Source organism: Acinetobacter sp. ABJ-A23_2 (assembly GCF_044538765.1).
In the GTDB taxonomy this organism is placed as follows: Bacteria; Pseudomonadota; Gammaproteobacteria; order Pseudomonadales; family Moraxellaceae; genus Acinetobacter; species Acinetobacter nosocomialis_A.
Genome location: NZ_JBIUCP010000037.1, coordinates 1 through 43,324 on the forward strand (window position 1 = coordinate 1; position 43,324 = coordinate 43,324).

Below are 43,324 nucleotides of genomic sequence, written 5' to 3' on the forward strand. Positions count from 1 at the left end.
CAACTATTCCCTATTCATTTTAGTAGAGCTCAATTGTTATTATGCAAAAAATGCATAATTGCTTTAATAAATGCATTAGAAGTGAAGCATTTCGAATTCTAAGATGAATCATCTTAACTAATTCGAAGTTTAATGATGAACGCTGATATTACTACCCGTATTGAGAAGGATCTTATTGGTCATCGAGAAATCAACAATGACCATTATTACGGAGTTCAAACATTACGTGCTTTAGAAAATTTCAACTTAACAAATAGCAAAGTTGGAAATTTCCCTAATTTAATTAAAGCATTAGCTATGGTTAAACTAGCTTGTGCTGAAGCAAACTATAATCTTAAAAGCTTAGATCAAACTAAATTTGAAGCGATTGAATACAGCTGTAATCAGCTTATTCGTGGTAATTTCCATGACCAGTTCCCGATAGACATGATGCAAGGCGGTGCTGGTACTTCAACTAATATGAATGCAAATGAAGTATTGGCAAACGTTGCTTTAGAATATATGGGACATGCAAAAGGTCAATATCAATACTTGCATCCAAATAACGACATTAATATGTCGCAGTCAACAAATGACGTATACCCTACTGCAATTCGTTTAGGTTTATTACTTAGCTTAGATGAATTAAACCTTCCATTTAACAATTTGATTCTTAGCTTCTTGAACAAGTCTCAAGAGTTTGCGCACATTTTAAAAATGGGCCGTACTCAGTTACAAGACGCTGTGCCTATGACATTAGGTCAAGAGTTTGGTGCTTTTGCGGTAACTCTGCAAAAAGACCTTGAGCAAATTAATACGCTTATTCCAAATGTTCTAGCTTATATGAACCTTGGTGGTACGGCGATTGGTACGGGAATTACTACTGAATATAGTTACCGTGAACTTGCGATTCAAGCACTTGGAAAAATCTCTGGTAAGAAAATTAAGTCTGCTCCTGATCTAATCGAAGCCACTTCTGATATGGGTGACTTTGTTCTTTTATCTGGTTTATTAAAACGCACTGCTACTAAACTTTCAAAAATTGCCAATGACTTGCGTTTACTTTCAAGTGGTCCACGTACTGGCATTAATGAAATTAACTTAGAAGCTCGTCAACCGGGTAGTTCAATCATGCCGGGTAAAGTAAACCCAGTTATTCCTGAAGCGATGAACCTTGCTTGCTTCCAAATTATTGCAAATGATTTGGCTGTAACTTTAGCTGCTGAAGCTGGTCAATTACAGTTAAATGCAATGGAACCACTTATTGCATTCAAACTATTTGAATCTATGGATTTGCTTGGTAACGCGATGGCAATGTTTCAAAGTAAATGTATTGATACGATTACGGCGAACCCTGAGCACTGTAAAGCTTTAGTTGAAAACTCAATTGGTATTGTGACTGCGCTTAACCCATACCTAGGTTATGAAACTACAACTCGTATTGCTAAAACTGCAAATGAAACTGGACAAAGCGTATTGGCTTTAGTTCAAAATGAAGGTTTATTATCAGCACAAGTGCTTGATGAGATCTTGTCGATTAATAATATGGTTAAACCAAAAATGTCGGCTTAATTCCTGAAAATAAAAAAGGAGCTTTTATAAGCTCCTTTTTTATTAGTTCTATAATTTTTAAAAACTAAACGTTGTAGAGAACTGGGCTGTACGTGGATTACCCAAGAATAGATAGTCATCCCCCATAAATGCACCCACATCACGCCAATACTTCTTATTAAATAAGTTATCAATATTGAATCTGAATGTCGTGTCATGCCCAGCAAAATTTGTTTTATAGGCAGCACCAATATTAAAGACGCTATAGCCACCTACTTTTGCCGTGCCCTCTTTATTTGCATATTTACTGCTACTATATTGCATACCACTGAGTAATCTTAATCCTTCAACAGAAGGTACTTTATAAGATAACTGTGCTGTTGCGTGTACCTTTGGTACATTTTGAGTTTGATGACCTTTGTAGCTGTCAGTATCAATATCAACAAGACGAGATTTGGTATAGGTAATGCCAGAGCTTACGTCAACTGTATCGGTTAAAGCGCCCGTTAAACCTAACTCAATACCTTGGTTGTGTTGTTCGCCTTGTTCAACAAATTCCAACTTCCCTTCAGAATTTGTAGTCGTATATTGATTATCTTGCTTTAAATCAAAAATAGCTGCTGTTACTAAAAAGTTTCGAATTTGTTGCTTCACACCAATTTCATATTGTTCAGAATTTCTAGGTGATAGAACTTCTAAAGCATTATTAGCAAACCATGGAGCTTCGCCACCATCCGATAATCCTTTGGCATATGAAGCATAAAGATTAGTCGTAGCAGTTGGGCTATACATGAGAGCTAATTGCGGTAAGAACTTATTTAAATCTGTATCTCGGCTTTGCTGACCATCTGCCTTATAGGCTTGCTCATCAAGGTGAATAAGTTTTCCGCCCAATAAAGTTGACCACTGATCATTAAATTGAACTCGGTCAGATACAGTAAATGCAGTCTGATCACTCTCTAGAGCTTTATAATAGTTTCTCAAATCAACCTGAGCAGGTACATAATCCTTTGTTTCTTCATAAATGTTACCTGTTCCGATAGGATCAAGCTCCATCGAGTTGGAATTGTAGCGCTTCAATGTTTTATAAGTATGTTGTATTTCAAAAGCTACTTGATGCTGAATGTTGCCAGTATTGAACTGACCATTTAACCCAGCAGCAAACTGATTAGTTATACGTGTGTCATCTGGACTACGAAAATCGTAAATACCATAATTACCCTGTTTATCAAAAGTATTGCCCAAGCCGGTAACTTCACAAATGCTGCTATAACATCCCCATGGGAAAGCACTATTATCATCAATCACAACACGGCTTTGAGACGCACTTAAGCTACCATTCCATTGATCATTAAATGCATATTGATATTTCAAACTTGCATTTACACTGTTATTTACAACAGGTTTACTCCAAGACTGATAACCTAATAAACGGTCTTGATCTACATTTGTTGGTACTTCTTGCCCATCAAGCAGTTGATAACCTGGTACTGAACGTTGACTTTGATGCTGGGCTTCAATATCAAACAATAATTTAGAACGCTCATTAATTTTCCAGTCTAAAGCAACTGAACCAAACTCTCGTTTACCATTTGCGTGATCAACATTTGGGTGAATACTTTCATGCACTAAATTGACTCGATAGCCAAAATTATCATTTAAAAAGCCGCCTACATCTGTTGCCAGTGTATAGCCACCTTCTGAATTTGCATCGACTGTAATAGTTTTAACATCCGCAGGTCTTTTGGTTACATAGTTAACCACACCACCTGGTGTCGACATTCCACTTTGAATTGCAGAAATTCCTTTTAAGATTTCAACTTGCTCTTTATTTTCTAAACCTACATTTTGCTCACCACGTATGCTGTGGCCATTGATGAGATAACTTGAACCTAAATCGAGGGCAAAACCACGTGCTACAAAGTTTGGATAGTAGCCAATAGCAGCGTAGCCATCGCCCAATGATGAATCATTTTTAATCACATCGGTCAGTGTTTTTGCGTGTTGATCTGCTAGGCGCTCAGAGGTAATGGTGGTAATAGATGCAGGAGCTTTCTTTACATCACCAGTTTGAAAACCAGATAAAGTCACTTTTTTTGTTGTGTATAGCGCATCACTATTTTGTGTAGCGTTCACGGTAATGGTTGGGAGCTGTGAAACCTCCGCTTCATTTGCATAGACGACAGATGTTATGAGTGCAATAGATGAAGCTAATGCCGTTTTAGAGCATGTCATGAAGTGAAGATTTAACGAACGTCTTTCCATTGAATAGTTACCTGCCATAGCGAGCATAATTTATAGGGCTAAAAATGGTTGTCTACCCTATTTTCAGCCACGCAAGAATACAGCCACATATATTGAGAAACAACACATTCTGTATTTTTTCGATTAAGTGAATTTGAACTAACTTTTATAAGTTCATCATTATATAAATTTCTTTTATTTTGATTGAAATTGAGGTTATAACTTTTTAAGTATTATCAAATAGCCAAAATAAAACTAAGCTCAAAATGAAACGAGCAAGGAGAAATGCAACTACTCATATGACCTAAAAATTAGCTCAATGATTTTAAAAACAATTCATTATCAAATTGAGTGAAAGGAAACGTTCGATCATTGGTTAAATTCTCTTTAAATCGAACAAAAGGACGTAATCTTACTAGAATCGAATTTTAAAATTAGAAAAAATGAATGGTTAGGAATTTTAAGGAAGTGCTCAAGGTCGAGTGATTTTTAACAGTTCATTCTGTTTTTATGTAGCATACCTAAAAAATTCCTAGTTTTTGTCTACAAAATGATGGAAGAAATATGACATATACTCAGGAAGAAAAACGTAGCCGAATACGTGGGATTGTAGGCGCAGCCTCTGGTAATTTAGTTGAATGGTTCGACTTTTATATCTATGCAGTATTTGCTGCTTATTTTACTCAAGCCCTAACCGCACCTGATATGGATAGCACAACCAAGTCTATTTATGTTTGGGGTGTGTTTGCTGCAAGCTTCTTTATGCGTCCGATTGGTAGTTGGGTATTTGGGCGCATTGCAGACCGACATGGTCGTAAAAAGTCGATGATTATCTCAATCTGTCTGATGGCTCTAAGCTCCTTTTTGTTTGCAGCTTTGCCTACTTATGATCAAGTCGGTTTATTTGCTCCTTTTCTTTTACTTGTAGTGCGCTTACTTCAAGGCTTATCGGTTGGTGGTGAATATGGCGCCGTAGCAACATACATGAGTGAGTTAGGCTTAAAAGGCCAGCGAGGTTTTTACTCGTCTTTTCAGTATGTCACCCTCTCTGGTGGTCAGTTACTCGCAAGCTTACTGGGCGTTATTTTGTTGGCATTTTTAAGTGAACAACAATTACATGATGGCGGTTGGCGTATTCCGTTTATTATTGGTGGTATTGCAGCCATTCTATCTTTACTTGCCCGTAGTCGTTTAGAAGAAACGCTTTCACATCAAGATAGTGAACGCAAAGAGTCTGGTAGCTTAAGAGAGCTCTTTAAAAAGCACTGGAAAACTTTTTTATTGGTGGTTGGATACACTTCTGCTGGTTCATTAACGTTTTATGTAGAAACTGTTTATTCAAAAACCTATTTAACTAATTTAGGTATGGATGGAAAAACTGTTGGTTATATCATGACCTTCGCGCTATTTGTCTATATGTGTGCTCAACCTGTATTTGGTTCCATTTCGGATCGTATTGGGCGACGTTCTTCAATGCTGGCATTTAGCTTATTATCTGCGATTTTTATCTATCCAGTGATGGCAATTGGCATGCCTAATTATATTGATTCGCCAATCATCATTACCTTGCTACTCATTTTTATGATGATGATTTTGAGTTTCTATACATCTATTAGTGGCTTAGTAAAAGCTGAGATGTTCCCACCTCACGTACGTGCACTCGGGGTAGGATTTTCATATGCGGTAGGTAATGCTATTTTTGGTGGTTCTGCACCTTCGGTTGCTTTGCAATTTAAAGCTGCTGGAATTGAAAATACCTTCTTTATATATGTCATTGTCATGCTGATTATCTGTTTCTTGTGTAGCCTTGCGCTTCCGAAAAAACCAGATTATTTAGAACATGATCATTAAGTAAATAAGCTGCCTTCTGTCCCAAGCAGAAGGCATTTTTTAGCACTTAGCAAATTCTTTTAAAAAAGCCCACGGAAAAATCCCTTTATCATGCCCATCACTAAAACAAATTTGGGCACCGTAACCTTGATCGAACATAGCTGTCACTTCAACATTTTGGTGTTCTATTTTAATTTGCTTAATTCGCTTCGCTCGACAAAAGCCACATGGGCAAATTTCCCTTAAATTTTGATGGCTCAGACATAGGCTTAAACCATCAGTCCATATAAAGTGAACCTGTTTATTTGCAGTATCGACACGAATATTAGGTCTGGCTTGCATATTTCACCTCACCAATTTGATTTAATCCAATACGAATCGCTTTTCGTACTTCTGGGTCGGAGTCATTTTGATGTTGTTCCAATAACGTTTGAGCTTCTGATGTGCCAATTTCACCGAGTGCTAAAGCGACCTCTTTACGTAAATTACTAATTTCATGATTAAAGTTATCAGTCAAATGAGCTACTGCCAGACGCGACTTCAGTAAGCCTAAACTTCGAACTGCGGCAATACGTACTTGCCAATATAAGTCAGATAAAGCATGAATTAAGGGAGTTTCAAGCTGAACGATATGTAATTTTCCAATAGTAAGAGCAGCTTCGACTCTTAATTGCCAACTTTCCGAGGTTAAAGAGTGTTGAAGTGCTTGGATAACCTCAGCTGATATGCTCTGACTATAGGCCAAACCACCTGTTGCAATGCGGCGAACCTCATCATCTAAATCTGTTTTAGCTGTTTTTGCCAATATCGTAATCGCTTGGTCTTGTTGTAACCAACTTAATGCACTGACTGCCTCACGGCGCACAAGAGCCTCTTCATGATGTACCAAAGCAGATATCTCTGTGAAGAATTGCTGTGGTCGTAAAGATTTTAAAGCACGTAAAATTGCACTAAGAGCAAAAGTATCCGTATGCTTTAAATACGGTGCCAGGATCTGGGCCGATGCCGCATTTTTTACTTCACTTAAACTTTGACTGGCAGCTTGTCTAACATTCAGATCTGTATCAAATAAAGCTTGAGCCAATACTTGTAAACTGGTTGGATCTTCCCAGCTTTCTAACTTTTTTGCTGCCTCTTCACGAACTAAAGCTGAAGAATCGTGTTGCAATGCCGCATGTAACCAAGGGAGTAAATCTGGATTTTCTTCATCGCTAATATTCATTAAAGCAACAAAGCGAATCTTTTCATCTGCGTGATTAAGCTGTGCAAGAAATTCCTGATTATATTCATCGAGGTCATCTAAAGCTTGATAATAAAAACTCATTCGTATTCCTTAATTTGTGATTTCTTTCCAAGCCCTAATGGATTTAAGCGGCTTAACTCTTCTTGTTGAGTGGCTTCTTTTAAAGTCTGGATGCAATGTTTTTTAATAGTGGTAAATTCACTACTTGTTACAAGCTCAACGTCTCGTGGACGTTCAAACTTAAGCGGAATTTCTTCAATAATTCGCCCCGGTCGATGGCTCATAATCAACACTCGGTCAGCTAAAAAAAGTGCCTCATCAATATCGTGGGTAATAAATAAAACCGACGTTTGGATTTCTTGCCAAATTTCGAGTAATAGCATTTGCATTTTTAAACGAGTTTGAGCATCTAAAGCACCAAAAGGCTCATCCATTAATAAAATGCGAGGTTGATTAATCAGCACTCTCGCAATTTCAACTCGTTGCTGCATGCCACCAGAAAGTTCGGCTGGAAATTTATGTTCGAAACCTTTAAGCCCGACCAGATCAATCATTTTCTGAGCTTGTTCAATACGCTTTTGTTTAGCGATGCCTTTCATTTTTAAACCAAAGGCAATATTTTCAAGCACGCTTTTCCATGGAAATAAGGTATGTTGCTGGAACACCAAACCTCTGTCTGGATGTGGTTCAAGTATAGATTCATTATCGACCGTTAAAGACCCAGAACTAATGGATAAGTGCCCTGCCAAAGCACCTAATAATGTTGATTTACCGCAACCAGATGGGCCAAGTAGACATATAAACTCGCCCGGTTGTATTTCAAAATTAACCCGATCTAATGCCTGAAAACGATTTTTAGCTTGCCCTAAATGTAGCGATAGATTTTGTATACGCACATGGCCTTGTGTAATTGACATTTTATGATTTCCTCAGTTGATACCATGGGGTAAATCGGTTTCCAATCACACGCACCAAGGTACTGCTAAACATACCCAAGGCTCCGATCAACACCATGCCAACCACAATATTGCTATAGTTTTGCAAGGTGAAAGATTCCCATGTGAAATATCCAATTCCATGTTGCCCTGAAATCATTTCGGCAGTCACTAAACAGAACCAACAAGTGCCCATTCCAATAGATAAACCCGTAATAATGTTAGGTAATGCCCCCGGAATAATGACTTCATAAATGATAGCTAGATCAGAAGCACCTAGACTTTTTGCAGATGCAATGAGTCTTGGGTCAACTGCACCAACGCCATGTACCGTGTTTAATAAAATTGGAAATAAAGCCCCGATAAAAGTGATAAAAATCATAGAAGCTTCTGAGGATGGAAAAATCAGAATCGCTAAAGGAATCCATGCAACTGCTGGAATTGGACGTAATACTTCTAATGGCGGCATTAGAAATGCAGCAAGTTTTTGATAACGTCCTGCCAACAAACCAATACCTACACCAATTAAAGCCGCGAGCACAAAACCAACCACTACACGAAAGACACTAGATTCAACATGTTCAAATGCAGTGCTGAGTTGAAAGAAAGCCCAAAGCGCATGAATGACATCTAATGGTGTCGGGACATTGCTAAAGTTCACAATGCCTAAATTTATTTTAAACTGAGCAAGTCCTTGCCAAATGACTATCCAAAAAGCTATAGATGTAAAAGCAATCGCATAGTTTTTTAAATGCGCCGGATATAACCTCAATTGTTGGAAAAATTTAATCAAAAATGTACTTTGGTTTTTAGGTTTTGTTTGGACTAAACTACTCATTCGTCACCTCCTGCTTATTAGGTAAGACAACACATCAGCTCTGGGTTACAAGCTGAATAGCTTTAAAGTCATATACTTTTCCGCCCTGTTGTTTAGCCCATTTTTCAGCATCATCTTTTAATAAAAAGGCCTGAATTTGTCCTGCTTTATCTGTGGCATACCATGCCAGATTGGCAAGTAACTTAATGTCGGACTGATGATCTTGGCTATAAACCACACGCACCGTTTTTCCAGATGCTTGTATTTTCTTTAAATCAGAAAAAGCATGCTCCGGCGTTTCGTAGCTACGCACTTTTTCTTCACCCTTTACCCAAATTTGAGTCACCCGATCAAATGTTTTGATGGGTTGGCCCGTTAAAGCGTCATTCGCAACCGAAGGTGATTTTGCATAGTCAGCCAATTGCTGGCTGTAATTAAGTCCAGATGCCTGAAATGCATCCTTAATATATTGATCATCAATAAATTTATTTACATCAAGCGTACCGTCGTTTTTTCCTAAAACTTTTAAGGTGTCTATCGCAATTTGAGTCGCTTTTCGATATTCAGGTTTCCAAGTTAAGTCACGAGTTTGCAGACCTAATGGACCATGAAATAGATAAACAACTTCGGCAGGAATACCGGTTTTTTCAGCAATAAATTCACTATATTTTTCAGGTTGTTCTCGAATCAGGCGATTCGCTTCAATAGTTGCCTGTAAATAAGCTTTTATAACTTCTGGATGCTGCTGTGCATAATCCTTGCTGGCAAGTGAACCATGAAATGTAGGTGATTTTGCTTGAGAACCATCATAGATTTTTTTGGCAAAACCTTGATAAGCAAATAACTCGCCAAATGGTACGAAGTCAGCATGCGCAGCAATCTTATGACTTTTTAAGGCAGGCCCTGCTACTTCTGGCGCCTGAGCAATCACTTTAATATCTTTATCAAGTTGCCAGCCTTCAGCTTGTATTGCTCGCAATAATAGTCCGTGAGCAGTTGAGGCAAAAGGTACAGAAATTGTTTGCCCCTTTAGCTCTTTAAGTGAAGTTACTTTTGAGTCAATTGGAACAACAATCGCATTACCGCTGCCATTAATACTGCCTGACAATGGCGCTAAAAATATGCTTTCTTTTCCAGCTTTTTTAAAAGCCGCTAAATTATTAACAGCAGGAAAATCAGCCATTGCTCCCAAATCTAGACGCCCAGCCACCATCTCACTGGTCAGTGGTGCACCAGAGGTAAAGTTTTTCCATTGAATGTCATATTTAACATTCTTGTATTCACCATCTTTAGGTAAATATTTTGGTAATAGATTCAATTCACGAATCAGCAACCCACCTGTTGCACAGTTAATGGTGGTGTCTTGCGTGCCAATGGCTACACGAACAGTTTCTGTTTTACTGCCGCACCCCAAAGTGCCAAGTACCATGGCACCAATTAAGCTACTGAGTAATAGTTTTTTATTGATCAATTTATTTTGTCTCATGTTGAGCATTCCAAATTAATTATTTGAGTAGGTATGGGATATTTACTTTGACTGCATCTGTTGGGCAGTCCTTTTCACAAGGCATGCAGTACCAACATTCATCAAACTGCATGAAAGCTTTTTGGGTTGTTGGATCGATTGCCAATAAATCCATTGGACAAACATCTACACAGACTGTGCATCCTTTATCAGCAATACATTTATCTTCATCGATAATGACGGGTGCGACAGTACGGTGCTGAACTTCTTTAAAAATAAAAGCCATGATTTGAATTCCTGATTTATTTAGTCTGCTAGAGCAACGTCTTTTTGAATACGTAAACGGTCATACGACACAGCTTCATCTTGATTAATCGGAACCACATAAGGCTCGATTGTTTTTTTGAAACTGACCATGTTGCCGTGTTCATCTTTTTTCAAATGAGCGTGACAGAACCAATCCGAGTTATTTTTTTGAGGGAAATCTGCTCTATAGTGGTACAGTCCCCAGCGGCTTTCCTCCCTAAAGAGTGAGGCTCTTGCTGCCATTTCCGCACAGTCTCGAATAAAAGAAACTTCAGCAGCACGCATCAGTTCATGCGGATTTCTTGCAGAGATTCGCTTAATATCCTGTTTAATTTCTTCAAAACGTTTGAGCCCAATTTCCATTTTTTGGCGAGTTTTAGGAGGCTGCAAATAGTCATTTACAAAACGGCGCAGCTTATATTCCACTTGTTCGGCTGGTAAACCTTCAGAGCAATCCAGTGGCGCAAATATTCGAGCTTTTTCTGTTTCTATTTCGCTTTGGTTTAATTCGCTATCTTCAATTGCATTCACATATTGCGCGGCATTTACACCCGCAAACCATCCGTAGGTAAATGCACCAAGCATATAGTTATGAGGTACAGCCGCCATATCGCCAGCACTATATAAGCCTTTAACCGAAGTCTCGGCTTTTTCATTGACCCATACGCCAGAAGCACTGTGTCCACTACAAAAACCAATTTCTGAAATATGCATTTCCACCATATCTTGACGGTAATTGGTTCCTCGACCCTCATGAAAACGTCCACGGCTTGGGCGCTCATTGGTATGCAAGATTTCTTCGATGGTTTGAATGGTTTCTTCGGCCAAATGATCTACTTTTAAATAAACAGGACCATTACCACTTTCCAGTTCTTGGTAAAACTCCCACATCATTTGACCACTCCAGTAGTCACATTCAATGAAGCGTTCACCTTTACTATTGGCGGTATAACCTCCTAAAGGTCCAGTCACATAGGCACAAGCCGGACCGTTATAGTCTTTAATCAACGGATTAATCTGGAAACATTCTAAGTTGGCAAGTTCAGCACCTGCATGGTATGCCATTGCATAGCCGTCACCTGCATTGGTTGGGTTTTCATAAGTGCCCATCAAATAGCCAGAAGCTGGCAAACCTAAACGCCCTGCGGCACCACAACATAAAATGGCAGCTTTCGTTTTAATGACATAAAAGTCACCACTACGACAGTCAAAGCCAAGTACACCATTGATTGCACCTTGCTCATTTTTTAGAAGCTTTGTGGTGACAATCCGATTATTAATTTTGACTTGAGCACGTTTTAATTGACGATATAAAACTTTTTTAACGTCATGACCTTCGGGCATTGGTAAAACATATGCCCCCATGTGATGTACTTTTTTTACTGCAAATTCACCTGTCTCATCTTTTTCAAACTTAATACCCCATTGATCGAGCTGTTGAATGGTTGTGAAACTATGCTTCGCATATGCATATACAGTGGTTTGGTTAACCACTCCATCATTGGCAATCGTAATTTCTTTGGTGTATTGCTCGGGTGTTGCATAGCCCGGAATGACAGCATTATTCAGCCCATCCATTCCCATTGAAATTGCTCCACTGCGTTTTACATTCGCTTTTTCAATGAGCAAGACTTTTAAATTCGGGTTTTCTTGTTTTGCTTTAATCGCAGCCATTGGTCCAGCAGTTCCACCACCAATAACCACAATATCGAACTCAAGATATTTAGTTTCCATTGTAAAATCCTTATTTTTATCTGAGTTATTAACGATGAATACGTAAACGGTACTGGAAGGTATCGCCTGAAAAATAGAGATATTCATAGTCAATCGGTTGGCCATTTGCGTCATGAGTCAAACGTTCGACCCGTAATACAGGAGTTCCGATTTCAACTTGCAGCAAAGCCGCTAATTCTTCATCCGCTACCGTGGCATCAATACTTAAATCCGCATGTCCCAAAGGAATATCGCACTCTTGTTCTAATGCCTTGAAAATATCGGTTGTACGTAAATCAATCGCTTTTTCTTTAAGCTTCAAACCAATATGTTCTGGCAAATAAGTCAACTCATAAGACACTGGTTGACGGTTGAGCAAACGAACACGTTGAATTTCATATACATTGGCTTTAACAGGTAACTTTAATTTGGGCACAACGTGCATCGGGATCTGTTTGAGCTCGGCCGAGATGACACGGTTTAAAATTTCGTGACCAGCAGATGACATTGCTTCCGCAAAACCTTGCAAACTTGAGATGTTCTGGAACGTTTTTGGCTTACTTACAAAGGTCCCTTTACCCGGCACCTTAAAAATATAGCCTTCCAACTGTAATTGGTTGAGTGCTTGGCGAACTGTGATTCGACTTACACCGAACTGTTCAGCAAACTCATTTTCAGATGGAATTTGGCTCAACACTGCGTATTCGCCATTTACAATTTTGTTAAGGATGAGTTCCCTTAACTGATCGTAAAGAGGCTTGTGATTTTTGGGATCGTGGGGTAGCTGGCTCACGGCTTACAACCTGTTATAACAACTTGAGCAAATAATGTTTAAAATGTTTCAACTTTGGAAATAATTTAAAGCGATAACTTTAGTTAAAAAAATAATTTCAATGAATATCAATAAATTAGTTAATAGTTATCTATAAAATTTGAATTATTATCATAAAAAATACATTTGTATTTGTTATGCTATAAAACATACTCCGTTATGCCATAAACGTAAAAATTACTATTATTTTTTAGGGGATAATATGCAACAAAAACAACAAAATACCCCTGATGATTCAGTGGGTAAGGTCACCTTCTGGCAAGCCTTTTTATTTTGGCTCAAGCTCGGCTTTATTAGCTTTGGGGGGCCAGCTGGACAAATCGCTGTCATGCATCAGGAACTCGTTGAACAAAAGCGCTGGATATCTGAAAAAAGATTTTTGCATGCCCTGAACTACTGCATGCTGTTACCCGGCCCTGAAGCACAGCAATTAGCAACCTACATTGGTTGGCTTATGCATAGAACTGCTGGAGGATTGGTTGCAGGTATTCTATTTGTATTACCCTCCTTATTTATTTTAATCGGACTGTCTTGGGTTTATATAAAATTTGGAGATGTTCCCGTTATCGCAGGCATTTTCTACGGGATCAAGCCTGCTGTTACCGCAATTGTTTTTCATGCAACGTACCGTATAGGAAGCCGCTCACTTAAGAATAAATTTTTATGGTTCATCGCAATTGCTGCGTTTCTTGCCATTTTTGTCTTAAAGCTTCCTTTCCCGCTTATTGTTTTATCAGCAGGTATTGCTGGCTATTTAACAAGTAAAAAATACCCAGAACTATTTTCCTCAGCGGCTGGACATAAAGCTAGTCAAAAGGATTATGGTCCAGCATTTATTGATGATGATACACCGCCCCCAGAGCATGCTAAATTCCATTGGTCGCGGTTAGCTAAACTTATTTTTGTGGCAATCGTTTTATGGTTATTGCCAATTTTAGCTTTAGGCGCATATTTTGGATGGCATCATTCTTATACCCAAATGGCGTGGTTTTTTACTAAAGCTGCATTGCTGACTTTTGGGGGTGCATATGCAGTTTTACCTTATGTCTATCAAGGCGCTGTAAATCATTTTGGATGGCTTTCACCTACGCAAATGATTGATGGATTGGCACTTGGGGAAACTACACCAGGCCCACTGATTATGGTTGTTGCCTTTGTTGGTTTTTTAGGAGGTGTTAATCATTCATTACTTGGGCCCGAGCATCTATTTTTTGCTGGAGCACTTGGCGCAGTCATTGTCACTTGGTTTACCTTTCTCTTTTCATTTGTATTTATTTTTGCGGGTGCGCCCATTATTGAATCTACACATAATGAAATTAAATTTACTGCGCCACTCACTGCAATTACCGCGGCTGTGGTCGGTGTCATTTTAAATTTAGCATTATTTTTTAGTTATCACGTGTTATGGCCACAAGGCTTTTCAGGGCATTTTGATATTGTTGCAGCCCTCATTACCGTGGCTGCATTTATTGCTTTATTCCGCTTTAACATTAACGTGCTATATGTCATTTTTACATCAGCACTGATTGGTTTAGGCGTTTATCTTTTATAAAAATGAGTCATGAGTCCTTTAACGTAACTGTGAAGGACTCATGCCATAAAACTGTTTAAAGCGATGGCTTAAATGGCTTGCTGAACTAAAACCACATACCAAAGCAATATCTTGTAAAGAAAGCTGAGATGACTGAATTAACCCTTTTGCCTTAGTTAAGCGTCTTTGCATGACATATTGATGAGGCGCCATATTCATGGATTGCTTAAACATATGAGCAAAATGGTATTCGCTTAAATTCACAACATTTGCCAAGTCTGACAAAGTGAGTGCTTGGTCTAAATGCCCTTCAATCCATTCCTGAATATATTTAAGTTTATGAGGAGCAAGGCCTCCTTTAATGGCAGGCTGTTGCCATTGAACACTACTGTATCTTCGAATTAAATGATTCAACAATAAACTGGCTGTAGTACTCATTTGTAAGTGGTTTGCTGAATCGCTCCAGTCACAATCTAATAGGAAAAACTGATATAACGCTCGAATCTTTTCGTCATCGTTAAAAACAACTTCGTTTAGTTCAATTTGATTGGGTTCTTTGTCCCATATTTTTTCGGCGACATCACGCAAATGTTGGTCGGTATAATACAAATGGACAAATTTAAGCCCACCACGTATATCCCAAGTCGACTCCTGATGCTCAGGCAATAAGCAAAAACGCCCCGGCCCACCGCCGTTTTTCCAACCCGCAGGTGTTTTTTGATAGCTTTCATAGCCATCTTGAATATATAGGCTTAGAGTGTGGTGATCGCTACAGACACTTACACGATCTTGCTGATTAGACCAAAATGCAAGTTGCATATTCTCATCAAGCACCACAGTTTCGTGAAGCTTAGCTTTAGATTGCTGTAGCTGTTCTAAAGTTTGATAGGCCATGCAAAATTAAAACGAATATCATTGAGCTTAAGTTAACCATATTCAGCAAAATTCAGCTAGTTCAGTCATATAAAAAACGCAAGATCTTGCATGTACAACACAAGAATATATACGTGAAAAATGAAGCATTCCTAGATACTTAAGCTTGGTAATCGAGGATGAACTTATGAATATTTTACTCTATGTTGCGGTGGTGTTGATTTGGGGGACAACATGGATTGGAATTGCCGTTCAAAGCCACTATGCAACACCCGTCGTCGCAATTTTATGGCGTTTTGCCATTTCAGCCTTATTACTGTGGGTTGTTTTACTATTTTCAGGAAAATTACAGCGAATTGCTTTAAAAGATCACTTGTTTTGTATGCTGCAAGGCCTTTGTGTTTTCGGCCTAAACTTTATTTGTTTTTACACTGCAGTTAAATATGTAAATAGCGGTTTAGAGTCTGTCATTTTTTCAATGGCTGTTTTCTTTAATGCCATTAATGCACTTATCTTTTTTAAGCAGAAACCTTCCCCAAACTTTGCACCAGCTGCACTTTTAGGTCTAAGTGGTATTGTTTTGCTATTTTGGCATGACCTCATTAATAGCCAGTTTAACGCGCAGTTATTAATGGGTATTGGGTTATGTGCAGTAGGCACTTACGGTTTTTCTTTAGGAAATATGATTAGTGTTAGACATCAAAAGCGTGGTTTAAATATCTTTTCAACAAATTGTTATGCCATGACTTATGGGGCATTGGTGATGTTAAGTCTAGCTTTATTTACTGGACAAAATTTAATGCCGCCAATGAATTTCCCATTTTTAAGTTCGGTACTTTACTTGGCTGTATTTGGTACGGTTATTGGGTTCTCCGCTTATTTTTCTTTGGTCGGGCGAATTGGTGCAGCTAAAGCAGCCTATAGCACATTACTCTTCCCTTTAGTCGCTCTAACAGTTTCGACTTTCTTTGAAGGATATCAGTGGACTTTAAATGCATTATTTGGAATTTTATTAATCTTACTCGGCAACTACTTAATGTTTAGTAAATTTGAAATTGGAAAAAAGTTATTTAATAGTCAAAAAAGTTGTGAAAAGCAGGCCTAAAAGCCTGCTTTTTTATAAATCATAATTTATCTCTAACAGCTCGTTTTTAGCATCAGCTCAAAATCTTTTAAAGCCGCTGCTGCTGTAGCTAAAGGTGCAGATGCTCCTCCACTTACAACAAGTTCACCCATTTCTTGAGTTAACACTCGAATGCACTTATTAGAACCTTGCAGATGAGCAAAAGAATGATGTGCCGGAACTAATCTTAATTCAACACCAGTTTGAATTTGCTGATTTTCAATATGAATAAAACCAACCAGACGAGGAACTACGTTTTCTTTTTTCCAATCACGAATATGATCGGCTGTGACATGACTGATTCTTTGTCTTGGAATATCTTGAATTTTTACATCAGCCCCCAAAACAGTATTTGCCAATATCGTAATTTTAGCAGCGGTATCCCATCCATCTACATCGAAAGAGCTGTCAGGTTCTGCAATCCCTTTTGTTTGAGCTTTTCCAAGAGATTCTGCAAACGCACATTCATGTTGCAACATATCATTTAAAATAAAATTTGTGGTGCCCGTAAAAACACCTTCTATTTCTAAAATTTGGCAGCCAGCCAAGTTATATTCAAACAAATCAACAGTGGGTAAAGCCGCAGCCGTTGCACCGCTAAAAAATAGTTTTTTATTATGTTGATGTGCCAAGTTAATTAATTTTTTGCCTTCGACGACTAACGCACCTTTAGACACTGCAATCGCATTCATACTATGTGTTAAAGCGTAATTTAAATAAAATAGGCCTTTTCCACCTGTCATATAGTCACTTGGCCCTGCCTCAATAATGACATCCGCCTGAACCTGTTCTAAAAATTTTTGCTCAGTTAGACCTGCTTGATATTGTGTTTTATCTAGCCACTTTGCAGCTTGTAAACCTTCTTGATCAATTAAACCTGAAGATGAGTTGCACACACCCACTAAACGGGCATCAATTTGATATTTTTGTTGATAATATGCCGATCGATTTAAAAGAAGCTCTGCAATTTGTTGCCCAATCCGTCCAAAACCACAAATTGCCACGTTAACTCGCTTCATTTCGCTTTCTCAAAAATTTAAATGGTTTAAATCAATTTTCCCAAGATAATTTTAACATCTCATCTTTGGAAAATTGCTAACTATAGAGATAGTTAAAATACTATATTACTTAGATATTTGTTAGATTAACTATCTTAATAACCATATAAATTGCGACAGCAAAAACCATTAAAGCAAAGACTTTTTGTACAATCGCAGGTGGAATAAAGCGAATGGCTCGACGACCTAATAGCATGCCTGCTACACATGCAAGAGCAAATGCGCTGGTAATGGCGACTGGATAATGAAAACCCTCTGCAATATGCATCACAATACTTATGCCACTAATGAGAAAAATAATCATAAGTGAGGTTGCAACAATGCTATGCATATCCAAATTTGTGACTTTTCTAAGCGCTGGTACAATTACAAAGCCACCACCAACCCCTAGCATACCAGTTAAAAGCCCCGCAATAATCCCGATGCTCGCAAGCACACCACCAGTTTTAAAATTCCAGATAAAGCGTCCCGTACTTGGGTTGACCTGACACGGCGGGTTATGAAAGTCTGATACTCGGTTACTGATAAGTCGATAGCCCACTGTAAACATGACCAAGCTAAACATTAACATGAGCCAAATAGGTGAAATCGTGTTGGCTATTAAAATTCCAATATGTGCCATAGGGGCGCCAATTAAGGCAATCCAAATAGCAGCACGATAACGCACAATCTTTTTAAACAAGCCTTCAATGGTTCCAATGAGTGTAGACAGCGCAACTGCCAACAATCCAATCGGCGCAGCTTGAGCCACACTCCAGCCTTGACTGGTCATGAGCGCAGGTACAGCAAGAATGCCCCCACCTGCTCCTGTAAGGCCAAGTAAAAAGCCAATCATGATGCCTTCAACGACAAGTAATAACATATCAAAAGCCTAAAATTGCATATACATCATTTGCAGTAGATTGCTGGTTAATGAGTGAGTAGATCTCGTCTTCTTGCGAAGCTTTAACCGCTTCTCAGGGTAAAGATTATTAATCTTTACTTATCCTCTTCCGCTCGAGCATAGCTCTCGCCTTGCGCTCGTACAAAGCGTTGCTTTGTTTATCCTCGCTCAGGTTTGACCATCCACTCGCGGCCCTTGAGCATGCCTTGCCAGTAAATCGGCGGTAAAATCTGTTCTTTAAGCAACCATGCCAAACGAGATGGTTTCTGCCCATCGATGACCCACTTTGGAAAACTTGGGAGTAATTTGCCGCCGTAACCAAACTCAGCCAGAACGATTTTTCCACGCTCTACCGTGAGTGGACATGAACCATAACCGTTGTATTCACAGAAGTTTTGTTCACCTTTGAGCTGGGCTATAACATTCACCGCAACGATCGGAGCTTGTGCTCGTGCCGCAGCAGCAGTTTTAGCATTAGGTGCATTCATCACATCGCCTAAAGCGAAAATATTGGCATGCTGCGTGTGTTGTAAAGTTTGTGGATTCACACTCACCCAGCCTGCTTCATCAGTGAGTGTGCTGGCACGAATAAAGTCTGGGGCTTGTTGTGGTGGAACGACATGCAACATATCGAAATCAGTCTCGACCAATGCTGCATTTTCATCATTCACTACCTTAAACCATGCTTTTTTTGCAGGACCATCTACTTTGACCAGTTGATGATTAAAGTGCAGTTGCGAGTCATATTTTTCGACATATTGCATTAGTGCAGGAACATATTCCTTCACACCAAATAAAACAGCGCCAGTGTTATAAAAATGAATAGAGATATCTTTAAGTTTGCCTTGCTTTAACCAATAGTCAGCTGAAAGGTACATTGCTTTTTGAGGAGCACCCGCACATTTAATCGGCATAGGCGGCTGGGTAAAGATTGCCTTTCCACCGTTTAGCTGTTGCACCAGTTCCCATGTATACGGCGCTAAATCATAACGATAGTTAGACGTCACCCCATTTTTTCCTAAGGTTTCAACTAAACCTTCAATTCCATGCCAATTCAGTTTTAAACCAGGACAGACGACCAACGCTTTATATTGAATGGGTTGGCATCCTTCCATAATGACCTGATTATGCTCAGGATCAAATCCAGCAACTGCTGCTTTCATCCATTTCACTTTTGAAGGAATTACACTTGCCATTGAGCGTGCGGTTACTTGTGGTTTAAAAATACCGCCACCGACCATAGTCCAGCCTGGTTGATAATAATGGGTATCTGCCGGATCAATAATGACAATATCTAAATGGGGTTCACGAGACAGTAAGCTCGAAGCAACAGAAATTCCAGCTGCTCCTGCACCAACTATCACGACGCTATAACAAGGAATTGTGGCTGGTTCATGGTCACGTTTTAAAATACGTGGCACTAACCCTTTCAAGTTAAAACCAAGTTTGTTACCTGCTTCTACTAATAAAACCGCATCTTTCGGGGCAACTTCTGCTAAAGCCCATAAACTGATTGCACGCATACCAGAACGGCAATACGCTAAAACAGGTTTCTGAACATTCTGATAAAGCTGCTTAAACTCGGTAACTTGTTGGTCGGTAATTTTGCCGCTGGTCACAGGCTGATAAATTACATTTAGACCATATTGTTGAGCTGCTTCTTCAATTTCAATCACATTGGGTTGGTCTGCACCTTCTCCATCTGGACGGTTACATATCAGTGTTTTTACTCCCTGATCTGCAATTTTTGCGATATCGTCGGCAGTAATCTGGCCAGCAACAAAAAAATCTTGATTAACTCGTTTAAGTTCCATATCGCCACCTTATGATTGTGAAGTTGAGCCACAGGCCTGATTGGCAGGTAGCGCTTTATCGATTTGTTTTGGATATGGCAGATTTAAGTTATTCATTAATTTAATAAAATCTTCACGCGAGCGATTTTGACCTAGACGTGAATTATTTAAGCGTTCATAACCAATCGTTGAAGATAGACGACCTTTGTAATCGTGTCCCGGATACACAATAGTCTCGTCAGGTAAGCTGAAAAGTTGTTTATGAATACTGTCATAAAGTGTGCCTGCATTACCTTGTTGGAAGTCAGTTCGACCACATCCATCAATTAATAATGCATCACCAGTGAAAACCATGTTTTCAACCAAATAACTCGTACAAGCATTGGTATGACCTGGTGTGTAACGCGCTTCAATACTGAGGTTGCCGACTTTAAGCATGCAACCATCTGTAATTAAAATATCTCCGCAATTTACATCTGAGTTTCGGTGTAAAACCGATTTGCAATGAAAGCGTTCACGAAGTAAATTTGCAGCCGTAATATGGTCTGCATGAACATGGGTATCTAAGGTATAGATGAGCGTAAATTGATGCTGCTCTAATTCTTTTGCATAAATCTCAATATCTGATGCGACTGGATCAATCAAAACAGCCTCTCGTGTTTCTTCACATCCAAGCATATATGTATAAGTCGAACTTTCTTTTTCAAAAAACTGCTTAAAGAACATGATTTATACCCTAATAATTTATTTCTTTCCTATATTTTGCAAATAAGATGCCAATTATTTAAAATTAAATAATAAATATAAAAATCAAATATTTAAAATAATAAATAAATTTTAAGCTAGAAAATAAACTCAGCTTGATGTTCCTATGAAACTCAAGTATGTTTCAATGAAACGATTGTGAAACACATGAAATGGCAAAGTTAAATTTTGAGTCAGAACAAGATTTTTTTACTTTATTTGAGCAATTAAAAGCTTTATTCCCAAATGCGAGTCTGTTTCTAGCTGACACAACGACTCAAGCAATTCACTATAAATTTAATACAGATGACATTTCTGTAGAGAACATGGCAGCGCTTACTCAAGACCATCACAATCAATATCTCGAAATTAATACTCCTAAAATGAGAAAGCGATTTATCTATCAAGAACATGATATTTATATTGCCGAGCATCGCATTATCGGGAAATTGCATATTCTACACCCCATTAGCATAGAGAATGATATCGCTGATCAACTAGAGCTCACAGAACAATTACAAGACTTGGCTAAAGTTTTCAATAGTTGTTCACCAGAAATGGCCCGTATGTTTTCAATCATTCAAAGAGTGGCAATTACTGAATTTCCAGTGCTTGTTCGCGGTGAATCTGGTAGTGGTAAAGAGCTTGTGGCAAAAGCAATTCATGATTATAGCCAACGTAGAAATAAAATTTTTGTAGCGATTAACTGTGCTGCTCTCAATGCCAATATTTTAGAAAGTGAACTATTTGGGCATGTGAAAGGTGCTTTTACGGGAGCAATTCGTGACCATAAAGGCGTGTTTGAACGTGCTGCTGGCGGAACGTTGTTTCTAGATGAAATTGCCGAGATTCCTTTAGAACTTCAAGCTAAATTATTACGGGTGTTAGAAACAGGTGAATTTACGCCTGTAGGTGGTGAAAAACCGATTCAGGCCAATGTCCGAATTATTACTGCAACACATAAAGCTTTACGCGAAGAGGCTAAGGCTGGGCGTTTCCGTCATGATCTACTATACCGTTTGCGTGTAATTCCAATTTTTATACCACCGCTCAGAGAGCGAAAAGTCGATATACCTCTCATTGTCGATCAGATTTTAAAAGAAAGCTCCACTCAACTAGACACAATGCCTCGTCATGTTAATCAAAAAGCCATGCAGATTTTATTGAACTATGACTGGCCTGGGAATGTTCGTGAACTTAAAAACACCCTGCTTTATGCTTTAACCATGGCAAATGGTAAGGATGAAATTGAAGTCGAAGACTTACCAAATGAACTCTTAAATGCTGAAGATTACGTTAAATTGCCTGAGACAAATACAGAACTTACCCCTGAAAATGTACAAGCTGCTTTAGAAAAATATGACCATAACCTGAATATGGTTGCTAATATTTTTGGTATTAGCCGTACAACGCTTTGGCGATACAGACAAAAGCATAAGCTTTAGTTAGGTATTTAGCTCATCTAAGGCGTATTATATTGCACTTGGTTTGGTTCGTTAGTTCAAAGGCTTTATATGATTGTTCGTGATAAAAGCAATGTATTTAAACTTTTATTTGCTTGGAAAGGAACAATTTTACCGAAGGTCTTGCCAGCACTGAGTTTTGTTGTACTTATTTCAGCCTGTGTGGTCTGGCTTTCTTATTATCATTGGATTCAAATTCCTACCGTACCTGCAATCGGATTTACAATCTTCGGCGTGATTCTTTCGATTTGTACAGGTTTTAGAAATAACGCATGTTATGACCGATGGTGGGAAGGTCGCAAGCTCTGGGGGGCTTTAATTGCCAATGCCAGACATATTGTTAGAGATAGCCATGTTCTAACCAATGAACAACGTGAACATTTAATTCATCAGGTCTTAATTTTTAGTAATTTATTGCGTGATCGTTTACGTCAACAAACAGTCGAACCCACAAAATTTCTTGAGCATGCCTATTTAAATAACTCTTCACTTAATTATTTAAATGAGCATATTAATGCACCGCAGTTTGTACTCGAAAATATTCAAAAAGATTTAGTTAAAATACTAAAGGACGGCGAAATTAGTGACATTATCTATAGCACCTTAAATCGACATATTGTTGAGCTAGGTAATATTCAAGCGGGTTGTGACCGAATTGCTGGCACGCCTTTACCCTACTCATATTCAGTACTTTTGCACCGTGCTGTTTATTGTTTCTGTTTCATCTTACCATTTAGCCTTGAAGCAGCTTTAGGTATTTGGACACCACTTATTGTCGGCTTAATTGCTTATATGTTTTTAGGTTTAGATGCCTTAAGTGCTCAAATTGAAGAACCTTTTGGTTTGCAAGAAAATGATTTACCGCTCGATTCAATTGTACGTTTAATTGAACGAGAGTCTTTAAGCTCTTTAGGACAACCATTACCCCCTATTATTGAAGCTCAAAACAACAACTTACTTTAATAAAAAAGAGCGATGATTCGCTCTTTTTTATAGGTTTAAGTGTCTATTTATGGATGTACGATAATCTTAACAGCTGACTCATTGTTATGAATTAAGGTTTCAAAACCTTGTGAAATCAAATCATCAAGTTGAATGCGCTGGGTAATAAAAGGTTCCAGATTTATTTTACCTTCTTCGACCAGTTTAATAGTTTCTTGATGGTCATTTACGTAGGCAATTGTGCCTCGTACATCAAGTTCTTTCATTACCACACTGTGCACATTAATTGATGCTGGGTGGCTCCAAATCGAAACAATAACAATAACACCTGTTGGTTTGACTGACGCGACCAAAGTATCTAACACCTTGTTAACGCTACTACATTCAAACGCGACATCGACGCCATTACCATTAGTAATTTTCATGACCTCAGAAACAACATCAACTTCTGACGGGTCTAAAATATAATCTGCGACTCCCGACTCTTTGGCTTTTTCTTTACGTTTGGCACTTAGTTCGGTAATGATGACCTTAAGACCTTTCGCTTTTAAAATTGCCGAAAGCAATAAACCAATTGGGCCCGCACCTCCAACCAGTGCAATATCTCCAGCTTTTGCGCCACTACGTACGAAAGCATGATGACCAACCGATAAAGGTTCAATTAAGGCTGCCTGATCTAGCGGGATTTTATTGGAAATTGGATGCACCCAACGGCGTTTAACTGCTATTTTCTCCGACAAACCACCGCCACGACCGCCTAAACCAATAAAGTTCATATTTTTGGAAAGATGATAATTATCGCCCGGTCCAGTCGGCACATCATCTGCCACAATATAAGGCTCTACGACGACATGTTGACCAATTTCAATATCATCAACACCTTCACCTACGGCATAAACCACACCTGAAAACTCATGTCCCATAGTAATCGGCGCAGATTCGCCTGAAATAGGATGCGGATGTCCACACGGTGGAATAAAAATCGGCCCTTCCATAAACTCATGCAAATCTGTACCACATATTCCACACCAAGCTACCTTAATACCTACAGTACCGGGAGTGACTTCTGGTTCAGGGATATCTTCAATACGAATATCGCCTCTGTCATAAAAACGCGCTGCTTTCATTATTATCTCCCTCAAATCAGGATGTTGTTTTAGCGATAGACAATGCCGCCGTCCGTTAAAATGGATTGACCCGTAATATAGTCCGAATCTTCACTTGCCAGAAAAGCAACTAATGCAGCTACATCATCTGGTGTTTGAGCTCTACCTAAAGCAATGCCTTCCACATACTTTTTATAAGTTTCACCGATTGCTGCACCGGTAATTTCAGCAAAACGTTTATCGATTTCAACCCACATGTCTGTTCCGACAATTCCGGGGCAATATCCATTTACCGTAATACCATGACTGGCATATTCTTTTGCCGCAGCTTGGGTAAGTGCTCGTACCGCAAATTTGGTTGCTGAGTAAATACCGAGTAAAGCAAACCCATCGTGGCCTGCAATTGAGCAAGCATTAATGATTTTTCCTTTATGTTGACGTTGCTTAAATTTTGCAGCAGCAGCCTGTATGCCCCACAGCACTCCACCAATATTGATATCAACAATTTTTTGAAATTCATCCGGTGTGATATCAGCAATCGCTTGAACTTGTGCAATTCCAGCATTATTAATCATGACATCAAACCCGCCAAGTGTCTGCTCAGCATGATTTATAGCGGAATACACTTGCTCGCGGTCACTTACGTCGGCAATAAATGTGCTCGCATTTACACCTAAAGCCTGAATTTCCTGCTGCACATCGTTCAATCGATCTTGTTTCATATCAACTAATGCAATATGTGCTCCTTCTTGCGCCAAGCGCAGGGCAATCCCACGGCCAATGCCTTGAGCTGCCCCAGTCACTAAAACGACTTTATTTTTTAATCCCTTAACCATGTTCAACTCCTGTAAATGTAGAATTTCTACATATGAATCGCTCGTTGCATTGAGGCCAAAATGGATTCATGCATGGCTTCTGATAAGGTTGGATGCGGGAAAATCACTTGAGCTAAACTTTCATCAGTTGCTTCTAAATATTTAGCAATGGCAAAGCCTTGAATATGTTCAGTCACTTCATGGCCGACCATATGTGCACCAAGTAATTCACCCGTCTCTGCATGTATCACCGTTTTCACAAAACCTGATGCATCACCAATTGCCAAAGCTTTGCCATTTGCTGTTAAAGAAAACTTGCCGATTCGTATAGGTAAATTCTTAGTTTTTGCTGCATTTTCCGTTAAACCGATACTCGCCACTTGTGGATGAGTAAAAATACAACCCGGAATCTGGCTACGATCGAGTGAATGGACGTTTGCTACACCAGCAATTTTCTCAACACATATCATGGCTTCATGGCTTGCTTTATGAGCGAGACACGGCGCTCCAGCAACATCACCAATTGCATAAAGCCCTGCTACGTTGGTTTTACAATAGTCATCAATTGCCACAAAACCTTGTGGATTGAGTTCTACACCTAAACGTTCTAGTCCTAGCCCCGTGGTATTAGGCTGTACACCAATTGCCGAAAGCACGCGGTCAAAAACAAGCGTTTGAACGTCACTTGCTGTTTCAACCACACAGTGGACTTGCTCATTTTCAATCTGAATACTTTGAACGACAGCATCGGTTAAGACTTTCATACCTTTTTGTTCAAATTGTTTTCTGACAAATTGGGCAACTTCCGCATCTTCAGTTGGTAAAATCTGCTTGGCTAAATCAATAAGGGTCACCTGACATCCCAAATCTTGATAAAGGCTAGCAAACTCACTACCAATTGCACCTGAACCTACAACCAGTAAACTTTTCGGTAACTGCTCTGGAACAAGCGCTTCTTTATAGCTCCAGACATATGTTCCATCGACAGGAAGTTGAGAAACATGTCGGGCTTTAGCTCCAGTTGCCAAAATGATATGTGGTGCACTCAAATCCTGACTGTTACCTTGAGCATCGGTCACTGCAATTTTTTCTTTTGCCGTAAGCTGAGCACGACCATTAAACACGGTCACCTGATTCTTTTTAAGTAAATAATCGATGCCTTGTACTAACTGAGCTGACACTTGGCGACTATGTTGCACAAGCTTTTGTATATCAAAATCGAGTTGAGATACCTGAAAACCAAACTGTCCGGCATGTTTAAACTGAGTTGCAAGCTCTGCCCCTGCAAGCAAAGCTTTAGTTGGAATACAGCCCCAATTTAGACAAATTCCGCCTAAATGTTGCTCTTCTACAATTGCGGTTTTTAAGCCGAGCTGGGCTGCACGAATTGCAGCCACATACCCACCCGGTCCCGCGCCAATCACAATTAAATCAAATTGAGCTTCTGACATGCGGGTTCTCCTACACCAAAATTAAAGCAGGATTTTCAACAAACTGCTTAAAGCTGGCCAAGAATTTCGCCCCAACTGCACCATCAATGACACGGTGATCGCATGACAACGTCGCTGTGACAATCTCACGAACCACTACATTGCCATTTTCGACAACAGCGCGAGATTCCGAAGCACCTAATGCCATAATTGCACCTTGCGGTGGATTAATAATGGCATCGAACTGTTTAATGCCTAACATTCCTAAATTTGAAATGCTAAAGCTGCCGCCCTGAAACTCATCAGGTTGTAACTTGCCAGTCTTGGCACGCGTTGCCAAATCACGCATGTCATCGGAAATTTGTGCTAAAGACTTCTGATTTGCTGCTTTTACAATGGGTGTAATTAAACCGTTTGGAATCGCTACGGCCACCGAAATATCCGCTTGAGAGAACTGTAAAATTGATTGAGTCGCCTCATCAAATTGAACGTTTACCTCAGGTACTTTAATCAGTGCCGCAGCAGCTGCTTTAATTAGCATGTCATTAATTGAAAGTTTCACTTGTGGAACGGTCTCATTAATCTGCTTACGTAGTTTTTGCAAAGCTTCAACGTTTAGATCGACCACTAAGCGGAAATGCGGTGCATTACGTTTTGCAGCCTGTAACCGTGAAGCAATCGCTTTACGCATACCATTCATCGCCATAGTAGTAACGGTCGATTGTGGTTGAGCAGCACATTGAGCAGATTGTTCATTTACCGAGGTTGGATTATTACGGTAATAAACCGCTTCAACATCTTCTTTACAGACACGGCCACGAGTACCTGAAACACGGCAGTCATTTAGGTTAATGCCCCATTGCTTTGCTAAACGGCGTGCTACAGGGGTTGCTGAAACTTGACTATCGTCGGCAGTAGATTTAACCACTTTAGCTTGAGTTTGCTGTTTAACATCAGGCCATTGACCTCCAGCAGCCTGCACAGCTTTCTGGATGTCTTGAACACTAATACGTCCTTCACGACCAGAACCTGTGACTTTTACCAAGTTTACATTGTGCTTTTCTGCAAGCTTTAACGCATGCGGTGTTGTAAACAACTCATCAGACGTTTGATAGCCTTGTAATGACTCTGGTACAGCATAGTCACCTTTAGCTACCTTTGCAGGAGCTGAAGCAGTCTGTGACTGTTCTGCTTTTTCAGCAACAGGTGCAAATGTTTCCGATTTACTTTGTTCCGAAGGTGCTTCAGGGGCCTTAGCTGCTGAACCACCTAATGATGCAATAAACGTTTCAATTTCTGCATCAGAAATTTCACTATCAGCACATACCGCAATAAGACCACCAACAAGTAAAGTATCACCATCTTTCGCTAAAATTTTACGGAGCGTTCCAGCAAAAGGCGCTTCTAATACATTGACGATTTTTGTGGTTTCAATTTCACAAATTTCATCGCCTTTATTAAAGCTATCACCCTCTTTAATTAACCATTGGGCAATCGTGCCTTCTTCCATGGATAATCCCCATTTCGGGATCTCCAGCGTTTTAATTTCGCTCATCCTAAGCCTCCAATGTTTTTCGCACAGCTTGCTCAATACGCTCTACACTTGGAATCCATTCTTTTTCTAAAACTGGAGAGAATGGAACAGGCGTATGTGGTGGCGTTACGAGTTCAACAGGTGCTTTCAAATAGTGGAAACCTTTTTGGGCGATTAGTGCAGCCACATCATGACCAAAACCACAGCGTGCCGCTGATTCATCCACAATAACCACACGCCCAGTCGACGCAACAGACTCTAAAATTCCTTCTTCATCCAGAGGTGAAATTGTACGAGGGTCTACCACTTCAACCGAAATACCATCTTTTGCCAGTTTGTCTGCCACTTCATTGGCACGGTGTACCATCAGCCCTAACGCAATAATGGTCACGTCTGTCCCTTCACGGGTATAATTTGCTACACCAAAAGGAATGGTATAGGCATCATCTGGAACTTCGCCTTTAATGTCATAAAGCATTTTATGCTCACAGAACACCACAGGGTCATCATCTCGAATAGCCTGAATTAATAGCCCTTTCACGTCGTATGGGCTAGATGGAACCACAACTTTTAAGCCCGGAACCGCAGCAAATACGTTATATGGAGATTGCGAATGCTGAGCTGCCGCAGAAAAACCTGCGCCAATCATGCCACGTACAACCATTGGGGCTTTTGCTTTTCCGCCAAACATATAACGGAATTTAGCGGCTTGGTTATAGAGCATGTCATGACACACACCATAGAAATCCATAAACATTAAATCGGCAACAGGACGTAAACCTGTTGCTGCAGCACCAGCGGCCATACCGATAATTGCAGACTCGGTAATTGGCGTATCAATAACACGTTCCGAACCAAATTCTGTCCATAAACCTTTGGTTACGCCCAATACACCACCGAAACCTTCTAATTGGTTTTCTTCAGTGTTTTTACCGCCGTGCCCACCGCGAACATCTTCACCAACAACAAATACGGTTGGATCACGGCGCATTTCTGATTCAATGGCTTCTTTAATTGCATTACGAAAACTTTTATTTGGCATCTTTACTATTCCTTTAGTAAGAGACATAGACGTCAGTAAGGAGTTGTTCTGGTTTTGGGTATGCCGCAGCACGGGCTTTAGCAACGGCATCATCAACATTTGCCTTTGAAGCTGCATCAATCTCGTCTAGTTTGGCTTCATCAATTTTGCCTTTGACTTTCTCACGGAAAATTTTCAAAGGATCTTTATTTTCTTTGATGAACTCGACTTCTTCTTTAGAACGAATCAAGCCAGGATCACCTTCGAAGTGACCATAAAAACGGTTTGTGATGGTTTCAATCACGCTTGGACCTTCACCACGGCGCGCGCGTTCAATGGCAGTTTGAGCGGCTTCATAGACGGCAAAGAAGTCTGTACCGTCAACTTTAACTGCCGGTAAACCAAAGCCTGCTGCACGACCAGCAATATCTTTGCTTCCTACAGCGTAATCATGACCAGTCCCCTCACCAAAACCGTTATTTTCAAAAACGAAAATCACAGGAAGTTTAAGAACAACAGCCATGTTCATCGCTTCAAAAGTAAGGCCTTGGTTTGAGCCACCATCACCTGTAAAAGACAGTCCGACGCCGCCAGTCTTTAAGGTTTTCGCTGTCAACGCTGCACCAATTGCTAAAGGAGGCCCACCACCCACAATCCCGTTGGCACCGAGCATACCTTTATCTAAATCGGCAATATGCATAGAACCGCCTTTTCCACGGCATAGCCCGTCATCTTTACCGAAAATTTCCAGCATCATGGCGTGAATGTCACAGCCTTTTGCAATACAGTGTCCATGTCCACGGTGTGTTGAAGTGATATAGTCTTTGTCGGTTAAATTTTCGCAAATCCCGACTGCTACAGCTTCTTCACCACTGTATAAGTGAATAAAGCCAGGAATATCACCATTGGTATTTTCTTCGTGAAGTCGATCCTCAAATTCACGAATATCGCGCATGCGTTTATATGCTGCGAGTAATTGCTCTTCCGTTAATTGCATATCCTTTTCCTTTATTATCTTGATTATTAAAAATCAACCAAGTTTCAGCGAGAGTTATATATTTCGCTATAAATAATAAAGCTCAATTTAATTTAATATGCTATTAGACTAAAAAGTTTTAAATGGTTTTTATGGTTATTATTTTTTATTTTTCAAAAACTTGCATAGCAAAAATAAAATTAAAAAATTTTAATACATTTCATTGACTTGTAAAACAAACCTTTAACCAACCTTTATTAATTTATAATATTTGCTGTGTACTACGCTCATTAATAAACTCCATATTCCTTATTTAAATTATAAGGATTTTTATTATATAGAGTCTAGTTGAAAATTATTTAATATAAAATGGAATTTTATATATGGACTTAAAAAGGCAAATAGAAACTGGTATTAAATTAAGAGGAGCGGATAAAGTTGCTCGCATTCCGATTAAAATTTTACCTACAGAAGAGTTACCCACTAAACCGGATTGGATTAGAGCCAAAATAACCGATTTTGAAGAAATTAAACGCATAAAAAATTTGCTGCGCCAACAGAAGTTACACAGTGTTTGCGAAGAAGCGGCGTGTCCAAATTTACCGGAATGTTTTGGTGAAGGTACGGCAACATTTATGATTATGGGCGATATCTGCACTCGTCGCTGCCCATTTTGTGATGTCGCTCATGGTCGTCCAAAACCGCTGGATGAAGATGAACCTAAGCATCTGGCAGAAACAGTCGCAAATCTAAACTTAAAGTATGTCGTGATTACCTCTGTAGACCGCGATGATCTACATGATGGCGGCGCTGCACATTTTGTAAAGTGTATTGAAGAAATTAGAAAACGTTGTCCAGAAACATTGATTGAGATTTTAGTACCAGATTTTCGCGGTCGTTTAGAGACAGCGCTTTCAACTCTAAGCTTATCTCCTCCAGATGTGTTTAATCATAATATTGAGACGGTTCCTCGTTTATATAAAGCGATGCGCCCCGGTTCAGATTATCAACATTCACTAGAGTTACTTAAACGTTTTAAAGCATATTGTCCCGATATCAAAACCAAGTCTGGCTTAATGGTTGGATTAGGAGAAATTGAAGCTGAGGTTATTGCTCTACTCAACGATTTAAAAGATCATGATGTAGATTTAGTGACTATTGGACAATATTTACAGCCCTCTAAATCACATGCCCCTATTCACCGGTTTGTGAAGTTACAAGAATTTGAAAGATACACTCAGCATGGCCAGCGTTTAGGCTTTAAAAATATCTGGAGTGCGCCAATGGTTCGTTCTAGCTATTTTGCCGATCGGCAATATTTCGGTGAACCTGCACCAAAGCCATTTTCAAGAGAGGATGTTTTGTCATAGGGCGAGGCGAAATAACAAAATTTACCCAATAGGATAATAGTCAAACCGTTTAAAATTATTTAAGGTAAATGAAATAACGAGGAAATAGTCACAATAAGAAAGCTAAACCTGTTGAGCGGCCACGGATACGCCATTTCAACGATAAAGGAACTTCGATATGGATATGTCAAAACAATTATTATTGCCTTCTACAGACAACCTTCCGTCTTTCTTTAGACCGGAAACAATCTCTGAAACGCCTTGTTTAGGAAAAAAGCCGTCACTCGATCTAGATGCGGCTCCTATATTTGATCTAGATCAGGAATGGCAACATTCCTTATTTGGTCGTTCAATCCAAGAGTGTCATAGAAATTTGATGCACATTGCTGAAGATGCAGATATGGCAATTGGGGTAACTGACCCTCACGGTACTTTACTCTGGACATGGAGTAGTACACCTATGCGTTCATCTGCTGAACAAGTCCATTTTGTTGAAGGTGGGCAATGGTCCACTCAAGCGGTTGGTCAAAATGCAATTGGTCTTGCACTTAATACACATTCAGCAAGCTGTGTTTATTCGCATGAAAATCAGATGAACAGCGTTAGAGACTGGGTATGTTATGCAGCCCCTATCACCGATGCAAACACAGGCCAGTTTTACGGCATTATGAACCTATCAACGAAGTACCAAAAGCATAACTCTCTTGGAATTTTAGCCGTTGAACGTTGTGCCGATATCGTAAAACAAGCCATTCAACTTCATCAAAAAAACATTTTATATATTAAGGCTCTAGGCACACCTAAAGTTCAATATAACCAACATGGTTTAACACTAACGCAGCGCCAAATCGAAATTTTATGTATTCTTGCGTTGTGTCCAGAAGGTATAAACCTAGAAGAACTGCACTACGCTTTATATGGCGACCGCCCAGTGAGTACCACTACACTAAAAGCCGAGCTTTCACAGCTTCGAAACCTGATTCCCGATGTGATCGAGTCGCGACCATATAGACTTAACTGTGAAATTCAATGTGACTTTCTTATGGCTGAGCAGGCATTAAACCTAGGTTTTACTGCAACCACTTTAACACTTTATAGAGGTAGTTTTTTAGCCAAGTCAGAAAGTCCATTTTTATGTGCTTGGAGAGACTGTTTTGATGCTCGATTGAGCCATGTAATTTATCAAATTGACGATATAGACCAACTGTTACGTGTAGTCAGTCGTGTACCTGACCGTGTGGATGCCGTTGAACGCCTACTTGAATTATTACCCGAAGAAACACCTTATCGGGCAAAACTTTTAAAATTACTTGAATAAAATAAAAGAGAGAATATCTAACAATATTCTCCCTTTTTTAAATGAGATCAAGCAGAAGCTTTAAGCTGTACTCTATAGCAATCATCTAAAGCCAGCTCGTAATAACGTAATCCTTCTTCGGCAGCATGAAATGCTTTTTGCTGCCAATCTGGTCGGTCATTCGACAAACGTTTAATCAACTCCATGGCTTCATAAGGATGTAAGTCATCATAATGAGCATGAGCACGTAACCAAGCTAAAGAACGCTTATCAATCGTGACGTCAGGGTGGTCTGTATAAGCATGAATACCTTTATAGACCTGAATAGACCAGTCGCCTGTTGCCCATTCAATTGCTAAATTGGTCGCAGCTAAACATTCAGCTAAGTTGCCACGGTGACTCATATTCCATAAAAAGTGATTCACCGCATTCATTGCAGCTGGGGGCCGCACGCTATCAAGCTGGTCTACAGTTAACCCAAAACCCTTCGCCCAATCACGATACCACTGTAAATGGCGTTCTTCGACTTTAATATTTTGAATTAACCAATCTCGTGTTTCTGTTACACCCGGTTCAGCAAAAGCAGTCGCCTTAGCTAATGCACCAGCCATATATGACGGGAAATGTGCAACCAGTGGATAGAAATTAAGTAAAGCATAACGGAAACTTTCTAGGCTCAATCCCCCATTGGCCATTTCAGTAAAAAACGGATGTTTACTCACCCGCTCCTTAACTGGTAAAAGATCATCCCAAAACCGCTGAGACCATTCATTATGCGCTGTAATTTCTAAACTCATTCCATATTGATTTAAAGCAGTCATTGCTAATTTTCCTATTTATATGACAGCAATCATCTGTACTTCACGGCTATAAGTCTATCCGAAAATGATAAAGATACAATCTTTAATCGACCATTAGTAATTTTTTCTCAAAGGTTTTGAATCTTTAGATAATTGTGACGCTAATCATTGAAATGTCGTGATTTTTATCACAATAAGGGCCTATAAAAATCATTACTTTTTTAAAAAATCTGTATTATTATTTTGAATAAACCACACAATATATAACCAATATTTTTAGATGGAACTTTAATAAAACAAGTCGCATTTTATGCCAACTTCCAATATAGAGAGCATTAATTATGAAGTTGCAAGGTTCCAATATATTGGGACAGGAACAAATAGATTTATTAACCACACGCGGATTAAATTTCGTATGGTTTCCAAAGCAACTTGAAACGATCTATCGTTTTCAATATCAAAATGGTGCGGCCTATGAGTTTCGCTATAGAGCACCTATTATTTTAATATTATATTTATTTTTAAGCTTTGGTATATACCAAGTCTTACCAACCGACCAAGTTTTATCCTGGTTAAGCTATTATTCTTGGGTAGGTATAATTGTTTTAATTGCATGGATTTTATCGTTTATTAAAAAATTAAATCAGTGGTTTGATTATTATGTTGGAATTGGCTCTGCTTCCGCTGTCGCTATCACCTTTATTTTAATTAACGTTTTAGAAAATGGCCAAGATAATGTACTTTTTCATGCAGCAATGATGTATGCGATTGTGATTATCTATGGTGCGGTAGGTATGCGCTTTTATACTGCGATCATTGCAGGATGGGTCGGCGGTTTGGTTGGTATTTTAGTCAGTACTTATGTGAAAGGCGACATAGATTGGACCTTTTTGAATCGCACATATACGTTTAGTAGTTTCTTAGGAATGACGCTTGCCTATGCTACAGACCGTCAACACCGAGAAAACTATTTACAAAACTGTATGATTGAGCTCAACCGTATTGAACTCATGCAACAAGCGCAGCAGTTGTCTTTGCTTTCACAGCAAGATGCTTTAACTGGGCTTGCTAACCGACGTTATCTTGATGAAACACTAGATAATGAATGGCGTCGTGCACTACGCCATGAAACACCACTTACTATTATGATGGTGGATATCGACTTTTTTAAACCCTATAACGATACCTTAGGACATCTTAAAGGCGATCAGTGCTTAAAAGATATTGCTACAGCAATTTCTTCAATTGCTGCTCGTAGTGGCGATTTAGTTGCCCGTTATGGTGGCGAAGAATTTTTACTTCTCTTCCCTATGACCAATGCTCAGCAAGCCCAAATTCAAGTCGAAAGATTAATGAACGCAATTAAAAAAATTGCCATTATTCATCCATGTAGTAACGTTTCACCATACGTAACCATTAGTGTGGGTGTGGCAACCACAATTCCACGTTTAAATGATTCAATTTCTGCCTTTGTTAGCCGCGCAGACCATGCACTCTATCAAGCAAAAACGAATGGCCGTAATCAGTATCAAATTGCTGTAAATCAAGAACAAATTGTAGATTTAACTTAATTATTCATGGGTCTATTTAATTAAAAAATTGCTCTCAATAACAATAAAAAAGCCACATACTTTGAGTTATGTGGCTTTTTTACGTCAACCAACTATCTATGGTTCAATTGGCGCAAATGGTGGAACAACATCTGCGTTTTGAGCACGATGGCGTAAGAAATGATCCATTAAAACAATTGCTAACATTGCTTCAGCAATTGGAGTTGCTCGAACCCCCACGCACGGGTCATGACGGCCTTTAGTCAACACATCAGTATCTTCACGATTTAAATTAATCGTTTTACCTGGAGTAGTAATACTTGCTGTTGGTTTTAGTGCAATCGCCACACGAATGGTTTGACCACTTGAAATACCACCTAAAATACCGCCAGCATGATTCGCTAGAAAACCATGACTAGTCAATTCATCACGTGTTTCATGACCAAACTGACCCGCTACAGCAAAACCATCACCAATTTCAACACCTTTAACCGCATTAATACTCATCATGGCATGTGCGATATCAGCATCTAAACGGTCAAAAACAGGCTCACCCCAACCTACAGGAACTTTCTCAGCTAAGATTTCTAGCTTAGCGCCACAGCTGGTGCCTTGTTCACGTAAAGACGTCACCAATGCTTCAAAACGAGGAACAGCATCTACGTCGCCACAGAAAAACGGATTATTTGGAACTTCATTCCAATCGAGTTTTTCAGCAACTTCGTTACCAATTTGAGTGACATGACCACGAATCAAGACACCAAATTTTTCTGCTAAATATTTCTTCGCAATAGCACCAGCTGCAACACGCATAGCAGTTTCACGAGCACTTGAACGGCCACCACCACGATAATCACGGAAACCATACTTTTGTGTATAAGTATAATCCGCGTGACCCGGTCTAAAGGTTTGCGCAATATTCCCATAATCTTTCGATTTTTGGTCAGTATTACGAATGAGTAAACCAATTGGTGTACCTGTGGTTTTACCCTCAAATACCCCTGAAATGATTTCAACTTGATCAGGTTCTTTACGCTGGGTAGCAAATTTCGATGTACCAGGCTTACGGCGGTCCAAATCTATTTGCAGATCTTCTTCAGTTAATGCAAGGCCTGGTGGCACTCCATCAACAATTGCCATTAAACCAACACCATGCGATTCACCGCATGTGGTTACACGAAAGAGTTGTCCAATAGTGTTCCCTGCCATACGTACAACTCCTTAAGCTTGTTCTGCAAATAATTTTCTATAACGACGACATTGTTCAGCAGTCAAAGCAAAAATACCTGAACCACCTTTTTGGAAAGTAAGCCAGTTAAACTCAACAGTATTGAAGTTCTGACGCATAGCCCATTCAGAGTTACCGACTTCAATTACAATTAAACCATCTTCTGTTAAATAATCTGCCGCTTGAGCTAACATTTTACGAACTAAGTCTAAACCATCTTGTCCTGCTGCTAATGCAAGTTCAGGCTCATGCAAAAACTCTTCCGGTAAGTCAGCCATATCTTCGGCATCAACGTACGGAGGATTACTTACGATTAAATCGTACTGATTTTCAGCTGGAATCTTGGCAAACAAGTCAGATTCAAGTAACGCAACTTGATATTGCTTATTGTGGTGTTCAACATTAATTGAAGCTACTTCTAAAGCTTCTTTAGAAATGTCTGTTGCATCTACTTCTGCGTCTGGATAAGCATAAGCTAAAGCCACTGCAATACAGCCAGAACCTGTACACATATCTAAAATACGTTGTGGTGTCTTAGGCTTGGTATTTTCTGGTAGGTTGTTGAGTGCTTCACGCATTTGACCATTTTCATCTAAACAATACGGCGCAAAACGTTGCTCAATTAATTCTGCAATTGGTGAACGTGGAATAAGTACACGCTCATCTACATAAAATGGCTTATTGAAGAAGTAAGCTAAATTTAATAAATAAGATGTCGGAATACGATCATTAATACGACGCTCCAACAAACTTAAAAATTCTGCTTTTTCACTTGGTAAAAGCTTAGCATCTAAAATTTCTGCGTCTGCTGACCATTCAAGAGATAAGGTTTGTAAAACTAATGCAGAGCTTTCTGCAAAATAATCTTCAGTACCTTGTCCTAAATGTGCATCATGTTGACGTAATGCTGATACCCCAAAACGAATAAAATCTCGAATTGTTGATAAATTTTCAGCAGCTTCCTGTAAATGTTCAGGGCTAATCGTCGGTCGCTCCACTTAGGCGTCTCCAAAGGCAAATTTTGCAAAGTGACTATTCTACTGAGTGAGACAAAGCAACGCAACGCTTTGCCTTGTGAACCAGTGTTTTACATATCAATCTATGACAATCACACGTTAAAATCAGAATACTTTGTTTTAATTAAGAAATAATGAACTTTATAAGTAACGCTAAAGATAGTCTTTGAAACAAAAAAGCGGCCTTTAAATACTGACCGCTTATTAACTCTAGTTGTCTTAAAGCTTAAGCTTTTCTGCAACATAGTCAGAATCTTTATCTCCACGACCCGACAGATTCACCACAATCATGGTTTCTTTCGGTAGCTTTGGTGCTTCGCGAATTGCCCAAGCCACAGCGTGTGAGCTTTCAAGCGCAGGAACAATCCCCTCAACACGCGATAATGTCATAAAAGCATTTAAACATTCTTGATCAGTTGCAGTGCTATATTCCACACGTCCTAAATCTTTTAAGAAACTATGCTGTGGACCAACACCTGGATAGTCCAATCCTGAAGCAATAGAATGCACAGGTAAAGGTTCACCAGCCTCATTTTCAAGTACATAACATGCCATGCCATGAATTTGGCTTGGTTTACCTAATGTTAGGGTTGCTGAGTGCATATTGGTATCTAACCCATGTCCAGCGGGTTCAACTCCAACAAGTTTTACATCTGGATCATTTAAAAATGCCGTAAAGGCACCAATCGCATTTGAACCACCACCAACACATGCCACCACATAATCTGGATTTTTTCCAAAGCGCTGGTATGTTTGATCTTTAATTTCATTGCCAATAATTGATTGGAAATCTCGAACCATTTTCGGAAATGGATGTGGCCCAACCACAGAACCAATCGCATAAATAAAGTTTTTAGGGTCTTTTAAATATTCTTCAAACGCACTATCTACAGCATCCTTTAAGGTTGCTGTACCACGAGTGACTGAAACTAAATGAGCACCCAAAATTTTCATTTTGACCACGTTTGGATGTTCTTTTTCAATATCAACTTGCCCCATATGAATTTCACATGGAATACCCACTAGAGCACAAGCCGTTGCTAAAGCCACCCCATGTTGACCCGCACCCGTCTCGGCAATGACTTTCTTTTTGCCCATATACTTAGCAAGTAGAGCCTCACCTAAACAGTGATTGATTTTATGGGCACCGGTATGATTTAAGTCTTCACGCTTTAAATAAATTTGCGCGCCACCTAATTGCTCAGAAAGACGTTTTGCATGAAATAAAGGACTTGGACGGCCGACATAATTTGCAAAGAGGTCTGATAATTCATTTTGAAATTCTGATGTATGGCGAATTTCTTCATAAGCAACATTAATTTCATCCATTGCTTCTTTTAAATGCGGAGGAATAAATTGACCTCCATACTCACCAAAAAATCCTTGTTCATTCGGCAAAGCAATACCATTAATTTGATGTTGCATATCATCCCTCTTTTTAAATTATTAAAGTTATCAAGTTTATCGAGAAAGGTAGCGCGTTAAGTCTTCAATGCCTTTTAGGGTCATTGGGTACATATGGTTTTCAAAAATCTCTTTAATCCAACCAATCGTCTGTGTGTAATGCCAATACCCTTCTGTTTCAGGGTTTAACCATGCTGTTTTATCAAAATGTTGACGTAGGCGACGTAACCAAACTTCACCTGCTTCATCATTCATATATTCAACCGAGCCACCTACCGATTTCAGCTCATACGGTGCCATACTGGCATCACCTACCACAATTACCCGATAGTCGCGTCCGTAAGTATGAAACAAATCCCATGTATTCATACGCGTAGCTGTTCTTCGATAGTTATCTTTCCAAACATAGTCATAGAGACAATTGTGGAAATAAAAGTATTCAAGTGTTTTGAATTCTGTTTTAGCTGCGCTGAATAACTTTTCACATTGGGCAATATGAGCATCCATTGAACCGCCCACATCAAACAACATCAGTACTTTGATTCGATTACGACGCTCTGGCACCATCTGAACATCCAAGATACCTTGCTTGGCTGTTTCCCGAATTGTTCCGTCAACATCTAGCTCTTCAGCTGCACCTTGGCGAGCAAATTTGCGTAACCGTCGCAAAGCAATTTGCATCTGACGAGTTCCAAGAACTTGGTCGTCATCTAGGTTTTGGTATTTACGCTGTTCCCAGACTTTAACCGCCGAACGTTTACGACCCGGCCCACCAATTCTGACGCCTTCTGGATGGTCACCGAAAGCACCAAAAGGTGAAGTTCCACCTGTGCCAACCATACGGTTACCACCTTGGTGTTTTTTATGCTGTTCGCGTAAGCGTTCCTCTAGCATTTTCATCAGTTCTTCTAAAGAACCTGCTTTTTGAAGTTCAGCCCTTTGCTCTGGTGTTAAATGCTTTTCGAGAAGTTCTAAATCAAACCAGTCTTTTGGTAGTTTATGGACTTGCTTGAGTAACTCATCGATATCAAAGGTTTCTATGCCATCAAAGTAATCTTTCATGGCACGATCGAACTTATCAAAAAAGCGTTCATCTTTAACTAAAATTGTTTTAGCAAGTTGATAGAACTCTTCCTGATCGGCAAAAACTAAGCCTTCACTCACCGCACGATTTAAGTCAATGAGTTCACGAGTTGTAACTGGAACACCATATTTTCGTAAGGTGTAAAATAACCGCACAAACATGGGTTATTCCCTCCTTTAACGTCGCGACATGAAAGCCAAACGTTCAAGCAGTTGCACATCTTGTTCATTTTTAATAAGTGCGCCATACAAAGGTGGAATAGCTTTTGATGTATCTCGATTACGTAGTACATCTTCAGGCATATCATCTGCCATAAGCAGACTTAGCCAATCGATCAGTTCAGATGTAGATGGTGGTTTCTTCAAATTAGGAATTTCACGGAGTTTGAAGAAAACTTGAAGTGCTTCATTTACCAAAGTCGCAGAGATATTTGGGAAATGTACCGAAATAATTTCACGCATAGTTGCTTCGTCTGGAAATTCGATGTAGTGGAAGAAGCAACGACGCAGGAACGCATCTGGTAATTCTTTTTCATTATTTGAAGTAATAATTACGATTGGACGTTGAGTAGCCGTAATCGTTTCGCCTGTTTCATAAACATAAAAAGACATCTTATCAAGTTCATGTAACAAGTCATTTGGAAACTCGATGTCCGCCTTATCAATTTCATCAATTAAAAGCACACAACGCTCTTCACTGGTGAAAGCTTCCCACAGTTTACCGGGCTTAATATAGTTCTTAATATCGTAAACACGATCATCACCCAATTGACTATCACGCAAGCGAGACACAGCATCGTATTCATATAAGCCTTGCTGTGCCTTAGTTGTTGACTTAATGTGCCAAGTGATGAGTTTTAAACCAAGACTTTCTGCCACTTGCTCAGCAAGTAAAGTTTTACCTGTACCCGGCTCACCTTTAACCAATAAAGGCTTTTGCAAGGCACGAGCTGCTTTTACAGCAAGTTTAAGACTATCAGTCGCGATATATTGATCTGTACCGGTAAAATGTTGGGTATCAGCAGACATGTAGAGACCTTATTTTTCTATTTCAATGGTTAGATGGAACGCATGCTTTTGTTTGTTGTATATTTTGACCAACAATAGCCAATAACCAAACCTAGACCGATTACAAATAGAATTAAGGATAAATTTGACCAGATTAAAGGACTGTCTTTCGTTAAAACACCAAACAGTAGTCCAAAAATAGCTGGTGCTACAGATGCATTCGGCCCTTCCGAAACGGTTGGCGTCACCAAAATAGCAAAAACAACTAACCAGCTTATTGCACCAAAAGTAGCAGGTAAGCGGCGCATTAAACGCCACCAACACCACAAGGCAATAATAGCGCCAACGCCATAAGCTGTTAAAGCAATGATCTCTTCAGGAATTGCATCGAGAGAAGAAAGTAATTGATTTAAAACTCCAGCTTGATCTTCACGCACCACGTAAGCCCTCTGGTTCAACTGCATTTGGGTTAATTAGCCCTTCTGGCGGCATCTGAATAAAGAAACCTTTTGTTTGTAATGAGTCTAGAACATGTAAAACATTTACACGCGCTAATTTACGTGTTGGAGCTAATTCTAAATGCATGACAAACGTTGCACGACCAAATGCTTGTAAAACAGCTTCTGGAACTTTTTCAAACGGATCAGTTTGCTCCGTATCATCAGGATAGTTTGGACGAGCAATATAAATGTACATTTCATCTTTTTTGCTCGATCTATAAATATCACAGTGCATTTCAAATCAACTCTTGAACTAAGGACAGCATACATGAAAAAAAACAACAGACACACGCAGGTTTGTTTACGCATCAGTCGTTTTTTCTTTTCTTGCGAAATATTAACCCACAACAATCATCAAGGTCGATAAATAACTTTTAATTTTCTAAAGTTTTAAATTTTTCAACCTTTATTAAGCTGTTAATTTTACATAAAAAATCTTTTTATTTACTTTTATAAAATGAAAAAATTACATTTTAAAAACAATAAAACTCAGCTCAAAACAGATTGAACTCAGCTTAATTTATTGAAAATAATAAATTTAATTTAACTAAAATTTAAAATAAGTTCTAAATAAGATTCAACTTATGCATACAGGATAAGACATTATTTAACCGATTTTAAATTCGGATGTGTTTCAATAGTAGAAGATCTTAAAACAAAATACGGAGGTCTATGCTATGTCTCGTGGCGATAAATCATCTTATACAGCAAAGCAAAAGCGTCAGGCTAAACATATTGTTGAGAGTGAAGTAGATAGAGGTCATTCTCAAGAAGAAGCTGAACGTATTGCATGGTCTACTGTCAATAAACAAGATGGCGGTGGCAAGAAAAAATCACATTAAAATTACTACTGGATACTTCTTTGGTTAACTTGATGACTAAAGAAGTATCCTACTAATAAGCTAAACAAAGATTTTAAAAGACTCTTGCACTCTGCATATAGTCATTACTCACCTGATTTAAAGCACTCAAAATTATGCTGTCATCTTGAGTAAGTAAGGCTTTATTTAAATGACTCATGTAATTCATTAACGTTTCTTTAGAAGCTTGCGCAAACTCGGTAGTCACTGCTTCATCTTCATATAAGATGACATAACTACGAGCAAACCCATAAATGAGATAAGTTGCTGCTTTTTCATTTAAATCTGAAGATTGCTTGAGATACTGCTCACACACATTTTTTAAGTTTTTAAATGCATCTGTACCAGTAGATTGATTTTTGAAAGATGAAAGTATTGTTTGGAAGTTCATATCCATATTCCACTCAAAAAGTAAAGCTACAGAAGAAGCATAAACCTGTCAAACAATATATTGATTTTTATAAATTTAGATTGTAAAAAATTATAAGAAACGCCCTAAAGTATGGGCGTTTGATTGCACAAAAGTTTAGAAACTAACTTCAATATTGACCGTTGTACCAGACTGTTCAATATTTGTTGAAACATTGAAACCTCGCGTCTTTAGCTCTTCCTCTACCTGTGTAATATGTTCAGGATGCAAAGCATCTATTGGAAATTGAAACACTGCTCGACGTTTACCTTCTTTCGAGATTTCCTCAGTTCCAGTTAAGATTTTTTCCAACAATATTGCTTGATCTATTTTGACATCTTTAGCATTTTTTCTTGCCTGTTCAGCATTAAAATTATTAGTCATGTTTATCTCTCTAGTTATTAGTAACTTTCATTTATAGCATAAAAAATTAATCTCAATATTAACTTATTATTGATTTTAAAAACTTTTTACGGCTGTACAAATAAAATTAGAGGCCTCCACTCCCCGAGAAGGCCTCTATATTTCTGCACCGAAACAAACTTATAGTTATATATTGTTTATTTTGAAATTGTTTTTCTTGATGCCAAGAATATACAGACCTGTATATATA

At 39.1% G+C, this 43,324-nt stretch carries 40 protein-coding genes; 10 read left to right on the plus strand and 30 right to left on the minus strand.

Annotation, left to right across the window (positions count from 1 at the left end; translation table 11 throughout):
- Positions 1-132: 132 nt before the first annotated feature.
- Positions 133-1,551, plus strand: coding sequence for an aspartate ammonia-lyase (locus ACH63V_RS12980; protein ID WP_396463733.1), 1,419 nt, complete (start codon positions 133-135; stop codon positions 1,549-1,551).
- Between the two features lie 57 nt (positions 1,552-1,608).
- Here ACH63V_RS12980 and ACH63V_RS12985 read toward each other — a convergent pair whose 3' ends face one another.
- On the minus strand, positions 1,609-3,822 hold the full coding sequence (locus ACH63V_RS12985; RefSeq protein WP_396463735.1) for a TonB-dependent siderophore receptor: 2,214 nt from the start codon (positions 3,820-3,822) through the stop codon (positions 1,609-1,611).
- A gap of 516 nt (positions 3,823-4,338) precedes the next feature.
- Between ACH63V_RS12985 and ACH63V_RS12990 the strand changes: the two genes are divergently transcribed.
- The gene (locus tag ACH63V_RS12990; protein WP_396463736.1) at positions 4,339-5,625 is read left to right on the plus strand and encodes an MFS transporter; all 1,287 of its coding nucleotides are present in this window, start codon (positions 4,339-4,341) and stop codon (positions 5,623-5,625) included.
- Between the two features lie 39 nt (positions 5,626-5,664).
- On the opposite strand, the gene ACH63V_RS12995 is transcribed toward ACH63V_RS12990, so the two are convergent.
- From ACH63V_RS12995 to ACH63V_RS13030, 8 genes are read right to left on the minus strand one after another with little or no spacing between them, the layout of a single operon-like run.
- Positions 5,665-5,946, minus strand: a complete 282-nt coding sequence (locus ACH63V_RS12995) for a DUF971 domain-containing protein (RefSeq protein ID WP_396463737.1) — start codon at positions 5,944-5,946, stop codon at positions 5,665-5,667.
- The gene (locus ACH63V_RS13000; protein WP_396463738.1) at positions 5,930-6,928 is read right to left on the minus strand and encodes a HEAT repeat domain-containing protein; all 999 of its coding nucleotides are present in this window, start codon (positions 6,926-6,928) and stop codon (positions 5,930-5,932) included. Before ACH63V_RS13000 ends, ACH63V_RS12995 begins: the two co-directional genes overlap by 17 nt.
- A complete protein-coding gene (locus ACH63V_RS13005) occupies positions 6,925-7,764 on the minus strand; it encodes an ABC transporter ATP-binding protein (protein ID WP_396463739.1) in 840 nt (279 codons plus the stop codon). Before ACH63V_RS13005 ends, ACH63V_RS13000 begins: the two co-directional genes overlap by 4 nt.
- Position 7,765: 1 nt before the next feature.
- Positions 7,766-8,620: an ABC transporter permease gene (locus ACH63V_RS13010; RefSeq protein WP_396463740.1), complete on the minus strand. Its 855-nt coding sequence runs from the start codon at positions 8,618-8,620 to the stop codon at positions 7,766-7,768.
- Between the two features lie 34 nt (positions 8,621-8,654).
- Positions 8,655-10,085, minus strand: a complete 1,431-nt coding sequence (locus tag ACH63V_RS13015) for an ABC transporter substrate-binding protein (RefSeq protein ID WP_396463741.1) — start codon at positions 10,083-10,085, stop codon at positions 8,655-8,657.
- A 19-nt stretch (positions 10,086-10,104) separates the two neighbouring features.
- Positions 10,105-10,350, minus strand: a complete 246-nt coding sequence (locus tag ACH63V_RS13020) for a ferredoxin family protein (RefSeq protein ID WP_000864073.1) — start codon at positions 10,348-10,350, stop codon at positions 10,105-10,107.
- Between the two features lie 20 nt (positions 10,351-10,370).
- Positions 10,371-12,104, minus strand: a complete 1,734-nt coding sequence (locus tag ACH63V_RS13025; protein WP_396463742.1) for a fumarate reductase/succinate dehydrogenase flavoprotein subunit — start codon at positions 12,102-12,104, stop codon at positions 10,371-10,373.
- A 28-nt stretch (positions 12,105-12,132) separates the two neighbouring features.
- The gene (locus tag ACH63V_RS13030; RefSeq protein ID WP_023274243.1) at positions 12,133-12,876 is read right to left on the minus strand and encodes a GntR family transcriptional regulator; all 744 of its coding nucleotides are present in this window, start codon (positions 12,874-12,876) and stop codon (positions 12,133-12,135) included.
- Between the two features lie 241 nt (positions 12,877-13,117).
- On the opposite strand from ACH63V_RS13030, the gene chrA reads away from it, so the two are divergent.
- On the plus strand, positions 13,118-14,467 hold the full coding sequence (chrA, locus tag ACH63V_RS13035; protein ID WP_396463743.1) for a chromate efflux transporter: 1,350 nt from the start codon (positions 13,118-13,120) through the stop codon (positions 14,465-14,467).
- Positions 14,468-14,485: 18 nt separating this feature from the next.
- Here the strand turns inward: chrA and ACH63V_RS13040 are convergent, their stop codons facing one another.
- The gene (locus ACH63V_RS13040) at positions 14,486-15,340 is read right to left on the minus strand and encodes a helix-turn-helix domain-containing protein (protein ID WP_396463744.1); all 855 of its coding nucleotides are present in this window, start codon (positions 15,338-15,340) and stop codon (positions 14,486-14,488) included.
- Positions 15,341-15,506: 166 nt separating this feature from the next.
- On the opposite strand from ACH63V_RS13040, the gene ACH63V_RS13045 reads away from it, so the two are divergent.
- Positions 15,507-16,424 carry a DMT family transporter gene (locus tag ACH63V_RS13045; RefSeq protein WP_396463746.1) on the plus strand — a complete coding sequence of 306 codons (918 nt, stop codon included), beginning with the start codon at positions 15,507-15,509 and terminating at the stop codon, positions 16,422-16,424.
- 32 nt (positions 16,425-16,456) lie between these two features.
- Here ACH63V_RS13045 and ACH63V_RS13050 read toward each other — a convergent pair whose 3' ends face one another.
- From ACH63V_RS13050 to ACH63V_RS13065, 4 genes are all read right to left on the minus strand, one after another.
- A complete protein-coding gene (locus ACH63V_RS13050; protein WP_396463747.1) occupies positions 16,457-17,461 on the minus strand; it encodes a homoserine dehydrogenase in 1,005 nt (334 codons plus the stop codon).
- A 109-nt stretch (positions 17,462-17,570) separates the two neighbouring features.
- A complete protein-coding gene (locus tag ACH63V_RS13055; protein ID WP_396463748.1) occupies positions 17,571-18,362 on the minus strand; it encodes a sulfite exporter TauE/SafE family protein in 792 nt (263 codons plus the stop codon).
- 179 nt (positions 18,363-18,541) lie between these two features.
- Positions 18,542-20,197, minus strand: coding sequence for a TIGR01244 family sulfur transferase (locus ACH63V_RS13060; protein WP_396463749.1), 1,656 nt, complete (start codon positions 20,195-20,197; stop codon positions 18,542-18,544).
- 9 nt (positions 20,198-20,206) lie between these two features.
- Entirely contained in the window at positions 20,207-20,902 is a 696-nt protein-coding gene (locus ACH63V_RS13065; protein ID WP_396463750.1) for an MBL fold metallo-hydrolase, read from the minus strand.
- A gap of 191 nt (positions 20,903-21,093) precedes the next feature.
- Between ACH63V_RS13065 and ACH63V_RS13070 the strand changes: the two genes are divergently transcribed.
- Positions 21,094-22,365, plus strand: a complete 1,272-nt coding sequence (locus ACH63V_RS13070) for a sigma-54 interaction domain-containing protein (protein ID WP_396463751.1) — start codon at positions 21,094-21,096, stop codon at positions 22,363-22,365.
- Positions 22,366-22,434: 69 nt separating this feature from the next.
- Positions 22,435-23,346 (plus strand): bestrophin family protein, encoded by a 912-nt coding sequence (locus ACH63V_RS13075; protein WP_017386906.1) that lies wholly within the window; start codon positions 22,435-22,437, stop codon positions 23,344-23,346.
- 47 nt (positions 23,347-23,393) lie between these two features.
- On the opposite strand, the gene ACH63V_RS13080 is transcribed toward ACH63V_RS13075, so the two are convergent.
- The 6 genes from ACH63V_RS13080 to ACH63V_RS13105 are packed head-to-tail and all read right to left on the minus strand — an operon-like array spanning position 23,394 to position 30,228.
- Positions 23,394-24,452 (minus strand): 2,3-butanediol dehydrogenase, encoded by a 1,059-nt coding sequence (locus ACH63V_RS13080; protein ID WP_000642317.1) that lies wholly within the window; start codon positions 24,450-24,452, stop codon positions 23,394-23,396.
- A 29-nt stretch (positions 24,453-24,481) separates the two neighbouring features.
- Positions 24,482-25,267 carry an acetoin reductase gene (locus ACH63V_RS13085; RefSeq protein ID WP_198308075.1) on the minus strand — a complete coding sequence of 262 codons (786 nt, stop codon included), beginning with the start codon at positions 25,265-25,267 and terminating at the stop codon, positions 24,482-24,484.
- Positions 25,268-25,293: 26 nt separating this feature from the next.
- A complete protein-coding gene (gene lpdA, locus ACH63V_RS13090; protein ID WP_396463752.1) occupies positions 25,294-26,697 on the minus strand; it encodes a dihydrolipoyl dehydrogenase in 1,404 nt (467 codons plus the stop codon).
- A 10-nt stretch (positions 26,698-26,707) separates the two neighbouring features.
- The gene (locus ACH63V_RS13095) at positions 26,708-28,231 is read right to left on the minus strand and encodes a 2-oxo acid dehydrogenase subunit E2 (protein ID WP_396463753.1); all 1,524 of its coding nucleotides are present in this window, start codon (positions 28,229-28,231) and stop codon (positions 26,708-26,710) included.
- 1 nt (position 28,232) lies between these two features.
- Positions 28,233-29,252, minus strand: coding sequence for an alpha-ketoacid dehydrogenase subunit beta (locus ACH63V_RS13100; protein WP_001133053.1), 1,020 nt, complete (start codon positions 29,250-29,252; stop codon positions 28,233-28,235).
- A 13-nt stretch (positions 29,253-29,265) separates the two neighbouring features.
- Positions 29,266-30,228 (minus strand): thiamine pyrophosphate-dependent dehydrogenase E1 component subunit alpha, encoded by a 963-nt coding sequence (locus tag ACH63V_RS13105; protein WP_001177517.1) that lies wholly within the window; start codon positions 30,226-30,228, stop codon positions 29,266-29,268.
- 362 nt (positions 30,229-30,590) lie between these two features.
- Here ACH63V_RS13105 and lipA point away from each other — a divergent pair, with 362 nt between their 5' ends.
- A complete protein-coding gene (lipA, locus tag ACH63V_RS13110; protein ID WP_396463754.1) occupies positions 30,591-31,577 on the plus strand; it encodes a lipoyl synthase in 987 nt (328 codons plus the stop codon).
- A gap of 157 nt (positions 31,578-31,734) precedes the next feature.
- Positions 31,735-32,874 (plus strand): helix-turn-helix domain-containing protein, encoded by a 1,140-nt coding sequence (locus ACH63V_RS13115; RefSeq protein WP_151739921.1) that lies wholly within the window; start codon positions 31,735-31,737, stop codon positions 32,872-32,874.
- 47 nt (positions 32,875-32,921) lie between these two features.
- Here the strand turns inward: ACH63V_RS13115 and ACH63V_RS13120 are convergent, their stop codons facing one another.
- A complete protein-coding gene (locus ACH63V_RS13120) occupies positions 32,922-33,674 on the minus strand; it encodes a TenA family transcriptional regulator (protein WP_263613663.1) in 753 nt (250 codons plus the stop codon).
- Between the two features lie 320 nt (positions 33,675-33,994).
- Between ACH63V_RS13120 and ACH63V_RS13125 the strand changes: the two genes are divergently transcribed.
- Complete coding sequence (locus ACH63V_RS13125; protein WP_396463755.1) at positions 33,995-35,224, plus strand: GGDEF domain-containing protein; 1,230 nt, start codon at positions 33,995-33,997, stop codon at positions 35,222-35,224.
- A gap of 96 nt (positions 35,225-35,320) precedes the next feature.
- Here ACH63V_RS13125 and aroC read toward each other — a convergent pair whose 3' ends face one another.
- From aroC to ACH63V_RS13160, 7 genes are all read right to left on the minus strand, one after another.
- Positions 35,321-36,412: a chorismate synthase gene (gene aroC / locus ACH63V_RS13130; RefSeq protein WP_004708911.1), complete on the minus strand. Its 1,092-nt coding sequence runs from the start codon at positions 36,410-36,412 to the stop codon at positions 35,321-35,323.
- Between the two features lie 12 nt (positions 36,413-36,424).
- Positions 36,425-37,429 (minus strand): 50S ribosomal protein L3 N(5)-glutamine methyltransferase, encoded by a 1,005-nt coding sequence (gene prmB, locus ACH63V_RS13135; RefSeq protein WP_311071201.1) that lies wholly within the window; start codon positions 37,427-37,429, stop codon positions 36,425-36,427.
- A gap of 237 nt (positions 37,430-37,666) precedes the next feature.
- Positions 37,667-38,872 carry a tryptophan synthase subunit beta gene (gene trpB, locus ACH63V_RS13140; RefSeq protein WP_396463756.1) on the minus strand — a complete coding sequence of 402 codons (1,206 nt, stop codon included), beginning with the start codon at positions 38,870-38,872 and terminating at the stop codon, positions 37,667-37,669.
- A gap of 36 nt (positions 38,873-38,908) precedes the next feature.
- Entirely contained in the window at positions 38,909-40,096 is a 1,188-nt protein-coding gene (locus ACH63V_RS13145) for a VWA domain-containing protein (protein ID WP_000498059.1), read from the minus strand.
- A 15-nt stretch (positions 40,097-40,111) separates the two neighbouring features.
- Positions 40,112-40,963 carry a MoxR family ATPase gene (locus tag ACH63V_RS13150; protein WP_001271636.1) on the minus strand — a complete coding sequence of 284 codons (852 nt, stop codon included), beginning with the start codon at positions 40,961-40,963 and terminating at the stop codon, positions 40,112-40,114.
- A 29-nt stretch (positions 40,964-40,992) separates the two neighbouring features.
- Positions 40,993-41,379 carry a hypothetical protein gene (locus ACH63V_RS13155; RefSeq protein ID WP_249668227.1) on the minus strand — a complete coding sequence of 129 codons (387 nt, stop codon included), beginning with the start codon at positions 41,377-41,379 and terminating at the stop codon, positions 40,993-40,995.
- Entirely contained in the window at positions 41,372-41,677 is a 306-nt protein-coding gene (locus ACH63V_RS13160; protein ID WP_004701812.1) for a YcgL domain-containing protein, read from the minus strand. Before ACH63V_RS13160 ends, ACH63V_RS13155 begins: the two co-directional genes overlap by 8 nt.
- 442 nt (positions 41,678-42,119) lie before the next feature.
- On the opposite strand from ACH63V_RS13160, the gene ACH63V_RS13165 reads away from it, so the two are divergent.
- On the plus strand, positions 42,120-42,284 hold the full coding sequence (locus ACH63V_RS13165; RefSeq protein ID WP_000086293.1) for a hypothetical protein: 165 nt from the start codon (positions 42,120-42,122) through the stop codon (positions 42,282-42,284).
- A 73-nt stretch (positions 42,285-42,357) separates the two neighbouring features.
- On the opposite strand, the gene ACH63V_RS13170 is transcribed toward ACH63V_RS13165, so the two are convergent.
- Positions 42,358-42,693 carry a hypothetical protein gene (locus ACH63V_RS13170; protein WP_311071209.1) on the minus strand — a complete coding sequence of 112 codons (336 nt, stop codon included), beginning with the start codon at positions 42,691-42,693 and terminating at the stop codon, positions 42,358-42,360.
- Positions 42,694-42,828: 135 nt separating this feature from the next.
- The gene (locus tag ACH63V_RS13175; protein WP_263613656.1) at positions 42,829-43,095 is read right to left on the minus strand and encodes a hypothetical protein; all 267 of its coding nucleotides are present in this window, start codon (positions 43,093-43,095) and stop codon (positions 42,829-42,831) included.
- Between the last annotated feature and the right edge of the window lie 229 nt (positions 43,096-43,324).

Coding starts and splice junctions, on each gene's coding strand:
- ACH63V_RS12980 (WP_396463733.1), top strand. CDS start 133: ATGATGAACGCTGATATTACTACCCGTATTGAGAAGGATCTTATTGGT.
- ACH63V_RS12985 (WP_396463735.1), bottom strand. CDS start 3,822: ATGCTCGCTATGGCAGGTAACTATTCAATGGAAAGACGTTCGTTAAAT.
- ACH63V_RS12990 (WP_396463736.1), top strand. CDS start 4,339: ATGACATATACTCAGGAAGAAAAACGTAGCCGAATACGTGGGATTGTA.
- ACH63V_RS12995 (WP_396463737.1), bottom strand. CDS start 5,946: ATGCAAGCCAGACCTAATATTCGTGTCGATACTGCAAATAAACAGGTT.
- ACH63V_RS13000 (WP_396463738.1), bottom strand. CDS start 6,928: ATGAGTTTTTATTATCAAGCTTTAGATGACCTCGATGAATATAATCAG.
- ACH63V_RS13005 (WP_396463739.1), bottom strand. CDS start 7,764: ATGTCAATTACACAAGGCCATGTGCGTATACAAAATCTATCGCTACAT.
- ACH63V_RS13010 (WP_396463740.1), bottom strand. CDS start 8,620: ATGAGTAGTTTAGTCCAAACAAAACCTAAAAACCAAAGTACATTTTTG.
- ACH63V_RS13015 (WP_396463741.1), bottom strand. CDS start 10,085: ATGAGACAAAATAAATTGATCAATAAAAAACTATTACTCAGTAGCTTA.
- ACH63V_RS13020 (WP_000864073.1), bottom strand. CDS start 10,350: ATGGCTTTTATTTTTAAAGAAGTTCAGCACCGTACTGTCGCACCCGTC.
- ACH63V_RS13025 (WP_396463742.1), bottom strand. CDS start 12,104: ATGGAAACTAAATATCTTGAGTTCGATATTGTGGTTATTGGTGGTGGA.
- chrA (WP_396463743.1), top strand. CDS start 13,118: ATGCAACAAAAACAACAAAATACCCCTGATGATTCAGTGGGTAAGGTC.
- ACH63V_RS13040 (WP_396463744.1), bottom strand. CDS start 15,340: ATGGCCTATCAAACTTTAGAACAGCTACAGCAATCTAAAGCTAAGCTT.
- ACH63V_RS13045 (WP_396463746.1), top strand. CDS start 15,507: ATGAATATTTTACTCTATGTTGCGGTGGTGTTGATTTGGGGGACAACA.
- ACH63V_RS13050 (WP_396463747.1), bottom strand. CDS start 17,461: ATGAAGCGAGTTAACGTGGCAATTTGTGGTTTTGGACGGATTGGGCAA.
- ACH63V_RS13055 (WP_396463748.1), bottom strand. CDS start 18,362: ATGTTATTACTTGTCGTTGAAGGCATCATGATTGGCTTTTTACTTGGC.
- ACH63V_RS13060 (WP_396463749.1), bottom strand. CDS start 20,197: ATGGAACTTAAACGAGTTAATCAAGATTTTTTTGTTGCTGGCCAGATT.
- ACH63V_RS13065 (WP_396463750.1), bottom strand. CDS start 20,902: ATGTTCTTTAAGCAGTTTTTTGAAAAAGAAAGTTCGACTTATACATAT.
- ACH63V_RS13070 (WP_396463751.1), top strand. CDS start 21,094: ATGGCAAAGTTAAATTTTGAGTCAGAACAAGATTTTTTTACTTTATTT.
- ACH63V_RS13075 (WP_017386906.1), top strand. CDS start 22,435: ATGATTGTTCGTGATAAAAGCAATGTATTTAAACTTTTATTTGCTTGG.
- ACH63V_RS13080 (WP_000642317.1), bottom strand. CDS start 24,452: ATGAAAGCAGCGCGTTTTTATGACAGAGGCGATATTCGTATTGAAGAT.
- ACH63V_RS13085 (WP_198308075.1), bottom strand. CDS start 25,267: ATGGTTAAGGGATTAAAAAATAAAGTCGTTTTAGTGACTGGGGCAGCT.
- lpdA (WP_396463752.1), bottom strand. CDS start 26,697: ATGTCAGAAGCTCAATTTGATTTAATTGTGATTGGCGCGGGACCGGGT.
- ACH63V_RS13095 (WP_396463753.1), bottom strand. CDS start 28,231: ATGAGCGAAATTAAAACGCTGGAGATCCCGAAATGGGGATTATCCATG.
- ACH63V_RS13100 (WP_001133053.1), bottom strand. CDS start 29,252: ATGCCAAATAAAAGTTTTCGTAATGCAATTAAAGAAGCCATTGAATCA.
- ACH63V_RS13105 (WP_001177517.1), bottom strand. CDS start 30,228: ATGCAATTAACGGAAGAGCAATTACTCGCAGCATATAAACGCATGCGC.
- lipA (WP_396463754.1), top strand. CDS start 30,591: ATGGACTTAAAAAGGCAAATAGAAACTGGTATTAAATTAAGAGGAGCG.
- ACH63V_RS13115 (WP_151739921.1), top strand. CDS start 31,735: ATGGATATGTCAAAACAATTATTATTGCCTTCTACAGACAACCTTCCG.
- ACH63V_RS13120 (WP_263613663.1), bottom strand. CDS start 33,674: ATGACTGCTTTAAATCAATATGGAATGAGTTTAGAAATTACAGCGCAT.
- ACH63V_RS13125 (WP_396463755.1), top strand. CDS start 33,995: ATGAAGTTGCAAGGTTCCAATATATTGGGACAGGAACAAATAGATTTA.
- aroC (WP_004708911.1), bottom strand. CDS start 36,412: ATGGCAGGGAACACTATTGGACAACTCTTTCGTGTAACCACATGCGGT.
- trpB (WP_396463756.1), bottom strand. CDS start 38,872: ATGCAACATCAAATTAATGGTATTGCTTTGCCGAATGAACAAGGATTT.
- ACH63V_RS13145 (WP_000498059.1), bottom strand. CDS start 40,096: ATGTTTGTGCGGTTATTTTACACCTTACGAAAATATGGTGTTCCAGTT.
- ACH63V_RS13150 (WP_001271636.1), bottom strand. CDS start 40,963: ATGTCTGCTGATACCCAACATTTTACCGGTACAGATCAATATATCGCG.
- ACH63V_RS13160 (WP_004701812.1), bottom strand. CDS start 41,677: ATGCACTGTGATATTTATAGATCGAGCAAAAAAGATGAAATGTACATT.
- ACH63V_RS13165 (WP_000086293.1), top strand. CDS start 42,120: ATGTCTCGTGGCGATAAATCATCTTATACAGCAAAGCAAAAGCGTCAG.
- ACH63V_RS13170 (WP_311071209.1), bottom strand. CDS start 42,693: ATGAACTTCCAAACAATACTTTCATCTTTCAAAAATCAATCTACTGGT.
- ACH63V_RS13175 (WP_263613656.1), bottom strand. CDS start 43,095: ATGACTAATAATTTTAATGCTGAACAGGCAAGAAAAAATGCTAAAGAT.